Annotated in this window: 49 protein-coding genes and 1 tRNA gene (1 of these 50 running past the window's edge); 24 read left to right on the forward strand and 26 right to left on the reverse strand. The window is 59.5% G+C overall.

Going from position 1 to position 57,671, the window contains the following annotated elements; translation table 11 throughout:
• The first annotated feature begins 361 nt into the window (after positions 1–361).
• Positions 362–601 carry a hypothetical protein gene (locus GSQ82_RS04840; protein ID WP_158790873.1) on the forward strand — a complete coding sequence of 80 codons (240 nt, stop codon included), beginning with the start codon at positions 362–364 and terminating at the stop codon, positions 599–601.
• A 125-nt stretch (positions 602–726) separates the two neighbouring features.
• Here the strand turns inward: GSQ82_RS04840 and GSQ82_RS04845 are convergent, their stop codons facing one another.
• Positions 727–1,449 (reverse strand): DNA methyltransferase, encoded by a 723-nt coding sequence (locus tag GSQ82_RS04845; protein ID WP_158790874.1) that lies wholly within the window; start codon positions 1,447–1,449, stop codon positions 727–729.
• Positions 1,450–1,799: 350 nt separating this feature from the next.
• Positions 1,800–2,243 carry a hypothetical protein gene (locus GSQ82_RS04850; RefSeq protein WP_158790875.1) on the reverse strand — a complete coding sequence of 148 codons (444 nt, stop codon included), beginning with the start codon at positions 2,241–2,243 and terminating at the stop codon, positions 1,800–1,802.
• 211 nt (positions 2,244–2,454) lie between these two features.
• Between GSQ82_RS04850 and GSQ82_RS04855 the strand changes: the two genes are divergently transcribed.
• Together GSQ82_RS04855 and GSQ82_RS04860 are read left to right on the forward strand one after the other, a co-directional pair.
• Positions 2,455–2,688: a helix-turn-helix domain-containing protein gene (locus GSQ82_RS04855; protein ID WP_158790876.1), complete on the forward strand. Its 234-nt coding sequence runs from the start codon at positions 2,455–2,457 to the stop codon at positions 2,686–2,688.
• Positions 2,689–2,700: 12 nt separating this feature from the next.
• The gene (locus GSQ82_RS04860) at positions 2,701–3,819 is read left to right on the forward strand and encodes a site-specific integrase (protein WP_158790877.1); all 1,119 of its coding nucleotides are present in this window, start codon (positions 2,701–2,703) and stop codon (positions 3,817–3,819) included.
• Between the two features lie 68 nt (positions 3,820–3,887).
• Here the strand turns inward: GSQ82_RS04860 and GSQ82_RS04865 are convergent.
• A tRNA-Phe gene (locus GSQ82_RS04865) sits at positions 3,888–3,962 on the reverse strand.
• Between the two features lie 199 nt (positions 3,963–4,161).
• Here GSQ82_RS04865 and GSQ82_RS04870 point away from each other — a divergent pair.
• The 3 genes from GSQ82_RS04870 to glgP all read left to right on the forward strand — a co-directional run bounded on the left by GSQ82_RS04870 (position 4,162) and on the right by glgP (position 8,415).
• Positions 4,162–5,808 (forward strand): adenosine deaminase, encoded by a 1,647-nt coding sequence (locus GSQ82_RS04870; RefSeq protein ID WP_158790878.1) that lies wholly within the window; start codon positions 4,162–4,164, stop codon positions 5,806–5,808.
• 107 nt (positions 5,809–5,915) lie between these two features.
• Positions 5,916–6,215: a hypothetical protein gene (locus GSQ82_RS04875; protein ID WP_158790879.1), complete on the forward strand. Its 300-nt coding sequence runs from the start codon at positions 5,916–5,918 to the stop codon at positions 6,213–6,215.
• Between the two features lie 400 nt (positions 6,216–6,615).
• Positions 6,616–8,415: an alpha-glucan family phosphorylase gene (glgP, locus tag GSQ82_RS04880; RefSeq protein WP_158790880.1), complete on the forward strand. Its 1,800-nt coding sequence runs from the start codon at positions 6,616–6,618 to the stop codon at positions 8,413–8,415.
• Between the two features lie 81 nt (positions 8,416–8,496).
• Here the strand turns inward: glgP and GSQ82_RS04885 are convergent, their stop codons facing one another.
• The 4 genes from GSQ82_RS04885 to GSQ82_RS04900 all read right to left on the reverse strand — a co-directional run bounded on the left by GSQ82_RS04885 (position 8,497) and on the right by GSQ82_RS04900 (position 16,723).
• On the reverse strand, positions 8,497–8,772 hold the full coding sequence (locus tag GSQ82_RS04885; RefSeq protein ID WP_158790881.1) for a hypothetical protein: 276 nt from the start codon (positions 8,770–8,772) through the stop codon (positions 8,497–8,499).
• Between the two features lie 74 nt (positions 8,773–8,846).
• Positions 8,847–12,128: an efflux RND transporter permease subunit gene (locus tag GSQ82_RS04890; protein ID WP_158790882.1), complete on the reverse strand. Its 3,282-nt coding sequence runs from the start codon at positions 12,126–12,128 to the stop codon at positions 8,847–8,849.
• Positions 12,129–12,182: 54 nt separating this feature from the next.
• Entirely contained in the window at positions 12,183–15,341 is a 3,159-nt protein-coding gene (locus GSQ82_RS04895; RefSeq protein ID WP_158790883.1) for a multidrug efflux RND transporter permease subunit, read from the reverse strand.
• Positions 15,338–16,723, reverse strand: coding sequence for an efflux RND transporter periplasmic adaptor subunit (locus GSQ82_RS04900; protein ID WP_254061426.1), 1,386 nt, complete (start codon positions 16,721–16,723; stop codon positions 15,338–15,340). Before GSQ82_RS04900 ends, GSQ82_RS04895 begins: the two co-directional genes overlap by 4 nt.
• A gap of 286 nt (positions 16,724–17,009) precedes the next feature.
• Here GSQ82_RS04900 and GSQ82_RS04905 point away from each other — a divergent pair, with 286 nt between their 5' ends.
• The 3 genes from GSQ82_RS04905 (at position 17,010) to pheS (ending at position 20,246) form a co-directional block, all read left to right on the forward strand.
• Positions 17,010–18,500 carry a UbiA family prenyltransferase gene (locus GSQ82_RS04905; RefSeq protein ID WP_158790884.1) on the forward strand — a complete coding sequence of 497 codons (1,491 nt, stop codon included), beginning with the start codon at positions 17,010–17,012 and terminating at the stop codon, positions 18,498–18,500.
• A 93-nt stretch (positions 18,501–18,593) separates the two neighbouring features.
• Complete coding sequence (locus tag GSQ82_RS04910) at positions 18,594–18,998, forward strand: CRISPR-associated protein Cas5 (RefSeq protein WP_254061427.1); 405 nt, start codon at positions 18,594–18,596, stop codon at positions 18,996–18,998.
• A gap of 135 nt (positions 18,999–19,133) precedes the next feature.
• Entirely contained in the window at positions 19,134–20,246 is a 1,113-nt protein-coding gene (gene pheS, locus GSQ82_RS04915; RefSeq protein WP_158790885.1) for a phenylalanine--tRNA ligase subunit alpha, read from the forward strand.
• A gap of 169 nt (positions 20,247–20,415) precedes the next feature.
• Here pheS and GSQ82_RS04920 read toward each other — a convergent pair whose 3' ends face one another.
• Positions 20,416–20,799, reverse strand: a complete 384-nt coding sequence (locus GSQ82_RS04920) for a hypothetical protein (protein ID WP_158790886.1) — start codon at positions 20,797–20,799, stop codon at positions 20,416–20,418.
• Positions 20,800–20,826: 27 nt separating this feature from the next.
• Positions 20,827–21,447 (reverse strand): FMN-dependent NADH-azoreductase, encoded by a 621-nt coding sequence (locus tag GSQ82_RS04925; RefSeq protein ID WP_158790887.1) that lies wholly within the window; start codon positions 21,445–21,447, stop codon positions 20,827–20,829.
• A 143-nt stretch (positions 21,448–21,590) separates the two neighbouring features.
• Between GSQ82_RS04925 and GSQ82_RS04930 the strand changes: the two genes are divergently transcribed.
• The gene (locus GSQ82_RS04930) at positions 21,591–22,211 is read left to right on the forward strand and encodes a TetR/AcrR family transcriptional regulator (RefSeq protein WP_216847019.1); all 621 of its coding nucleotides are present in this window, start codon (positions 21,591–21,593) and stop codon (positions 22,209–22,211) included.
• A gap of 117 nt (positions 22,212–22,328) precedes the next feature.
• On the opposite strand, the gene GSQ82_RS04935 is transcribed toward GSQ82_RS04930, so the two are convergent.
• The 3 genes from GSQ82_RS04935 to GSQ82_RS04945 form a co-directional block, all read right to left on the reverse strand.
• Positions 22,329–22,685 carry a phage holin family protein gene (locus GSQ82_RS04935; RefSeq protein WP_158790889.1) on the reverse strand — a complete coding sequence of 119 codons (357 nt, stop codon included), beginning with the start codon at positions 22,683–22,685 and terminating at the stop codon, positions 22,329–22,331.
• 83 nt (positions 22,686–22,768) lie between these two features.
• Positions 22,769–23,686 carry an alpha/beta hydrolase gene (locus GSQ82_RS04940; RefSeq protein ID WP_254061428.1) on the reverse strand — a complete coding sequence of 306 codons (918 nt, stop codon included), beginning with the start codon at positions 23,684–23,686 and terminating at the stop codon, positions 22,769–22,771.
• Between the two features lie 79 nt (positions 23,687–23,765).
• Entirely contained in the window at positions 23,766–24,266 is a 501-nt protein-coding gene (locus GSQ82_RS04945) for a nuclear transport factor 2 family protein (RefSeq protein ID WP_254061429.1), read from the reverse strand.
• Between the two features lie 144 nt (positions 24,267–24,410).
• Here GSQ82_RS04945 and GSQ82_RS04950 point away from each other — a divergent pair, with 144 nt between their 5' ends.
• The 9 genes from GSQ82_RS04950 (at position 24,411) to GSQ82_RS04990 (ending at position 34,086) form a co-directional block, all read left to right on the forward strand.
• On the forward strand, positions 24,411–26,984 hold the full coding sequence (locus GSQ82_RS04950; protein WP_158790890.1) for a phenylalanine--tRNA ligase subunit beta: 2,574 nt from the start codon (positions 24,411–24,413) through the stop codon (positions 26,982–26,984).
• A 368-nt stretch (positions 26,985–27,352) separates the two neighbouring features.
• Positions 27,353–27,610 (forward strand): hypothetical protein, encoded by a 258-nt coding sequence (locus GSQ82_RS04955; protein ID WP_158790891.1) that lies wholly within the window; start codon positions 27,353–27,355, stop codon positions 27,608–27,610.
• A 22-nt stretch (positions 27,611–27,632) separates the two neighbouring features.
• Positions 27,633–27,992 (forward strand): cell division protein ZapA, encoded by a 360-nt coding sequence (locus tag GSQ82_RS04960; RefSeq protein WP_158790892.1) that lies wholly within the window; start codon positions 27,633–27,635, stop codon positions 27,990–27,992.
• A gap of 135 nt (positions 27,993–28,127) precedes the next feature.
• The gene (locus GSQ82_RS04965; RefSeq protein ID WP_158790893.1) at positions 28,128–29,156 is read left to right on the forward strand and encodes a TlpA disulfide reductase family protein; all 1,029 of its coding nucleotides are present in this window, start codon (positions 28,128–28,130) and stop codon (positions 29,154–29,156) included.
• Positions 29,157–29,661: 505 nt separating this feature from the next.
• Positions 29,662–30,408 carry a prolipoprotein diacylglyceryl transferase family protein gene (locus GSQ82_RS04970; protein WP_158790894.1) on the forward strand — a complete coding sequence of 249 codons (747 nt, stop codon included), beginning with the start codon at positions 29,662–29,664 and terminating at the stop codon, positions 30,406–30,408.
• Positions 30,398–31,528 (forward strand): RluA family pseudouridine synthase, encoded by a 1,131-nt coding sequence (locus tag GSQ82_RS04975; protein ID WP_158790895.1) that lies wholly within the window; start codon positions 30,398–30,400, stop codon positions 31,526–31,528. Before GSQ82_RS04970 ends, GSQ82_RS04975 begins: the two co-directional genes overlap by 11 nt.
• Before the next feature lie 40 nt (positions 31,529–31,568).
• Entirely contained in the window at positions 31,569–32,636 is a 1,068-nt protein-coding gene (locus GSQ82_RS04980; protein WP_254061430.1) for a VWA domain-containing protein, read from the forward strand.
• 104 nt (positions 32,637–32,740) lie between these two features.
• Complete coding sequence (locus GSQ82_RS04985; RefSeq protein WP_158790896.1) at positions 32,741–33,322, forward strand: hypothetical protein; 582 nt, start codon at positions 32,741–32,743, stop codon at positions 33,320–33,322.
• A 104-nt stretch (positions 33,323–33,426) separates the two neighbouring features.
• Complete coding sequence (locus tag GSQ82_RS04990; RefSeq protein ID WP_158790897.1) at positions 33,427–34,086, forward strand: MarC family protein; 660 nt, start codon at positions 33,427–33,429, stop codon at positions 34,084–34,086.
• Between the two features lie 180 nt (positions 34,087–34,266).
• Here GSQ82_RS04990 and GSQ82_RS04995 read toward each other — a convergent pair whose 3' ends face one another.
• Positions 34,267–35,424 (reverse strand): hypothetical protein, encoded by a 1,158-nt coding sequence (locus GSQ82_RS04995; RefSeq protein WP_158790898.1) that lies wholly within the window; start codon positions 35,422–35,424, stop codon positions 34,267–34,269.
• A 279-nt stretch (positions 35,425–35,703) separates the two neighbouring features.
• On the opposite strand from GSQ82_RS04995, the gene GSQ82_RS05000 reads away from it, so the two are divergent.
• A complete protein-coding gene (locus GSQ82_RS05000) occupies positions 35,704–36,135 on the forward strand; it encodes a DUF1801 domain-containing protein (protein WP_158790899.1) in 432 nt (143 codons plus the stop codon).
• Positions 36,136–36,662: 527 nt separating this feature from the next.
• Here the strand turns inward: GSQ82_RS05000 and add are convergent.
• The 4 genes from add to GSQ82_RS05015 all read right to left on the reverse strand — a co-directional run bounded on the left by add (position 36,663) and on the right by GSQ82_RS05015 (position 42,387).
• Positions 36,663–37,703: an adenosine deaminase gene (gene add / locus GSQ82_RS05005; RefSeq protein WP_158790900.1), complete on the reverse strand. Its 1,041-nt coding sequence runs from the start codon at positions 37,701–37,703 to the stop codon at positions 36,663–36,665.
• 9 nt (positions 37,704–37,712) lie between these two features.
• Positions 37,713–39,194, reverse strand: coding sequence for an amino acid permease (locus GSQ82_RS05010; RefSeq protein WP_158790901.1), 1,482 nt, complete (start codon positions 39,192–39,194; stop codon positions 37,713–37,715).
• Between the two features lie 194 nt (positions 39,195–39,388).
• Complete coding sequence (locus GSQ82_RS24500; RefSeq protein WP_174243035.1) at positions 39,389–39,544, reverse strand: hypothetical protein; 156 nt, start codon at positions 39,542–39,544, stop codon at positions 39,389–39,391.
• A gap of 38 nt (positions 39,545–39,582) precedes the next feature.
• A complete protein-coding gene (locus GSQ82_RS05015) occupies positions 39,583–42,387 on the reverse strand; it encodes an ATP-dependent helicase (RefSeq protein WP_158791311.1) in 2,805 nt (934 codons plus the stop codon).
• A gap of 298 nt (positions 42,388–42,685) precedes the next feature.
• On the opposite strand from GSQ82_RS05015, the gene GSQ82_RS05020 reads away from it, so the two are divergent.
• On the forward strand, positions 42,686–43,030 hold the full coding sequence (locus GSQ82_RS05020; RefSeq protein WP_158790902.1) for a hypothetical protein: 345 nt from the start codon (positions 42,686–42,688) through the stop codon (positions 43,028–43,030).
• Positions 43,031–43,137: 107 nt separating this feature from the next.
• Positions 43,138–43,716 (forward strand): TIGR00730 family Rossman fold protein, encoded by a 579-nt coding sequence (locus GSQ82_RS05025; RefSeq protein WP_158790903.1) that lies wholly within the window; start codon positions 43,138–43,140, stop codon positions 43,714–43,716.
• Positions 43,717–43,744: 28 nt separating this feature from the next.
• On the opposite strand, the gene GSQ82_RS05030 is transcribed toward GSQ82_RS05025, so the two are convergent.
• From GSQ82_RS05030 to GSQ82_RS05060, 7 genes are all read right to left on the reverse strand, one after another.
• Positions 43,745–44,551 (reverse strand): DUF3050 domain-containing protein, encoded by an 807-nt coding sequence (locus GSQ82_RS05030; RefSeq protein WP_158790904.1) that lies wholly within the window; start codon positions 44,549–44,551, stop codon positions 43,745–43,747.
• Between the two features lie 8 nt (positions 44,552–44,559).
• Positions 44,560–44,997 carry a DUF971 domain-containing protein gene (locus tag GSQ82_RS05035; RefSeq protein WP_158790905.1) on the reverse strand — a complete coding sequence of 146 codons (438 nt, stop codon included), beginning with the start codon at positions 44,995–44,997 and terminating at the stop codon, positions 44,560–44,562.
• 49 nt (positions 44,998–45,046) lie between these two features.
• Positions 45,047–45,826: a sulfite exporter TauE/SafE family protein gene (locus GSQ82_RS05040; protein ID WP_158790906.1), complete on the reverse strand. Its 780-nt coding sequence runs from the start codon at positions 45,824–45,826 to the stop codon at positions 45,047–45,049.
• A 68-nt stretch (positions 45,827–45,894) separates the two neighbouring features.
• Positions 45,895–46,668, reverse strand: coding sequence for an ATP-binding cassette domain-containing protein (locus GSQ82_RS05045; RefSeq protein WP_158790907.1), 774 nt, complete (start codon positions 46,666–46,668; stop codon positions 45,895–45,897).
• A gap of 133 nt (positions 46,669–46,801) precedes the next feature.
• Positions 46,802–47,908, reverse strand: coding sequence for a phosphatidylinositol-specific phospholipase C1-like protein (locus GSQ82_RS05050; protein WP_158790908.1), 1,107 nt, complete (start codon positions 47,906–47,908; stop codon positions 46,802–46,804).
• Between the two features lie 219 nt (positions 47,909–48,127).
• Positions 48,128–49,069 (reverse strand): metallophosphoesterase, encoded by a 942-nt coding sequence (locus tag GSQ82_RS05055; protein WP_158790909.1) that lies wholly within the window; start codon positions 49,067–49,069, stop codon positions 48,128–48,130.
• Between the two features lie 23 nt (positions 49,070–49,092).
• Positions 49,093–52,533, reverse strand: a complete 3,441-nt coding sequence (locus tag GSQ82_RS05060; RefSeq protein ID WP_371417166.1) for a carboxypeptidase regulatory-like domain-containing protein — start codon at positions 52,531–52,533, stop codon at positions 49,093–49,095.
• A gap of 299 nt (positions 52,534–52,832) precedes the next feature.
• Between GSQ82_RS05060 and GSQ82_RS05065 the strand changes: the two genes are divergently transcribed.
• The gene (locus GSQ82_RS05065) at positions 52,833–54,278 is read left to right on the forward strand and encodes a hypothetical protein (protein ID WP_158790911.1); all 1,446 of its coding nucleotides are present in this window, start codon (positions 52,833–52,835) and stop codon (positions 54,276–54,278) included.
• Between the two features lie 28 nt (positions 54,279–54,306).
• On the opposite strand, the gene GSQ82_RS05070 is transcribed toward GSQ82_RS05065, so the two are convergent.
• Positions 54,307–55,281 (reverse strand): DUF4432 family protein, encoded by a 975-nt coding sequence (locus GSQ82_RS05070; RefSeq protein WP_158790912.1) that lies wholly within the window; start codon positions 55,279–55,281, stop codon positions 54,307–54,309.
• Positions 55,282–55,293: 12 nt separating this feature from the next.
• Positions 55,294–56,382 carry a LacI family DNA-binding transcriptional regulator gene (locus GSQ82_RS05075; protein WP_158790913.1) on the reverse strand — a complete coding sequence of 363 codons (1,089 nt, stop codon included), beginning with the start codon at positions 56,380–56,382 and terminating at the stop codon, positions 55,294–55,296.
• Between the two features lie 281 nt (positions 56,383–56,663).
• On the opposite strand from GSQ82_RS05075, the gene GSQ82_RS05080 reads away from it, so the two are divergent.
• On the forward strand, positions 56,664–57,671 hold the 5' portion of the coding sequence (locus tag GSQ82_RS05080) for an alpha-galactosidase (RefSeq protein WP_254061432.1). Its footprint extends 1,140 nt past the window's final position; 1,008 of the gene's 2,148 nt are visible here — the first part of the coding sequence; it begins with the start codon at positions 56,664–56,666; its stop codon lies beyond the right edge, outside the window.

Below are 57,671 nucleotides of genomic sequence, written 5' to 3' on the forward strand. Positions count from 1 at the left end.
GGTCTGGGCATAGACCGGCAGAGCGGCAAGGAACATCAGCGATGGAATTGCCCACCTCCGGCATTGCGAACGCAATCGCCGGAAGTGAAGCCGTTTGGTGGGAAGGCTGGGTTGCATGTCTGCTCCTTTCGTTTGCATCTCCGGCGAGTGAGCACTCTCCGTTGCAACGACTGGAGCGACAGTAGGCGAGAAAAGGGGGGTCGATTATTACTTTCTCGAACGCATTATTGATCTCAGGATCAATAATCCAGAGACACACTTTGTGGTGGGTGAGACACACTCAGGTCCGAGGTAGATGCGTCCTAAAAGCGGATAGGTCGACGAGACGGTATGTCTCGGATAATTTTGGCAGCGCTCGGACGTGATTGATAAGCGTCTGGCGCTGGCGATGGTGATCGACGAGTTTGTAAAGAAGCCCGTTCACATTCTTCGGGAGATGTGTGCCGACTATGGAACGCTTCGAGTGTTGTCCAACCCTCGGACGCTGCCCTGTCTTGCGATCCTTGCCGGGTTCGTGATCATGGGAATCGCGTTCCATATCCTCTGGCATATTGATTGGCAAAAACCTGGTGGAGGTGGTTTCTCGACGGAAGCCGCCTAAAGGCGCAGAGCATGGCATTCCCGCGATGATTGGTAGAGAATCCGCGGGCATGCAGCGGGTCGAGGCTCCGATCATCCACTCAGAGAGTTAACTCGCCTTCAGGCTCGGTGGGCACGCGGGTAACATCACACCCGCGTGGGAATGCCCGAATCAGAAGATCGCCTCGCGGCGACCCTCTGGTGGACTCTCTGTAAGCGTTCGCTGGCATGTTCGAAGTACACCTCATCCATCTCCACGCCGATGTACTTACGGCCAGTGAGTAGAGCGGCCGCACAGGTGCTGCCACTTCCTGCGAAGGGATCGAGCACGCTCTCACCTGGAAGAGAGAAGCTGCGTATCAGTTGCGCCAGCGCCGGTACCGGTTTCTGCGTGGGATGGAGCTTGTTGCCGCTGTAGGGCATATCCATCACATCGCCGAGTGGCTGCTTCGGTAGTGGCGGCCTGCCCTTCGCGAGCAGAAACGCCTGCTCATGCTGATAGCGGAGGAACCTGCTCTTCGAGCTATAGCTCTTGCGAAATACGATGTGTCCAACAGGCTGAAAACCCGCACTGCGCCACGCTTCGAAGAACGCATCGACCTTCGTCCATCCGTAGAACATGACGGCTACGCGATCCTGCTTCAATACCCGATACGCTTCTGCCATTGCGGGCTTGAGCCAACTCTCATCGACATCGTTCTGAATCGTGCGTCCACTGCGGTCGCGATAGTTCACGAGATAAGGCGGATCGGTGAGGATGAAATCGACGCTGTTGGCGGGCATCTGCTTCATGACATCGATGCAGTCGCCGTGAAGGATCTGGTTGGTGAAAGTGCTCTGCTGCGCGGTTGCTACGGTGGTGATTGCCATCTCTGAATCTCCTCTTGGTCCCTTGCTTCTGAAGGCGCTCGGGACACACCACGCGAAGCGATGCGAGGGCCCCGCCTCCCAAGGCAAGCGGGTGCATTTTCGGGAGGGCCGAAAGAATGTTCTGCGCTCTTTGCAGAAGATTGTTTTGGAGAGACCCGAAACCCGTAGGGCGGCTGTCAAGCCGAAGCAAGCACGCGCAGTCCGCTGGGCGGCGGACCAGGCCCGAAGCAGTGTCCGGGCGATGAAAGAGCATGGGGACTCGAGATCAGGACTTGCTGGTAATCACTGGAGCATGCAGCAGAAATGGCCGAGCGGATGGTTTCGCTGCGTGAGTCATAAGTCAGATAGAGCTAGTGGATGGTGTCGTTCTCTCCAGCGATCAGGAGGGTTGCGATGTTCGTGACTTGGCGCATGACATCTTCGGGAAGGACGAGAGCAATGGGTTGCGCTGCTTCGATCTCGCGTCGAGTGGGCACGAGAATCTCTTCGTCTTCGAACTGAGTCTTGCGATTCGACTGGAGCAGATGAAGGAATTCGGCTTTGTTATTTGGGGAGGAGAAAGAGAACAGAAGCTCGTATGCGTCGCCGTGAGGATCTCCCAACATAGCGAGCATGCGTGTATCGGTCATCTGGGAATATGCCAGCATGTGGCCGATGCCTTCGGTCGCTCGGGCCAGCGCGTCTGGGCGATGCCTGGGGAGGAACGTAACGAGTACGATCCAGTCCAGTTCTTCGGTCCAGTACGGAGGGATGGGTGGCAGGCTGCCGGGCGGGTTGGTGGGTGCGCTGCTCATCGGTTCAGTTGATCATCGCGCAGGCGGTGGGAGAGGGCAAGTTGCCTGAATCCCGGCTCTGTGGCTGGAACGCAACAAAGTGTGTCTCTGGATTATTGATCCTGGGATCAATAATGCGTCGCAAAAGGTAATAATCGCGGTCTTATTTTCGCCCTATTGTCGGTCTAGTCGCAGGGAAAACGACTTGTCGCCTGCTGAATTAACCCGAGGTGTGGCCAAGATAATGCACAAAGAACCGGTCGAAAAGGTGTCAAATGGAGTCATTGCCAAGCGGCTCCTGAACGTCAGGGAGGCAGCTCAATACCTGGGGATCGAGGTGGACACGGTCTACAAGAAGTCCAGGTTGCGGGAGGTTCCCTGCGTCAAGGTTGGTCGATCGTTGCGGTTCGATGTGAAGGCACTAGAGCGGTATATCGAGCAGCACTCAATCGAAACCATTGATTAAAGGAGAAGCGAAATGTCTGTACACAAGTTGGATGAAGAGCTGTATGAGGTTCGCTGGAGAGAAGGAGGTCGAAACAAAAGCCAGACGGTACATGGCAGTAGAGATCTGGCACGAAAGGTCTCGCGCAAGAAGATGTCGACGCGGGATGAGAACAGGCACCTCGACGTGAAGAAGGAGATCAACTACCGGATGTCCGATTTGATTGATCGTTACTGGGCGCACTACGGAAGCAGGAAAGCTTCGGCAGATCGCGAGATGAGCATCGTGGAAGGGATTCGATCCGAACTGGGTCGTAAGTTCCTGCGTGAGGTGGACGGCATCGCCGTCCAGCGATGGTACGAAAACCTGACCGGCAAGCGTGGCCTCGCCGATAACACCGCAGTGCGGCACTTCAACGTCATGCACCACTTGATGGAGAAGGCTTCGACTCTCTGGTCGAAGGAAACCGGCATCGACCGGAATCCTGCGGATCTGGTCGAGGTGTACCGTCCGGACGATTCAAGAGAGCGGTATCTTTCGGCAGAGGAGCTTCACCGCCTGAAGCTTGCGCTGGATGATCGGATGCTTCAGAAGGGCACTAAAAACCCGAATCGGACGAATCTTCGGATGAGGCTTATCGTGTTGATCGCTGTATCAACCGGAATGCGCTCTGCCGAGATTCACCGGCTGCTGTGGTCCGACGTGAAGTACAGCGAAGGTCTGATCGCAGTCCGGGCAAAGCTGAAGAAGGGCAAGGAGCGTTACGTTCCCATGGCTCCGGAGCTTGCAGCTGAGATTCGGCGGTATCCTGCGGTGATCGGTGAAGACCGGATCTTCCCGCCGAAGGGCGGCCCGAAGAGTAAACGTCAGAGACTGGAGGGGAGTTTTGATGACCTGCTCAAGCGAGCGAAGATTCGGGATTTCTGGTTCCACGATCTGCGTCACACCTTCGCGTCCTGGTACATGATGAACGGCGGCGATCTCTACGAACTGGCGAAGATTCTCGGTCACGCGAACATCAAGATGACCGAGCGTTATGCCAAGCTGGGGCGGGCGCACATCGCCAAGACCGGCAACACGGCGAAGGTCATCTGGAACATGCTGGACAAGAAAGACGAGCAGGAAGAGGCCGAACAACAGGGCATTGCGTAGCAATGTTCGGATATTGTTCGGACGGCTAAAACACTAACTTTCTGGTTGCCGCTAAGTGCTTTAGAATGTGGTGGCCAGAGACGGGATCGAACCGCCGACGCCGGCCTTTTCAGGGCCGCGCTCTACCACTGAGCTATCTGGCCTTGGCATAAACGCCTTATATCGGGGATCGCCAAGAACCACCGCGCGTTACTTCCACATCTGTCGCCCGGCCTTTTCAGGGAGCATGTCGCCGGCGGGGACCAGCAACGCAAACGCATTCTAAGTATAGCAACCCTCGGCCATACCGCCAACTCGTCTCTCGCGCTATCCTTTCTCATCACCTCACCGCAAGGACGCCCCATGCTCCGTCGCACACCAAGCTCTGTCCTTTTAGCTCTCCTATGCCTACTCGACCCGGCGATACATGCGCAATCTCCCATGCGCTCCGCCGTCACGTCTTCGGCCGCCACACCAGCTGAACTGCGCGCCACGCGTGCCTTCAATGACGCAAAGCGAAGCCCGCTCCAACTCAACGCATTTCTCGTCCGCATGCCCAAAGGCGCAGACCTCCACATGCATCTCTCCGGCTCCATCTACGCCGAGACCTTTATCAAAGATGCGGCTGCCGACGGACTCTGCGTCAACCCCAAAACTCTCAGCTTCTTCAAACCCTCCGCCACCACGCGCAGCATCCCTCCACAGCCTGTCTGCGGCGACGGCAACGTCCGCGCCGAGAGCGCCTTCAAAGACCAGCAACTCTACGACTCCCTCGTCGACTCTTTCTCCATGCGGAGCTTCGTCCCCAGCACCGGAACCAGCGGCCACGATCAGTTCTTTGCCACCTTCGCCCGCTTCGGCGGCATCAATAAATCCCACACCGGAGAGTGGCTCGACGAGGTCGCCACCCGCGCCGCCGCCCAGAACGAGCAATACCTCGAAGTCATGGAGACCCCCCTCTTCGCCGATGTCGCAAAGCTGGTCTCTCACATCGAGTGGCCCTCTACTCCCGTCGATCCCGCGCAGAACCGCACCGGCGACGCAACCGGCACTACCCGCGAAGATCTAAGTCACCTCCGCGACACCCTTCTTTCCTCCGGCCTCCGCGACGAAGTCGCAGCCGATCGCAAAGAGCTGGATGACGCTCTCGACGCACGCAACAAGATAGAAAACTGTGGCCAGCCGAGCGCCCGCACTGCATGCTCCGTCAAAATCCGCTTCCTCTATCAGGTCCTTCGCGCATTCCCTCCGCAGCAGGTATTCGCTCAGACGCTGCTCGCCTTCGAGGTCGCCTCCCTGGACCCGCGCGTCGTAGGCATCAACTTCGTACAGCCTGAAGACACTTACATGGCCATGTCCGAGTATCACCGCCAGATGCTCATGCTCGACTATCTGCACAGCGTCTACCCGAACGTTCACATCACCCTTCACGCCGGAGAGATCGCACCCGGCCTCGTCCCGCCCGAAGGCCTCCGCTTCCACATCCGGGAGGCGATCGACCTCGGCCACGCCGAACGCATCGGCCACGGCGTCGACGTCATGTACGAGATCGACCCCGAAGCTCTTCTGAAGGAGATGGCAGACCGTCATGTGATGGTCGAGATCAACCTCACCTCCAACGACGTCATCCTCGGCGTCAAGACGAACCTCCACTCCCTTCCGGCCTATCGCGCCGCATCCGTACCCGTAGCACTCTCCACTGACGATGAAGGTGTCTCCCGCATCGACATCACCCACGAGTACGTTCGTGCCGCCACGGACTTCGACCTAGGCTATCTCGATCTCAAAAAGATGGCCCGCACCAGCCTCGAGCACAGCTTCCTCCCCGGCGCCAGTCTGTGGCAGCAACCCGACATCTTCAGCCGCACCGTCCCTGCCTGCGCCGGCCAGCCACTAGGAGTCGCCAACCCCTCCCCCAAGTGCCTCAGCTTCCTTCAATCCAGCGAAAGAGCAGCCGAGCAGTGGCAGTTGGAACATCGCTATGAACTCTTCGAGTCCAACCAGAAATAAACGCCTCGGCAGAAACAACGAGCCATGAAACACCCACCTCTATATAGAAATAGAAGTATCCGTGCGCTGCCCCAACCAAGCTAAACTCATCTCGAGACTCCACACCCATGAAAAATATAGTGCTCGTCGTTCTTCAACTCATTCTCTTTCTTCTCGTCTTCGGTATAGGCTCCCTCCTGCCGCCGTTCCATATCGAGCATGTACTCAGCACGACGCCCACCAGCACCCGTATCTTTATAGCCGACGGCCTCATCCTCATGTTCGTCCTCTATCTCCTCCTCATTCTGATCGCAGCCCTAAGAAAGCGCCTCGGTGTCTCTGCTCCCTGGACCACCCTCGCATTCGTCCTCGCGGCAGCACTAGGCTTCGCCATGAAGTTCGGCTTCCTCACCCGGTCGGCTTTCTAAGCCGCATCCGGTGCTGCACTTGGCTGCAACGCACTCGGAAGACGCTGTCGGTCCATCTTCACGCCCGTTTTTCCACAAATATTCACGTCCCAAAATTTTTCTCAGAACGCCATCACAAGTTCTTCCTCATCCAGATCAAATTCAAACATCTCCTTTGGTTGGACCACTTGTCGGAAACAACCAGGACGAAATATCTTCAATTTTCAAGGTCAATCACCCGATAGAACCAACCCAGGTAACCGAAGTCGAAGCAATCTCGAAGAATTGATTTGCTAAAATCACCTTGTTTGACGCTCTCATCTCGTCAAGCATCGCAGGGACTCCGCCGATAGAGAGCCTAGGTCGGATTCACCCTAAAGTCGGTGCGACGTTACCCGGATGAGAAAAGGATTGCCAACGAATGAGTCTCCCCTCCGCTCTCACCCCCTCGAAGTCCTCGGTAACTCCCGATCCCACAACGCGCGCCATCGCGTACTTCTCCATGGAGATAGCTCTCTCGCAGGCCCTCCCCACCTACTCCGGTGGACTCGGCATGCTCGCCGGCGACACTCTTCGCTCCGCCGCGGACACCTCCGCATCCATGGTCGCCATCTCGCTCGTCCATCGCCGGGGCTACTTCCGCCAGAAGCTCTCCGATATCGGCCAACAGACCGAAGCTGACGTCCCCTGGTCCCCCGAGACTACCCTCCCCAGCGCCAACAAAGTCATCTCCCTCACCATGCAGGGACGCCAGATCCTCGTCTGCGCCTGGCGCTTCGACGTCATCGGCGTCACCGGCCACATCATCCCCGTCTATCTCCTCGACACCGACGTCGAAGGCAACGATCCCTGGGACCGCCGCCTCACCGACCACCTCTACGGCGGCGACACCTACTACCGTCTCTGTCAGGAGACCGTTCTCGGACTCGGTGGCGTAGCCCTCCTCCACGCTCTCGGCTGTAAGCCCGATGTCTATCACATGAACGAGGGCCACGCCGCACTCCTCGCCCTCGCGCTCCTCGAAGATCAGCTCCACGGCAAACCGCTCAGCGAAGCCACCGAAGCCGACATCGAAGCCGTGCGGAAACAGTGTGTCTTCACCACCCACACCCCCGTTCCCGCCGGTCACGATCAGTTCGGTCTCGACCAGATGTACCAGGTTCTCGGCCACGACCTCGGCGCCGCCATCGAGCGCTCCGGCTGCCTGCACAACAATCTGATGAACATGACCTACATCGCCCTGCGCTTCTCGCGCTTCGTCAACGGCGTCGCCATGCAGCACGGCAAGGTCTCCCAGCAGATGTTCCCGGACTACACGGTCTACTCCATCACGAACGGCGTCCACGCCGGCACCTGGGTCTCGGCATACTTTCAGGAGCTGCTCGACTCCGAAGTCCCCCACTGGAGAACCGACAACCAGTACTTCCGCTCCGTCTACGGCATCGAGCCAGCGCGCATCGCAGCCTGTCATAACAAGGGCAAGCTGCGCCTATTCAGCACCATCGCTAAACGCTCCGGCCACCACTTCAACCCGAACGTCCTCACCCTCGGCTTCGCCCGCCGCGTAGCCACCTACAAGCGCGCCAGCCTACTCCTCCACGATCCTGCCCGCCTGGTCGCCATCGCAGAAAAGATCGGCGGCCTGCAGATCCTCTACGCCGGCAAGGCCCACCCCGCCGACAACGCCGGCAAAGGCCTCATCCGCGACGTCTACGCCTCCGCAGCCAAACTCAACTCCAGCGCTCTCAAGATCTACTACGTCGAAAACTACGACTGGGAGCTAGGCGCACTCCTCACCCAGGGAGTCGACGTCTGGGTCAACACCCCGCGCCGTCCCTACGAGGCCTCCGGCACCTCCGGCATGAAGGCCGCACTCAACGGCGTACCCTCTCTCTCCATCCTTGACGGTTGGTGGATCGAAGGCTGTGCCGAGAACACCACCGGCTGGGCCATCGAAGACGGTGAGGACGAAGCTGCCGAGGCCGCAAGCCTCTACGACAAACTCGAAAACTCCATCGCGCCCATGTATGCGAACCCCCACGCCTGGTCGCGTATGCAGCAGCACTGCATCGCCATCAACGGAAGCTTCTTCAACACCCACCGCATGCTGGCCCAGTACTTCGGAAACGCCTACTACCCGGCCGCACCGCTAACCATCGAGCCCATCACCGAACATCGCCGCTCTACCGACGCCGTGACTGCTCAGCCAGCGTTGGTCTAACCTCCGCAGTCGGTACCGCCGCCTACAAAATGCACATCGGGGCAAGGAGTTCAACTCCTTGCCCCGACGCACGTTCACCACTTAGATTTTTGCAATTGAGGTGGGGTACTGGGTCGCCGTGCTTCGCTTAGCCACAAACATCGGAGGACAGATGTGGATTGCATCGAAGCGGGAAGACTCAGCGTCATCCTTGCTCGTCTCGATCGTTCCGAGACAGTTCAGGCAAATTGAATCATAAGAGCCGTCCATCTTGAGGCGGCGTGGATGGAGGACAGCGGCTTTATCGGTCATATTCTCTCCCGGAAGAAAGTCGTTGTGAACCTTGTAAAGGTTGATGTAGATAGGTTTGACCCACAATATTGCTCTCGGGTTGCCTGTAAGCTACCAGACCCCCACGTATTATGCATCCCTCTTCATAAAATATTCGTAATCTAATCCCCGGCCACCACCTGCGGCACCGCTCGCCTCGTCGCCCGTCCACGTGCCGCCCGTTCGAATCTTCCGCGCACCCGATCGAAGAACAGGTACACCACCGGCGTCGTAAACAGCGTAAGTGCCTGAGACACAATCAGTCCGCCTACAATCGTGATGCCCAGCGGACGCCGCATCTCGCTTCCCGTGCCCGTACCAAGCGCCAGCGGCAGCCCGCCCAGCAATGCGGCCATCGTCGTCATCATGATCGGCCGAAACCGCAGCATACAAGCCTCGAAGATCGCCTCCTGCGGCGTCTTTCCATGCTGCCTCTCCGCCACCAGCGCAAAGTCGATCATCATAATCGCGTTCTTCTTCACGATGCCGATCAGCAGAATGATGCCGATCATCGCAATCACGCTCAGATCCACATTGAACAGCAGCAGAGCCACAATCGCACCCACCCCCGCCGAAGGCAGCGTCGACAGAATCGTCAGCGGATGAATGAAGCTCTCATACAAGATCCCCAGCACGATATACACCGCGATCAGTGCCAGCAGAATCAGCCACGGCTCGCTGCTCAGCGAATCCTTGAACGCCTGCGCAGACCCTGCATAAGCGCCATGAATCGACGACGGCATCCCGATATCCGCCCGCAGCTTATCGATCGCCAGCGTCGCATCGCTTAACGACGCACCCGGCGCAAGATTGAAAGAAAGCGTCACCGCCGGAATCTGCGACTGATGATTCACCGCCAATGGAATGCGCTGCCGCTCGAAGTGCGTCACCGCCGACAGCGGAATCATCGACCCCGTCGTACTCTTCACGTAGATATTCTTCAACGCATCCGGATCGCGCTGAAACTCCGGAGCAACCTCCATCACCACGTGATACTGGTTCAACGGCATATACGTCGTCGAAACCTGTTCCTGCGAGAATGCATCCGCCAGCGTCGCATCGATCGTCAGAGGCGACACCCCAAGCCTGCTCGCCGTCGTGCGGTCGATCACAAGCTGCGCCCGCAGCCCCGACTGCTCCAGGTCCGACGCCACATCCTTCACCTGCTTCAGATTGTCCATCGCATCGTTCAGCTTCGGAGCCCACTCGTTCAGCAGCTGCAGATTGTCCGACGTCAGCGTGTACTGGTACTCCGTCGCCGACTGTCGCCCGCCGATCCGCAGATCCTGAAACGCCTGCAGGTACATGATCGCGCCCGGCACACTGCTCACCTTCGGCCTTAGCCTGTCCACAATTACCTGCGCCGTATCGCCCAGCTTCTGCCGCTCTTTATCCGGCTTCAGCGACATGAACATGAAGCCGCCGTTCGCATTGCCGCGCCCACCCGCAAACGCCGTCACATCCCCCACGCTGCGGTCGCTTCCAGCGATAGCAGCCAACTGCATCACCTTCTGCTTCATCTCGTCGAACGACACATCCTGCTGCCCCTGCACCTGTCCGCCGATTCGTCCCGCATCTTGCTCCGGAAAGAATCCCTTCGGCACCAGAATGTAGAGATACACATTCAGCACAAACGTCAGCACCGTGATCGTCAGCACCAGCTTCTGATGACGCAGCACCCACCGCAGCCCCAGTTCATACTCCGCTGCCAGCCAGCCCAGAAAACGCTCGCCCGTTCGGTAGAAAAAATTATGCTCGCCCGCACCATGCGGCTTCAAAAACTTCGCGCTCAACATCGGCGTCGTCGTCAGCGAAACCACCAGCGACACCAGGATCGCAACCGACAGCGTCACCGCAAACTCGCGAAACAGCCTGCCCACAATCCCGCCCATCAGCAGAATCGGAATGAACACCGCGATCAGCGACGTGCTCATCGACACCACCGTAAATCCAATCTCCTTCGATCCCACCATCGCCGCCTGGAACGGCGTCATCCCCGCCTCCAGATGCCGGCTGATGTTCTCAATCACCACAATCGCATCGTCCACCACAAAGCCAGTCGAGATCGTCAGCGCCATCAGCGAAAGATTGTCCAGCGTGTATCCCAGCATGTACATCACGGCAAACGTTCCCAGCAGGCTCAGCGGCACAGCCACGCTCGGAATCAACGTCGAGCGCACCTCCCGCAAAAAGAGGAACACCACCAGGATCACCAGCACGATCGAGATCACCATCGTGCGCGTCACATCGTCTACCGACGCTCGGATCGTCGTCGTTCTATCCAGCGCTAGATGCACCTCCACCGCCGGAGGAATCGACGCCTCCAACAACGGCAGCATCCTCTTCACATTGTCGACCGTCTCGATCACATTCGCAGTCGCATTCTTGAACACGATCACCAGGATCGCCGGTCTTCCGTTATATAGGCCGATGCCATGAACATCCTCGACGCTGTCCACCACCTTCGCCACATCTGCGATCCTGACAATCCCGTTCGCCGCAGCCACCGCCGTAGTGCTGCTCGTCGCCGCAGCTGCCTTCGCCGCAGCTGCCGTAGCCGCAGCCGCCGTATTTCCCGCCGCAGGCTGGTTCGAGATCGCCGTCGCCACCGAAGCCGGCAAGCCGGAGCTAGCCGGCGCAGTACTCACCGGGCCGCTGTCCGTCGCAACAACCAGCGGAGCGTAGGCGCTCGCGCCGAACAGCTGGTCCGTCGCGCTGATCTGCATGCGCCTGTCATCATCCTGTAGATAGCCCTTCGGCTGATTTACATTCACCGTGCCAATCGCAGCGCGCAGAGCCTCCAGCCCCAGCCCGTAGTGCGAAAGCTGCATTGGGTTCGCTTCAATCCGTACCGCGGGCTTCGCACTTCCACCGCAATACACCTGCCCCACGCCATCCACCTGCGCAATCTTCTGCGAAAGAATGCTGTCGCACGCGTCATACAACTGCGGCACGTTCAGCGTCTGCGAAGTAAGCGCCAGAATCATGATCGGCGAGTCTGCCGGGTTCACCTTGTAGTAGCTCGGATTGCTCGGCAGATTCGCTGGCAGCTGGCTTCGCGCGGCATTGATCGCCGCCTGCACATCTCGCGCCGCACCGTTCACATCCCGCGTCAGATCGAACTGCAGAATGATCCCAGTCGATCCCGAAGACGAGTACGACGTCATCTCGTTCACACCGGCAATCTTCGAAAACTGCCGTTCTAGCGGCGTCGCCACCGAAGAAGCCATCGTCTCCGGATCGGCTCCGGGCAGGCTCGCGCCTACCGAAATCACCGGAAACTCCACCTGCGGCAGACTGGCCACCGGAAGCAGCGTATACGCTACCGCTCCCGCCAGAATCACCGCCACCGACATCAGAAATGTCGCCACCGGCCGCCGAATAAATGGTGCTGAAAAATGCATAAACTCTTAGCCCTAACCCCAAATCAAATCCGCTTGTCTATCCCCGGTCCCGAATCAATCTGCCGAAACCGTATGCGTCTTCCACTCCGGCTTCTTCTCCTGCGAACGTCCCCGTCCCAGCCGGTCGAAGAACAGATACACCACCGGCGTCGTAAACAGCGTCAGCACCTGCGACACAATCAGTCCGCCTACGATCGTGATGCCTAGCGGCCTCCGCAGCTCGCTTCCCGTGCCCGTGCCCAGCGCCAGCGGCAACCCGCCCAGCAGCGCCGCCATCGTCGTCATCATGATCGGTCGGAACCGTAGCAGGCAAGCCTGATAGATCGCCTCCTCCGGCGACATCCCCTGTTCGCGCTCTGCCTCCAGCGCAAAGTCGATCATCATAATCGCGTTCTTCTTCACAATGCCGATCAGCAGAATAATGCCGATCAACGCAATCACGCTCAGGTCCACATGAAACAACAGCAGCGCCAGAATCGCGCCCACACCCGCAGACGGCAGCGTCGAGAGAATTGTGATCGGATGAATATAGCTCTCGTACAACACGCCCAGCACAATGTAGACCACGATCAACGCCGCCAGAATCAGCAGCGGCTCATTCGCAATCGAAGCCTCGAACGCGCGCGCCGATCCCTCGAACTCCGCCTTCACGCTCGCCGGCATATTCAACTCAGCCTTCGCCTTATTCACCGCGGCGACAGCGTCTCCAATCGACTTGCCCGGCGCCAGATTGAACGAGATCGTCACAGCAGGGAACTGACCCTGGTGGCTGATCACCAGCGCCGTCTGCCTCTCTTCAAAGTGCGTGAACGTCGACAGCGGCACCTGTGTCCCGTTCGAACTCTTAACATAAATATTGTCCAGCGCCGCCGGATTCTTCTGAAACTTCGGAGCTACCTCCAGCACCACGTGATACTGATTCTGCTGCGTGAAGATCGTCGAAACCTGCCGCTGTGCGAACGCATCGTCCAGCGTGTCGTCGATGTTCTGCGGCGTAATCCCCAGCCGGGAGGCCGTATCGCGGTCGATCACCAGCTCCGCCTCCAGCCCACTCAACTGCTGGTCGCTTGCCACGTCGCGCAGAATCGGAATCGTCTGCAGCTTCGCCACCATCTTGTCGGTCCACACCGCCAGCTGCTCCTGGTTCGCGTCCTCCAGCGTGTACTGGTACTGTGTCCGGCTCACGCGATCTTCCACCGTCAGGTCTTGCAGCGGCTGCAGAAAACACTGGATCCCATCCACCTGCGCCACCTTCGGCTCCAGCCGCTGAATCACCTCCAGCGCTGAAGACGAACGCTGATCGCGGTCCTTCAAGTTGATCTGAATCCGTCCGCTGTTCAACGTAGAGTTCGTTCCGTCAATCCCGATGAACGACGAGACGCTCTCCACATCCTTGTCCTGCAGAATGATCTTCGCCAGCGACTGCTGCCGCGTGCTCATCGCGTTGAAGCTGATCGTCTGCGAAGCCTCCGTAATCCCCAGCAGCACGCCCGTATCCTGCACCGGGAAAAAACCCTTGGGCACAATCAGGAACAGATACACCGTCAGCGCAAACGTCGCCAGCGTCACCAGCAGTGTCATCGGCTGGTGCCGCAGTACAAACCGCACACCCACGCCGTACTTCGCAATCACATATTCAAAGAACTCTTCGCTCTTCCGATAGAACGCGTTCTGCTCGTTATACGGAGTATGCTTCAGCAGCTTCGCCGCCATCATCGGCGTCAGCGTCAGCGACACCAGCGCCGAAACCAGAATTGTAACCGCCAGTGTTACAGCAAACTCGCGGAACAGCCGTCCCACAATATCGCCCATGAAAAGCAGCGGAATTAGCACGGCTATCAAGCTCACTGTCAGCGAAACAATCGTGAACCCGATCTGCTCCGACCCCTTCAGCGCTGCCTCCAGCGGCGAGTCGCCCATCTCCAGATACCGCGAGATGTTTTCGATCATCACGATCGCGTCGTCCACCACAAATCCCGTCGAGATCGTCAGCGCCATCAGCGACAGGTTGTTCAGGCTGTATCCCAGCAGATACATCACGCCGAACGTACCCACAATCGACAGCGGCACCGCGACCGAAGGAATCACCGTCGCCGCAACCGACCGCAGGAACAGGAAGATCACCATCACCACCAGACCGATGGTCAGCACCAGCGAAAACTGCACGTCCTTCACCGACGCCCGAATCGTATTCGTACGATCCGTCAGCACCTCCAGCTTCACCGTCGCAGGCAGCGTCGACCGCAGCTGCGGCAGCAGCTTCTGCACCTCATCCACCACGCCGATGATGTTCGCGCCCGGCTGCCGCTGAATGTTCACGATCACCGCAGGCAGCAGCACCGCATCCCGCGCCGCCTTGCCGCGTATCGGAGCCTGCGCCGCGGTCCCCATCCACGCCGCCTGAAACAGATTCTCCGCGCTGTCCACCGCATTCGCCACATCCGACAGCCGCACCGGCGACCCGCCGCGGTACGCAATAATCACACTGTTGTAGCCCGCACTCGATGGCAGCTGATCGTTCGCGCCGATCGTATAAGCCTGCGTCGCGCCGTTTAGATTGCCCTTCGCCTGGTCCACATTCGCCGTGCTCACCGCCGTACGAATGTCCTCAAGACTCAGCCCATAGTTCGCCAGCGCAGTCGGGTTCGCCTGAATCCGCACCGCCGGCTTCTGCCCTCCGTTGATCGACACCAACCCCACGCCCGAAAGCTGCGAGATCTTCTGCGCGATCACCGTATCCGTCAAGTCCTCCACCTGCGACAGCGGCAGCGACTCACTCGTCAGCGCCAGCGTCATAATCGGCGCGTCAGCCGGATTCACCTTGCTGTACACCGGCGGATTCGGCAGGTCCTTCGGCAGATAGCTGAACGCCGCATTGATCGCCGCCTGCACATCCTGCTGCGCAATATCGATCGACTCCGACAGCGAGAACTGCAGCGTAATCACACTGCCCCCGCCCGAACTCGTCGACGTCATCTGACTCAGGCCCGGTATCTGCCCAAACTGCCGCTCCAGCGGAGCCGTCACCGACGACGCCATCACCTCCGGGCTTGCTCCCGGATAAAACGTCTGCACCTGGATCGTCGGATAGTCCACCTGCGGCAGCGCCGACACCGGCAGTTGTTCATACGCCACAAAACCCGCAAGTAAAATGGCCACCATCAAAAGCGAGGTGGCCACCGGCCGAAGAATAAACGGCTTTGAAGGACTCACGATGCCTGTCCTGTCTCGCCGCCCGCTCCATCCACTGCAGCCTTCGTCTTATCCGTTGCGCCTTCCGGCGCCGTCTTCGGAAACACCTTGCTTCCGTTCTTCAACTTCTCCTGCCCATCCACCACAATCTGGTCGCCCGGCCGTACGCCGCTATTCAGGATCACCTGCGTCCCCTCGGTCAGCGCTACGTTCACTGGCTGTGCCAACACGTAGAAGTTCGTCTTATTCTCATCCAGCTCGATGCTCGGCCCATCCGGCTTCTTCTCCGCAAGATTCGCCGGCGGCTGGCCCTGCTTCAGCAGATACACAAAGCTCCCCTGCGTTCCTGTCTGCAGCGCCGAAGCCGGAATCACCACCGCATCCCGCTTCTCCTGCAGGATCAAGCGCACATTCACAAACTGATTCGGAAACAGTGCCCCATCTTCATTGCCGAAGACCGCCTTCACCTTCACCGTACCCGTAGTCGGATCGATCTGGTTGTCCACCGTCAGCAGCGATCCGCTCGCCAGATGCGTCGCCGCGGCGCGATCGTACGCTTCCACCGGAAGCTTCTCGCCCGTCCGGCTCCGCTTCAACACCTCTGGCAGCTGGTCCTCCGGCAGCGTAAAGATCACCGCAATCGGCTGCAATTGTGTCACTACCAGCAGCCCCGTCGTATCCGCCGCATGAACGATATTGCCTGGATCTACCTGCCGCAGCCCAACCACGCCGTTGATCGGCGACAGAATCTTCGTGTACCCAAGATTCACCCTCGCCGCCTCAATCGACGCCTGATCCGCAGCGATCGATCCCTCCGCCTGTCCCGCCGTCGAAGCCTGCGCCTGCGCGCTCTCCATCGAGACCACCCCAGCGGCTTGCAGCGCCTTATACCGTGCCGCCTCCGCCCGCGCATTCACCGCGTTCGCCTGATCTTTTACCAACTGTCCCTGCGCCTGCTCCAGCGCCGCCTGGTAGGGCTTCGGATCGATCTCCGCCAGCACCTGTCCCTGCTTCACCGACTGTCCCTCGCGCACCGGAACCAGCATCAACTGTCCATCCACACGGCTCTTGATCGTCACCGTGTTGTACGCCGTCACCGTTCCCAGCGCCGTCAGAAAGATCGGCATCGTCTTCTGCTGTACCGCGGTCACCTGCACCGGCGTCGGCCGGTCTTCCTGTGCCGCCATTGTCAGCTGGATAATGTCCTGTTCCTTCGCATTCCTGCGAATCTTCCAGATCGCCGCGCCCACCACCGCCGCAATCACCAGCAGCACAATCCACTTCCGCGCAGACGAACCCTTCGGCTCCTCCGGCAACGGCTCACGCGAGGAAAGACCACTCTGCGTCTCCGCCGTTGAGATACCTTCCCGCGAATCCTTTTCCTTCATCTCCGCTGACAGCATGGGTGAGTCTGCTCTCTTCTTTCAATTTTCATTGCGCTGCAAATTTCATTGCGCCGTAAATTTCACTACGCCGTAAAACGGTTATTTGTTCCAGAGATTAAAGAATACTTGATAATGGTGGGAGTCGCTCATACAGCTTCAGATAGCCGTCAAAACTTCTTTATCTTTTCTTGTGCTTGAACCTAGAACCATGGAACCGCCGAAGCCATCACGCCAGCCAGCCGAAACACTTACGCAGCCTAGATCGCGTCGTCCATAATCTTCTTAGACGTAAGGAAGGATCCTTTTGCCAACCGCTGCCGAAGAACTCGACCTCTCCGCACTCCCCGCGCTCTGCGTTGACCTCGACGGCACCCTCGTCAAGTCGGACACCCTCCACGACTCCGCCCTCGCCGTCGCCCGCCATCGCCCCATGGATATCCTCAAGATCCCCGGCTGGCTCCTCCAGGGCAAAGCAGCCCTCAAGCAGCACTTGGCCGCCATCGTCCAGCTCGACGTCGCCCACCTCCCCTACAACCGCGAGCTCCTCCAGTACCTCGAGCAGCAGCACGCCACCGGCCGCCCCATCTACCTCGCCACCGCCGCCGATGCCGCCACCGCCCACCGCGTCGCCGCCCACCTCGGTATCTTCAGCGGAGTTCTCGCCTCCGACGGCCAGCTCAACCTCGCCGGCAAAAACAAGCTCGCCGCCTTCCAGTCCCAGTTCGGCGACAACTTCTCCTACATCGGCAACGCCTCGCCCGACCTCACCCTCCTCCAGCACTGCCGTCAGCCCATGGTGGCCAACCCCACCCCGGCCCTCAGCGCCGCCCTGCGCAAAGCCAACATCACCCCCGTCCGCAGCTTCGAAGAGCGTGTCTCTCCACTCCGCGCCTGGCCCAAAGCCATCCGCCTCCACCAGTGGGCCAAAAACGTCCTCATCTTCCTCCCCCTCCTGCTCGCCCACGCCTGGACCCCCGGTCTCCTCGCCGCATCCGCTCTCGCCTTCCTCAGCTTCGGCCTCTGCGCCTCCGCCACCTACATCGTCAACGACCTCCTCGACCTCGAAGCCGACCGCCAGCACCCCCGCAAACGCCGCCGTCCCTTCGCCTCCGGAGATCTCTCCGCCCTCTCCGGCATCCTCGTCGTCGCTCTCTTCCTCGTCTGCTCCCTCATCCTCGCCCTGCTCATCCCCGGAGCCATCACAGCCCTCTCACCAGCCTCCGCGCTCGCCCGCCCGCATCACTTCCTCGTCTGGCTGGGCATCTATCTCGTCACCACCCTCGCCTACTCGCTGCGTCTCAAACGCGCCGTCCTTGTTGACGTCATCGTCCTCTCCGGCCTCTACACCATCCGCATCCTCGCCGGCTCCGCCGCCACCGGAATCATCGCCTCCACCTGGCTCGGCAGCTTCAGCATCTTCTTCTTCCTCTCCCTCGCCTTCGTCAAACGCTTCGCCGAACTCGAAAGTCTCCGCGAACGTGGCGGCGCCAGCGCAGGTGGCCGCGGCTATCACGTTGCCGACATCGAGCAGCTCCGCAGCTTCGGCTCCGCCAGCGGATACGCCTCCGTCGTCGTCCTCACCCTCTACATCTCCAACCTCGACGCCGCCCAGCTCTACACCCACACCCAGCGCCTCTGGCTCCTCATCCCCGTCCTTCTCCTCTGGATCAGCCGCCTCTGGCTCCAGGCCTCCCGCGGCCAGCTCAACGAAGATCCCGTCGTCTACGCCATCACCGACCGCCGCAGCCTCTTCCTCGGAGTCCTAGTCCTCGCCATCGTCCTCTCCGCCCTCTAAGCCGTTCCCAGCCGCAGGCCCCAAGTAGCTCTTTACGAACTACTTATATCTGACTCGCTAGCATGAATCTGTAGTCAGAAGGGAGGCATGCAAATGCCCAATGTGCATGGTATCGAGTTCCCGGCGAATCAGTCCGAACTCGTAAAGGATCTCGTTCGAGAGCTCCTCAAAGATGGAAGCTGCGCCGTATACGCGCTGCGCAACATGAAGCCAGACGGCGAAATCAGGATGGCGACCACCCCGCCCGCCCCTACCTCAAGAAGGGTCGGTGGAGTCTTCCTGCGAATCCGTCCCGGCGCCAAGGCCGCGATGATCGTTCGCCCGATGAACGCCAAGGCCGGTGAGCGTTTCACCACGGTCGCCAAGATCACCCAGGCCGAGACCCTGGATATGATCCGCGTCTGGCGAAAAGAGACCAGATCCCGTCCCTTCCTCATCGAGGCGTCCCTCTCCGCAACTCACACCGCTGGCACCGCCGTCTCCGGCAAAGCCAGCTAACAACCTCAACCCAGCCCTCCCCCCAGACCTGGGTACCGAAGTACATCCGGCGCCCAGGTCAGACCCACCGTAGCCTCCCCCAAAAATCCTCCGCCCGAGCCCCTCGAACGTCGTTTCGTTTACCCTAGAAGACAAATGACCGACGAAATCACAGCGTTGCAGCACTTCGACGACGCCTCCCTCGACGCCGCCTTCACCACCCTCGCCGACGAGGTCCGCACCACCGCCGCCGCAACCGCCAGCACCGACCCCGAGGCCTTCCGTCTCCACTGGCTCGGCCGCAAACAGGGCCGCCTCAAACTCATCAGCGAAGCCTGGCTGAAATCCGCCCCACCCGAAGCCAAAAAAGCCCTCGGCATCCGCTTCAACCAGCTCAAGCAGCAGATCGAAGCCACCCTCGAAGCCCCGGCATCCGCACCTGCAAAATCAGCAGTGCAGGGAATCGACATCACCCTCCCCGGCACCCTTCGCACCCCCGGCATCCCCCACCCCCTCCTCAAGACCATGCACGAGATCGTCTCCGTCTTCCACCATCTCGGCTACAGCACCAACCTCGGCCCCCAGGTCGAGTCCGACTTCTACAACTTCGAAGCCCTCAACTTCCCCGAGAACCACCCCGCCCGCGACACCCAGGACACCCTCGTCATCGCCGCCCAGCAATCCCGCCCCTCGCGCGACCGCCTCCTCATGCGCACCCACACCTCGCCCGTGCAGATCCGCACCATGATCGCCAGCGCCCCGCCCATCCGCATCGTCATCCCCGGCAAGGTCCACCGCAACGACGCCGCCGACGCCACCCACTCCCCCATCTTCCACCAGATCGAGGGCCTCTGCGTCGACACCAACATCACCTTCTCTGATCTCAAGGGAACCCTCGACCACGCCATGAAGGCCCTCTTCGGCAGCGACGTCAAAACCCGCTTCTTCCCTAGCTTCTTCCCCTTCACCGAACCATCGGCGGACGTTCAAATCTCCTGCATCTTCTGCGGAGGCAAGGGCTGCCGCAAGTGCAAACACTCCGGCTGGATCGAACTCCTAGGATGCGGCATGGTCGACCCTGCCGTCTTCGCCGCAGTCACCGCCGAACGCCGCAAGCTAGACCCCGCCGACGACGCCCACAACCCCGAAAAGATCACTGGCTTCGCCTTCGGCATGGGCGTCGAACGCATCGCCATGATCCAGCACGGCATCTCCGACATCGGCTACTTCTACTCCGGCGACATGCGCTTCTTAGAACAATTCGCCTAGAAAGCGCCTGCGCAGCGGGCGATCACTTCGTGATTTCTATACCGCGTCGCGCAGTCCTCCCGATGGTCGGCACAAAGATTCAGGCGACCATCGGGAGCAGCACCCAAAGGGATATACAAATCACGAAGTGATCGCCGCCCGCGCAGGGCGACCGGCCGTCAGGCCATATCTAAACCGCAACCCGCTGCGCAAACACCCCAGCAAACGCGCTCCGCACTCCGGCAAACACAATCAGCCAAAGCACCGTGGCAAACAGCGCGATCGGCAGACCCTCCGGAGCCATGAACGAGTGAAATAGCACAATGTTCACCAGCACCGGACCAAGCAACAGCAGCGCCAGCGGAATATACCGTCCCGCCAGCAGCAGCGCTCCGCCCACTATCTGCAGCAGAAACACCACCACCAGGTAATGCGACACAAACAACGCACCCATATACTGCCCCGCCAAACCCGTCGGCGGAGGCATCGGGATGAAGTGAAGAAACCCATTCAGGCCGAAGACCAGAAACAGCAGTCCCAGCAGGACACGCGCTACCAATACCGCAATCTTCATAGAGCCTCCTCCTTCATCCCTCAGTGCTTACGCTGCCACGCTGCGAATCTGCTCCAGGGTCGGCTTCAGGAACGTATCCCGATCCACCGTGCCCATCATCACCTGCGCCGCGCCGCCAGCCGCAACAAAGGTCACATCGGTCACCCCGATGAATCCCAGGATCGTCTTCAGGTACGGCTCAACAAAGTTATATGCCGCCATCGGAGTACCGGCTTCGTACACGCCTCCACTCGCAATCAGAACCGTAGCCTTCTTTCCCTTCAGAAGACCCTCCGGCCCGTTCGCGCCATAGCTGAACGTCCGTCCGCGGCGCGCCACCTGGTCGATCCAGAGCTTCAGCGTCGCAGGGATCGAGAAGTTATGCATCGCCACGCCCAGCACATACTCGTCTGCGCTCTCCAACTCGCCGATCAGTTCTTCGGAGTTGGCAAGCGCTGCCGTCTGCTCCGGCGTACGCGCATCGTCAGGGGTAAATCCAGCAAAGATCCACGTCGCATCCAGCGGCTTCGACGCATGCGCCGCCACATCGCGATAGATCACCTCGCCGCCCGGATGAGCAGCCTTCCATGTCGTGACGAACTCGCGCGTCAACTCGCGGCTAATAGAGGCTTCTAACGGGCTCGAATCCAGATGCAGTAACTTCGCCATAGTCCAATCTCCTTATCGACGTGTGCCGCTTAGGCAACACAAGTCGTATAGCTTAGACGACAGTCGTCGTTTTAGAGATTCTTTTTCTGGATTCTTTTCCCGTTTGATAACCTCTATTTGATAACCTCTAATAGAGGATGCCCGTGCCGATCTCAGACTGCGAAGTACGCGATCCACGCATCCGGCGCACCCGCCAGCTCCTCCAGGGAGCGCTCTCCAGCCTCATGCAAACAAAGGCCTTCGACGAAATCTCCGTTCAGGACATCGCCGAAGCCGCCACCGTCAACCGCGCCACCTTCTACGACCACTATACCGACAAGTTCTCTCTCCTCGAGGCCCTCGTCGGCGGAGGCTTCCACAAACTCCTCCACGAGCGCAACGTCCTCTTCGACGGAACCTGCCCCTCTGCCGCCGGCGCCATCATCCTCGCCGCCTGCGACTACCTCACCCAAAATCACGCCGACTCCTCCGCCTGCGGCCGCCAGAACGCCTTCCAGCCCCTCGTCGATGCGGCCATGATCTCTGCCATCCACCGCGTCCTCGCCCGCGGCATCAAGGACATCGAACCCACCCCCGTCGTCTCGGCCGACATGATCGCCACCACCGCCAGCTGGGCCATCTACGGCGCCGTCAAACAGTGGTTCAACACCCCCAACCACCCACCCGCCGAAGCGATCGTCCCCTCCGTCCTGCAGCTCATCCTGCCCATCCTGCAGCAGTCGCATCCCTACGCAGTCCCACACGAAGCAGACCGGGTAGCATAGCCCTCCCTATCGTCATCACAAAGATTCAAGCGACCAACGGGAGCCCCACCCAAAGGGGTATACAAGTCACGAAGTGACCGCTCTCCGCGTAGGAGCCCGGCTGGCAGGCCACATCCGTCAAACCCGCTTACTCACCGCACTCCCCACAAACCCAAACAACAGATGCAGCACCGCCAGCGCCAGCGCCCCCAGAAAAGCCGCCTTGAACGTCGTCACGGCAAACCCCGGCACAAACTTACTCGAAAACCACAACACCACCGCATTGATCACCAGGAAAAACAGCCCAAAGCTGATAATCCCCAGCGGCAGCGCAATCACCTTCAGAAACAGCCCCAGCGTCGCGTTGAACAATCCAATCACCACCACCGCAATCAGCGCCGACACCACATTGCTCACGTCGAACCCTTGCACAAAGTGCGCCACCACCAGCAGCGCCACGGCATTCAAAATCCAGTGCAGCAGCAATCGAAACATAGCCAAACCTTTCAGGCTCTAAAGTGAACATCCAAATCGTCTCCCGAGCATAACCGATTGCCCGGCCCAATCCCGCACCAAATCTACTTCTTCACCACCCCAATCGTCTTCATCCACACATCCACCAGGTCCGGCCACCCCGTCACCGGAAGCTCCGTCCGCCGCAGCCCATATCCGTGCCCGCCCTTCGAGTACACGTGCAGCTCCGTCTCCACCCCCGCCTTCTTCAGCGCCATAAAGTACTCCACCGCATTCTCCACATGCACCGGATCGTCCTCCGCCTGCACCAGGAACGTCGGCGGCGTCTCCTTCGTAACCGGAATATCCGCCGTAAACTCCATCCCCTTCTCCTCAATCGCCAGGTACCCCGGATACACCACCACCGCAAAGTCCGGCCTGCAGCTCAGATCGTCCGCCGCATCCACCCGCGGATACAGCCTCGTCTCATAGTGCGTACTCACCGCCGCCGCCAGGTGCCCACCGGCAGAAAACCCCAGCACCCCCACCCGCTTCGGATCGATCTTCCACTCCGCCGCATGCTCCCTCACCATCCCCACCGCCCGCTGCGCATCCTCCAGCGCCGCCGCCGACTTCGGATACGGCCCCGTTCCCGGAACCCTGTACTTCACCAGCAGACACGCCACCCCTCGCGACGTCAGCCAGTCGCAAACCTCCGTCCCCTCCAGGTCGATCGCCAGAATGCTGTACCCGCCACCCGGAAACACCACCACCCCCGCACCCGTACTCTTCCCCTTCGCCGGATACACCGTCAGCGTCGGCACCGACACATTCCCCAGCCGAATAATCGGCCTCCCCGCAATCGGCTTATCGGTCGCCTTAGCCTGATCCTCCTCCGGCCCCGTCGTCGTACTCGGCCCCGGAGCCGCACCCGGCCAAAGCGGCAACGTCGTCAGCCCCGCCGCCGGCTTCCACCCACCTTGCTGCGCCCCAGCCACACCGCAGACCATCCCCAGCAACACCATCATCCGCAATCCACGCATCCCGCACCACCCTCTCAAACCTGCAAGCCATCATCGCCGCACCACCCATCCCCATGCAAGCCAGCATCTTGCCAACCCATTACTTCGCTGCCCCATGGTCATAGCTGATCACCCTTGTCAGCTTCCACGCCCCATCCTTGTACTGCCACAGCATAACGAACTTCGCCTCCCCAACCACCTCATGCTCCTGCATGCCCGGATGATAAAACCGATGCGTTCCCATCTCCATGGCCCCGTATCCATGCAGCGGATACACCTCCAGCGACCCAGCCACCAGCTCCCGCCTCAACTTCCCGCAGATATTGTTCCGAATGCTGTCCGTAAATTTCTTCTTCCCCACCGCAAGCCCGGTCTTGTCGTGATAAAACTCCAGGTCATCGGTCACCATCGCCCCAAGCTTATCGATGTCGCAGTTGTTATAAGCATCGAACAACTGCGTATCCAGCGACTGAACCGCCCGCGTCAACTCTTCCTGACTCTTAATGCTATCGAGCGAAGCCACACCCTGAGCACTCGCGAAAGTAACCCCACCCATCCACACAAAAGCTCCCACCAAAATCGCACGCACCAAAGATCGCATCCACATATCGTCTCCACTCTCTCTTTCAACTTTAGGAACACCCCTCGATACGCAGACCTCCCACAAAATGTTCGCCCCACGCCTGAAGGCCATGCTTCTAGCCTCCGCCCCACCCCCAAACATTTAGACTAGAAACCGTCCACCATGAAGATTCTGACCCACTGGCTCCGCACCGCCGTCCCCGACGTCACCGTAGACGACCACCAACTCGCCGAAGACCTCACCCTCCGCGGCATCGCCGTCGAAGGCGTCCACCTCGTCGGAGAAGCCGGCACCCCGCTCTTCGGCGACCGCAAGCCCAACGGGCACCTCTTCGAGATGGACATCACCACTAACCGCGTCGACGCCATGAACCACCACGGCATCGCCCGCGAGATCGCCACCATCTACGACGTCCCGCTCCTCCCCTTCCACACCGAGCTGCCCACCCCCACCGCTGCCCACCCATTCCCCATCCGCATCGAAGCCGAAGCCAAACATCTCTGCGGCCGCTTCACCGCCCAGGTCCTCCGCGGCGTCACTATCGTCCCCACCACCGGCCACATCGCCGAGTACTTCCAGGCCCTCGGCCAGAAACTCATCTCCAATGCCGTCGACGCCAGCAACTTCGTCCTCCTCGACATGGGCCATCCCACCCACGCCTTCGACCTCGACAAGATCGAAGGCGGCATCGTCGTCCGCCTCGCCAAGAAGGGCGAAAACATCAAGCTCCTCGACGGCACCGACCGCACCCTCGAAGCCGACGACCTCGTCGTCGCCGACGAAAAGAAAGCCCTCGCCCTCGCCGGAGTCATGGGCGGCTGGGACTCCATGATCACCCCGGAGACCAAAAACATCCTCGTCGAAGCCGCCTGGTTCGATCAGGCCACCGTCCGCCGCTCCGCCCGCCGCCACGGCCTCCACACCGACGCCTCCCACCGCTTCGAACGCGGAGCCGACTTCAACGCCGCCCCCACCGCCAATGCCCTCGTCTCCCAGTTCATCCTCAACAGCGGAGGCCACCCCGAAGGCGCACTCATCGACATCGTCATCCCCGAGATCGCCGCCCGCACCGCCTCGCGCCCCCCCATCACCCTCTCCGTCCGCCAAGTCCAGCGCCACCTCGGCACCACCCTCGACGACACCCCCACCCACTCCGCCCTCACCCCCCAGCTCATCCACCAATACCTCACCTCGCTAGGCTGCATCCTCACCGCAAAAGACGGAACCGTCGAGCAGCAGGGAAGAGCAGGCACCGTCGCCTCAAGCGACACCGCAGCCTCCAAAAACACCGCAGACTCCCGAAGCATCCTCGAGAGACTCTCCGCCCCCTTCATGCTCGAAGATCCCCTCGCCTTCAACGGCGGCCTCATGCCCATCGACGCCCTTGCCCCCTACGTAGACGAAGAAGCGAGCACCCCCGCCGAAAGCACCGAAGATTCAGACACCCTGGCCCTCGCAGACACCCAGGCCGACCTCTTCGAAGTCCAGCTCCCCTCCTGGCGTCTCGACCTCGAGCGCGAGATCGACCTCATCGAAGAGGTCGCCCGCGTCTACGGCTACAACCGCTTCGCCAACACCCTCCCCACCCCCGGCATCGTCATCGCCCACCCCATCGCCGCCAAAGAAGCCGCCGTCCGCAACCGCCTCCTCGCCCTCGGCTTCTCCGAATCCATCTCCACCACCTTCGCCAGCCAACAAGACTCCGACCTCTTCCACACCCCAAACCCCAGCCATCAGAACAATCCGGGCACCCCATCACACCCCACCCAAGAGTCGGGTACCTCATCTGACAGCGCCCAAGAACTGGGTGCCCCATCGGCGCCTGCGGCAGAACCTTCGCGGCCGCCTTTGGCCGCTAAGGTGGGCAATCGCGCCAGCGATCCGCCTTCCTTCACCCCACAAGTAGTCCCCATGGAGAACCCCCTCTCTGAAGAAGCCTCGCTCCTCCGCCCCTCCCTCATCCCCGGCATGGCCGCCATGCTCGCCCACAACCTCAACCGCGACGTCAAAGACGTACGCATCTTCGAGCAAGGCCACATCTTCACCGGCACCATCCTCCCCGACAGCGGGTCCATCGATGCCGTCCACGAGGCCCCCCAGCTCTCCCTCGGCCTCACCGGCGCCCCAACCACCGCCGACCGCTACGCCGCCCAGGCCCCGCTCTTCTTCGAGCTCAAGGGCGCCATCGAATCCCTGGTCTCCCTCTTCACCCCCCTCGGCGGCCCCGCCGCTCTCTCCTTCACCGCCGAAGCCCCCACCTGGCTCCAGCCTGGCCGCTCCGCCACCGCCCTTCTCAACAACCACCCCATCGCCTACCTCGGCGAACTCGTCCACACCCAGCGCGACGCCCGCAAGCTCCGCCAGCCCATCTACCTCGCCCAGCTCGACCTCGCCGCCCTCTACGAGCTTCCCCTCAAACAGGTCACCGCCCACGACCTCTCCCGCTTCCAGGCCGTCGAGCGCGACTTCTCCTTCGTCTTCCCCGACGCGATGCAGTGGCACACCCTCGCCTCCGCCATCCACGCCCTCGCCATCCCGGAACTGCAGAGCCTCAAGCCGATCGAGCTCTTTCGCGACGCCAAGAAGTTTCCCGGCGTCTACTCCATCCTCCTCCGCGCCGTCTTCCAATCTCACGACCGCACCCTCCGCGAAGACGAGCTCACCGACTGGTGGTCCCGCATCATCGCCACCCTCACCAACCTCGGCGGCACCATCCGCGACGGCGCAGCCAGCTAGGCCGGTCGCCGCTCCCGTTGGTCGCCCGAAAGATTCTTCCGCCGACCAGCGGGAGGCCCACGCGACGCGGTATGAAAGTCACGAAGTGACCGCCCGCCGCGCAGGCGCCTTGCCTTCCAAAAAATAAATCCCAAAACCCTGTCGTACTCTCCCACCACCATAAAACCCACCAGCAACGCACCACATCCCACCACGCGAATCACCACAACTCACCAGCAAAAAACACCACCCAAACACGCAAACCCCCTCTAAAACCGCACCCTCCATCACAATCCAACTTAATCCCGCAAAAATCCGCATCCAGATTGATTCCACCCGCGTTTTCCGCAGGGAAAATCCACGTCCCCGCCGTCTATACTCGTAGAGATATGAGTACATCCACCATCAGCGTCGATGAGTTCCAGGCGCTAGAGCAAAAAGTCCTCCGCGCCGTCGAGATCGTCAAGCGCGAACGCGAAGCCCGCGCCACCGCCGAAGCCGAAGTAGCCTCCCTCCGCGCCCAATTAGCCGAACAGCAGAGCCTCACCGGCATGGTCGAAAGCGAACTCACCACCCTCACCAAAGAGCGTGAAACCGTCCGCCTGCGCGTCGAAAAGATGCTCCAGCAGATGGACGAACTCCTCTAAATTCAACCGTAAAGGAGACCCGATGGACCAGACTCTCGAAGCCCCGCAGGCCCCGCCCGAGCCGACAGAAAATCAGTCCATCGCGGTCGACATCTACGACCAGATCTACCACCTCCGCGGCACCGACACCGCCTACATCGAACGCCTCGCCGCAATGGTCGACGCCAAGATGCGCGCCGTCTCCGCCCACGGTGGCACCGTCGACAGCCTCCGCGTCGCCGTCCTCGCTGCCCTCAACATCGCCGACGAACTCTGCACCGCGCGCCAGCGCCAGGACTCCCTCGCCGGCACCCTCCAGCACTCACAGCAATCCCTCCGCAACCGTGCCGGCACCATCGCCCACATGCTCGACGAAGTCCTCGAAGACCGCAAAGTCGGCTAATTCGCCAGCAAAGTCGGCTGATCCGAAGTAGGTCCGCGCAAGCTCCCAGAGCGCGCAACCTCCGATTTTTCTTGAATCTCCCCCTCCGCACTGCGATCATCGACACTCGTCCCTCATCGCCCGGAGAACCTCTCGATGCGCCGTCCCGCCCTCGCAGCACTCCTCTTCCTTCTCTGCCTTCCCCTCCTCCAAGCGCAGTCCGACCCAGACTACAAATCCAATCCCAAGTTCCAATCCGCCATCGCCGAAGCGAAACAGCTCGTTAAGCAACGCCAGATCCCCTTCGCCATCGACGCCTACAAAAAGGCCAATAAAATCGCTCAGGGAAGAGACGCCGCCCTCCTCTCCGACCTCTTCGCCTTCGAACTCCGCGTAGGCAGCTTCAAAGACGCCGCAGCGACCGCATCCGAGCTCGAAGCCGCCGTATCCACGCCCACCGAGAAGTCCCGCGCTGCAGCCAACCGCGGCTACGCCCTCTACCTCCAGGCCGGAGACAAGAACAAATCCGATCTCCTCAACGCCTCCGACATCGCCCTCAAATCCGCCCTCGCCGACGACCCCAAAAACGCCACCGCCCTCTATCTCGACGGCAAAGTCCTCGCCCGCCTCGGCCAGATGGACGCCGCAGGCACCCAGTTCAAAGCCTGCCTCAGCTGCATCAGCCCGCGCGATCCCAGCTACCTCCGCACCCAGCACTTCGCCGAAAACCCGTCCCTCTCCCTAGCCAAAATGGCCCCCGCCTTTACCGTCACCGCCCTAGACGGCACCAAGTTCAACCTCGACGCCATGGGCGGCCGCGTCGTCCTCATCGACTTCTGGGCCACCTGGTGCGGCCCCTGCAACGAAGAGCTCCCGCACCTGAAGAAGATCGCCAAAGAGTTTGCCGGCCAGCCACTCGTCATCATCAGCGTCAGTTGGGACTCCGACGAAGCCAAGTGGAAGCAGTTCATCGACAAGAACGAGATGACCTGGGTCCAGTACCGCGACGCCGACCACTACCTCAGCAAACAGTTCGGCGTCGAGGCCATCCCTCACTACTTCACCATCGACTCCGACGGCGTCCTCACCTCCGAGATGCTGGGCTCTGGCTCCGACGTCGAGGGCAAACTCAAAAAGCTGATAGCCCGAGTTAAAACCGCCCCCGCCATGCAAGCAGGAAACTGATTCTGTCCTGCCGGACGGGCCGCTTACTCAGCGGGAGGTCACTTCGTGACTTCTATACCGGTCACGCAACCATCATCAGCAAAGCTCCTCCCGCTGGTCGGAATCATCATCGCGCCGAGCAACGCGAGGCCCCCAGAAATCAGCCCCACCCCGACCGGTACAAAAGTCACGAAGTGACCTCCCGCCGAGCAGGCGGCCCGTCCGGTAGGACACATCTTCTAATCCTCACACCCCCGCAACTTGCAAAGCAGCACCCACACGTTTAGCATCCAACTCAGATCACCGGCCTGCAAAGCAGGTACGCGACCTACGCTGGTTGAACCAATATTCATTGAACAGGGGCCTGGCTCGTATACATGGTTCGGTGTGCTGTCCTCCAGTCAGGAACGCCTAAAGAGCCACGGCAGGGTCCCGCCGTCTAAGACGGGTTCACCAGCGACTCGACGTACGGCCCAGCGGGTCGGTCTTCTTCTTCTCCAGCCCCAACTGCGGGCCCCCTGCAACCGTGCACCCCTACCTCCTTCACTCCGGCCATCTCCTGCTGCCCACCTTTGGCGTCCTCGCCGCATTGGGCCTCATGGCCGCGCTTAACCTCAGCCTCCGCACCGCCATCCCCACCGGTCTCAACCCCGAAAAACTCTGGAACGCCGGCCTCGCCACCCTCCTCTCCGCCTTCGTCCTCTCCCGCCTCCTGCTCATCCTCTCCAACCCCCACAGCTTCGTCCGCTACCCCATCCTGCTCCTCATGCTTCCCTCGCTCACCGCGACCGGCATCCTGCTCACGATCCTCGCCGCCATCCTCTACCTCCGCCTACGCCATCTCCCGCTCCTGCCCACGCTGGACGCCTGGTCCCCCTGCGCCACTCTCGCCTGGGCCTTCCTTGCCCTCGGCCACCTCGCCGAAGGCAGCGACGCCGGCCTTCCCCCCACCCCCCCCTGGGGCCTCCGCATCCCCCCCGACCCCACCCGCCTCCATCCCGTCCCTCTCTACGCCGCCATCGCCGCCGTCATCCTCACCCTCGCCCTCCTCCGCCAACTCCCCCGCAGCCAGCGCCCCGGAGACACCTTCGCCCTCGCCCTCGCCGCCACCGGCGCAATCCAGTTCCTTCTCACCTTCTTTCGCCAGCCCTACCCCTACCTCGACACCCTCCACACCCTCCTCGACCCCATCCAGTGGATCTCCATCGGTATGATCGGTACAGCGGGTCTCATCTATATGAGGCCCCGAAAGCTGGTCTCCCATGCCGTCTAAAAATATGCTCCCCAAGGGCCAGCGCCGCCGCACCGTCCGTCCCGAATACGTCGCCACCCGGGGCGCAGAAGAAGCCGCAGCTCCACTTCCAGTCCCCGTTCTCGATCTCGAAGACGACACCGAAGCCGAAGCCGGCATCCGCACCTTCACCGCCGACCCCGCCGCCACCAACCTCCGCCTCGACCAGTACCTCGCCCAGGCCATCCCCGACATCTCCCGCGCCCGCGTCCAGCTCCTCATCGAAAACGCCCAGGTCCGCGTCGACGGCCACACCGCCAAGCCCAAGCAGAGGCTCCACGGCGGCGAGTCCATCGAGATCGAAGGCAGCCCCCAGCCCGCACCCCTCCACGCCATCCCCGAGGACATCCCCCTCGACATCATCCACGAAGACCAGCACCTCGCCGTCATCAACAAACCCGCCGGCATGATGGTCCACGCTGGCTCCGGCGCCACCGAGGACGCCCGCAACCGCGGCACCCTCGTCAACGCCCTCCTCTTCCATCTCAACAAGCTCTCCGACGTCGGCGGCGACCTCCGCCCCGGCATCGTCCATCGCCTCGACAAGCTCACCAGCGGCCTCATCCTCGTCGCCAAAGACGACGTCACCCACCGCAAGCTCGGTGACATGTTCTCCCAGCGCCAGGTCGCCAAAACTTATCTCGCCCTCGTCCACGGCCACCTCGCCAAAGACGACACCACCGTCAACCTCCCCATCGCCCGCGACCTCATCCGCCGCACCCGCATGACCACCCGCCGCGCCGACGGCCGCACCGCCGTCTCCCACGTCCACGTCCTCGAAAGAATAAGTGCCCGCCTCACCACGCCCTTCATCCCCTTCACCCTCGTCGAAGTCCGCATCGAGACCGGCCGCACCCACCAGATCCGCGTCCACATGCAGTCCCTCGGCCACCCCGTTGTCGGCGACACCCTCTACGGCGCCCCCCACATCATCCCCGGCCTCGCCCCCGAGCTCCAGCTCGAGCGCAACTTCCTCCACGCCGCCCATCTCTCCTTCACCCACCCCCAGACCCACAAACCCATGGACCTCGCCGCGCCCCTCCCTGTCGAACTGGAGTCGTTCCTTCAGGCAATCCGCGCGAACTCCCGAGGAGTTGAGTAAAATCATCCGAGTGACTGCACATAACCGAACCAACCGTATCTTGGCGCTGAAAAGCTCCGCCCTTCTCCTCTCCTTGCTCGCTGTTGCCGCCCCCCTCCGCGCCCAATCCAGCCCCCAGGTCGGTCCGCCCTCCAGCGGTCAAAGCGAACCCGCCTCGCCGCTCAAGCCGATCACCGAAGCCCCGGCGCCCCAGCAGGCAGCCCCCGCTCCTCCCACGCTCCCCGCCGCGCAAAACGGCAACACTCAGGCTCCCTCGACCGACGAGCCCATCACGACCATCAAGATCCAGGCCAACGAAGTCAATCTCATCTTCACCGTCACCGACAAGAAAGGCCGCTTCATCACCGGCCTCAAGCGTGAAAACTTCGGCCTCCTCGACGACGGACATCCTCCCGTTGCCGTCCTCCGCTTCACCCAGCAGACCAACCTCCCTCTCCGCGTCGGCATCATGCTCGACACCTCCAGCTCCATTCGCCAGCGCTTCCAGTTCGAGCAGGACTCCGCCATCGAGTTCCTCCTCCAGGTCCTCCACCGCAACGACCGCGCCTTCGTCGAAGGATTTGACATCCAGACCGACGTCGCTCAGGACTTCACCAACAACGTCGATCTCCTCAACCAGGGCATCCGCAAGCTCCGGCCCGGCGGCGGTACCGCTCTCTTCGACTCCCTCTACAAGACCTGCAAAGACCAGATGCTCACCCTCCTCGATCAGGGAGCCGTCCGCCGCGCCCTCGTCCTCGTCTCCGACGGCGACGACAACTACAGCCGCGTCGAGGAGTCCGACGCCATCAAGATGTGCCAGCGCGCCCAGACCATCGTCTACACCATCAGCACCAACATCAGCCCCAGCAAAGACAAGGGCGACGACGTCCTCAAAGCCATCTCCGAGGCCACCGGCGGCCAGGCCTTCTACCCCACCAAGCTCGAAGACGTAGCCATCGGCTTCCGCAACATCGAAGAAGAGCTCCGCAGTCAGTACTCCCTCGTCTACCGCCCCGCCAACCTCGTCGCCGACGGCTCCTTCCGCACCATCTACTTCCAGGCCAACGATCCCCGCTTCAAGGTCCGCGCCCAAAAAGGCTACTTCGCCCCCCGCCCCACCCAGTAGCCGCGCAAGTCATCTGGACCTCGTGCCCCCAAAGGAGAATAATGGACCCGGTGCAGGGTAACTCCTGCCCAAAACCCGTGTCTAACCATGCAGGTGAAATCGCCATGAAGCTGCATCTCTCCTCCTGCCTCCTCGCCCTCGCTCTTGCCTCCGCGCCGCTTGCGCACGCCCAGCTCGCCGGCATGCCCCCAGGCACGCAGGAGGCGCTTCTGAACCTCGCCGACCAGCCCGCCAGCCGCACCTCCTTCAGCTTCGACCGCTCCATGCTCCAGGTCGCGCAGAACCTCCTCGCTTCCGGAGGCATGGACGCAAACGCCGCCGCCGCCGCGCTCACCGGCATCTCTGTCGACAACTACCGCTATCCCCAGCCCGCCTTCTACACCCCCGAGACCATGAACTCCATCATCAACGCCTACCACACCGCCGGATGGAAGCACCTCGTCAACGCCAACCAGACCCCCGCCAACACCGCCCAGCCCCGCAGCACCGTCACCGATCTCTGGCTCCACTTCACCGGCCCCGACATCAACGGCGTCACCGTCCTCACCCGCTCGGCCCGAAACATGAGCGTCATCCAGATCACCTGCGAACTCCGCCCCCTCGACCTCGTCCACCTCAGTGGCCACTTCGGTATCCCCAAGGTCGATCCCAACGCCGTCATGGTCCCCGCCCCCAACGGCCGCTGATCCGCACCCCTCAAAGAAGCCGCATCACCCAGCAGGCACGATGATTCGGCAACTGTCCCTCGGCTGAACCGCAATCGAGATCGACTACAATCGAGATCGAACCTATGCAGGAAGCGGCTCAAACAGTACTTCTCGTCCTCGTAACGCTCTTCCCCATCGTGGACCCGCTCGGAGGCAGCCCCTTCTTTCTGGCGCAGACCAGCGGATACTCACCCGAAGCGCGAAAAAAACTGTCCTGGCGCATCGCCGTCAACAGTTTTTTCCTTCTGGTTGCGACGTATTTTATCGGGACGTACGTGCTTGCCTTCTTCGGAATCTCGCTTCCGGTGGTCCAGGTCGGCGGAGGTCTGATCGTCATTGCGACAGGATGGTCGCTCCTGAAGCAAAAAGACGACGAAAAACAAGACGTACAGACGACCGTCCAGCCGCAGGACCCACTCCGCCGGGCATTCTATCCCTTGACGTTGCCCTTGACCGTAGGCCCTGCATCCATCTCAGCCGCGCTCACACTCGGCGCGAACGCGGCTCATCATCACGCATACCATCCCGTGACCATCCTGGCGGCACTCATTGGATTGGTGCTGATCGCGATCAGCATCTTGCTCTGCTATCGATTTGCCGACCGATTGGCGCAAATCCTGGGGCAAACTGGCATGACGGTAATCACCCAGTTGTCGTCCTTTTTACTGGTTTGTATCGGCGTACAGATCACCTGGAACGGGATCAAAGCGCTGATCGAGTCCGTGACGCTGCATATTGGCTGACCGAAGGGGCTTCGCTCCACCGGAATCTGCCTCTCCATTCATCAGCGAAAAGATAGAGGAATCTGGCGACGAGCGGAACAGAGCGTTCGGCGGATTGACGAGCTACTATCGTCGGAGCTGGGTCTCCCTCAATCAGGAAGACCCCAGTTCCGAATACAACACGAACCGGGGACGAAAGACCTACAGGGCTAAGCGGATTGCGGCGTCGGCTTCGAAAGCCATAATTTGTAACGTGTTCAGGAACTTTCTGCTTTGACCGGTAAAGAGTCCACTTGCGATGAGGCTTGCAGCCGAAGCCACGGCACCGGAAAATTTATCGGTCAGAGGACGAATGATCGAGACGTGGGGGAGGTTTGGGCTGATGAACTCACAAGGAACGGGGAAGATCAGGCTGGGCTGAACCAGGGTAGGTGGTTGCAGCGGTGGGTTGTTGAAGAAATCAGGAAACGACAGCCCGGAGATTGCATCCTTGAACGGTGCTACTGGCTGCTGAACTCCGTTGCCTGCGAAATCCACCCACTCCAGAAAGTGAGCAATCTCATCTCCGCCGATGCCCAGTGTGATCTGGAGCACCTCCGGATCCGACACCTTTTGACTCATGGTTGCGTAGAGGCTCGAACCGCCCTGCTCAATCGCTCCAAAGTGAAACGCCGCCACATTCGCGATCGCCTGAATATGGTCGTTCGCCTTACCCAGGTTAGCGTTGGAAGCGCCGTTGAAATCGGCATCGGTTCTGGGAATGGCGGTGACCCCATTGAGAGTGATCGCCTGAGGAAAGGTAGCACCGAGATCCGGATTGGTTGCGCTGCGGTAGCGAACGAACCAGCTCGTATCGACGTTGAGGTTCATCAGGTTCGTAAGCCGCAGCTTGCCCGACGATCCCGTCGCCGTGCTTCCCTTCAACGTCTCGAACTCGGAGAAGTTGACTGGCTCAGCTCCTCTGGACTCAAGATAGGCGTTGATGAAGTTCGCATGGCTTACCTCATCCAGCGTATTGCTGGTGATGTACTGCGGGCCATCGGTATCGAGGTTCGATAGGGCTGCCTGATAGGGGTTCATCTGTTGGTTTGGGTTTACTTCAACAGGCAGGTTATTGCCGATACCGCCCAGTTCCGCATACTGCGTCCACAGATCCGCTTCGATCAGTTCTGCCGCCGCCAGAAATCGAAGGATGGCGGTATCACCTGCACCGAGCCGTCCTCGTTCCTCTGCACGGACAACAGCTCCGTTTGCTAATAAACCGGCGCCCACTGCTGCTGCGCCTCCTGCCAATAGACCGCTTCTCATAAACGAGCGGCGGTCAACCGGACGACTAGCATTGCTCTTTGGATTTTTCATTGTTGCTCAACCTACCTTTTATCTACCTGAAGACGGGTCCCGTTCGACATGCAGACCCGAGATCACGTTATCTAGGCCGGTCAGCTTATTTGTCAGGGACTCGTCATTTAAATGTCTCTTATCCCTCAGCGCACAAAGAACATGGCATCGGCTCGCAGAGCGATCAAGCAATCATGCTCTCGCTGAAAAAAAGACCGTCGAATCGGAAGAAGTCTCCTTGCGAAAGGTTGCAAGTCACGCCGAGCGCAGCGAAAATAGGTGCGAAGTCTGGAGCTTGCCATGAAGACACCCATCCCGGCGGAGGCTGCCTCTGCACTCATCGACGGCAAGATCAAACAACTCGGCGACTGGCGAGGCCAGACGCTCGCGAAGGCGCGCGAGATTATCCACAAGGCAGACCCTGAGATCGTCGAAGAGTGGAAGTGGATGGGAACCCCCGTCTTCTCCCACGGCGGCATCATCTGCACCGGAGAGACCTATAAGAGCGTCGTCAAGCTGACCTTCGCCAAGGGAGCCTCGTTAAAAGACCCCTCCAAGCTGTTCAACTCCAGCCTCGACGGCAACGTCAGACGCGCCATCGACATCCACGAAGGCGAAAAGATCGATGAGTCAGCCCTGAAGGATCTCATCCGCGCCGCAGTAGCCCTCAATCTCGATCTCAAGGCGAAAACCAAAACCAAAGCCCCCGCGAGCAACCAGCAAACCAACTGACTAGGTTGTATCGACATATTCCCGTCCTGCTTCGTTCTATCCTTTGTTTGTCATCCCCAAAGGGGATCTGCGGTTGCTGTCGCCTTGCCTGTCGTTGCCTTCGCCGTTGAGATAGAGCGAGGCTTTAGCCTCGCGTCTAAGATCCCACCGCAAAGCCACATCCACTCTGCCGAAGGCCGGAGCGAAAGGAGAAGCCGAAGCGATTAAATATTGCCTTTGCCGTTGCCTGTCCTCCCCAACCCGCAACAAATCTCTGTCAAGCCCCAGACCACACAAAACCAGCGCCAGACGCGGAGATTCGCATGACGTACAAGTTATCCCCCACCAGCTATACTGGATATAGAGCATAAAAAAGCTCCTGCGAGTCAGGGGTTTTTTATGACCGGACCTAACCTGTTTAGAAAGAAATATTTACCCGTAAGCCATCTGGAATGAATATTTTGCAGACAGCTAAAATCGTAAGTCGTTCAAAACGGATAAGTTAGTAGCACCCACCCCCAGGGGGAGGGGTACCCCAAACGCGGAGATCAAAAGCCGTACTGCTCCACCTGCTGCATGAGGTCAATCTTGCGCTCCGGCGGCAGAAAGCTCGCCTCCACTGCATTCGCCGCCAGCTCCCGCATCTGCTCCAGCGAAAACTCGAACCGCTCCTGCACCAGCACATACTCTTCGAGCAGATTGCTTCCGAACATCGGCGGATCGTCCGAGTTGATCGTCACCATCAACCCCGACTCGAAGTACATCTTCACCGGATGCTCGTCGAAGCCCGCGCAGCAGCCTGTGCGAATGTTGCTGGTCACATTCAGCTCCAGCGGAACCTGCTTCTGCGCCAGCACCTCCAGCAGTTCAGGGTCATGCTGCGCCGAGAGCGCATGGCCGACGCGCTCCGCCCCGATGTTGATCGCCGCCCAGATGCTCTCCGGCCCGATCGTCTCGCCGGCATGCGCGGTCAGTCGCAGCCCGGCAGCCTTGGCCTCGGCGTACGACTCGCGAAACAGGTCCGCGCTCCCGCGAGCCTCATCGCCTCCGATGCCGATCCCAACGATGCTCGGATAGAGCGCACGCAGCTCAGCCGCCTTGCGAAACACCTTCGCCGCCTCGTCCGCGCCGAAGTGACGCACCGCATCGATCAGCCAGTACACGGTGGTCCCAAAGTCCTTCTCGCCGCGCACCCGGCCCCGCTCGATGGCCTCGGTGTACGGTTCAACCTCAGCGTTCTTCCAGTAGTAGATGATCCCGAACGAGATGTAGACCTCAGCATGCACCACACCCTGGGCCGCCAGATCGCGAATCATGTTGTACGTAATCAGCTCGTAGTCGTCCGGACCCTTCAACCGCGCCGAAACCGCCTTGAACGAGTCCATGAAGCCGAGAAAGTTCTCGTAGATGTAGAGCTTCTTCGCCGCATCAGCGGTCAGAGGCTCCGCATCGTGCCGCCTGCTCAGCTCCAGCAGCGTGTCCAGCTGGATCGTGCCCTCAAGGTGAAGATGAAGTTCAACCTTGGGCAATCCCCGAAGCCACTCCACCACGTCGATCTCAGCGTCTTTTTTTACCTGTCTTCGCGCCATCTGCCTATCTTAGGCCTTCGGAGGAGCGAACTCACTATGATGTCTGCTGTAGAAGAAGTAAATCAGCAGACCCAGAGCGAGCCAGATAAAGAACCGCATCCATGTAATGATCGGAAGCCCCATCATCAGCAGGATGCAGAAGATCACCGAAAGCACAGGAATCACCGGCCCAAAAGGCACGCGAAACCCGCGTCGCCGCTCCGGCTCCCGATAACGCAGGATGATGACGCCAATCGAGACCAGGGCAAACGCGAACAGCGTCCCGATGTTCGAAAGGTCAGTCAGAGTCCCGATGTCGAAGAGTCCCGCCGGAATCCCGACCACAATGCCCGCAATCCAGGTCGCCACCGCAGGCGTACGGAACTTCGGATGTACCTTACCGAAGAACCTTGGCAACAGCCGATCGCGCGACATGGCAAACCAGACCCGCGACTGGCCAAGCTGGAACACCAGGATCGACGAGATCATGCCCATCATCGCGCCCAGCAGCACAGCCAGCCTCACCCAGTGCAGACTGTGTCCGCCCGGCAGCAGCGAGAGCTTCTTGAGCGCATTGACCACCGGAGCCGCATCGTCCACCATGCTCTGCCACGGAACCAGCCCGGTCAGCACGGTCGCCACGCCGATGTAGAGCACAGTGCAGACCACCAGCGTCGCGATGATGCCGATCGGCACATCCTTCTGCGGATTCTTGCACTCCTCAGCAGCGGTGGATACGGAGTCGAACCCGATGTAGGTGAAGAAGATGATAGAGCCGCCGGTAAGCACTCCCGACCAGCCGTTGGGCGAGTAGGGATGATAGAGCGTTGGCTTGATGAAGTGAGCGCCGGCGAAGATGAACAGCAGGATCGCAGCCAGCTTTAGCAACACCATGACGTTGTTGGTCCGCGCCGACTCACGAATCCCGCGCACCAGCACAACCGTCAGCAGCATGACGATCAGAAAGGCAGGCCAGTCGAAGCCGAAGTGCCATCCCGGGAGATACAGATCGTGACCCTGCAGGTCCTGTAGACCGCCCGGCAGAAAGGCCGGCGAGATCCAACGCAGTGCAGGATGAAACCCAAACCAGTCCAGCAGATCCACCATGTGCGCAGCAAACCCGACCGAAACGGCCATGTTGCTGCCTGCATACTCAAGGATGAGATCCCATCCGATGATCCAGGCGACCAGCTCGCCCAGCGTTGCGTAAGTATAGGTGTACGCGGATCCCGCGATGGGAATCATCGACGCCAGCTCCGCATAGCAGAGCCCCGTCAGGCCGCAGACGATGGCGACCAGCACCAGCGAGACCGCCAGCGCCGGACCCGCTCCCGGCCTTCCAGCCAGCGCGGAGTGATGAATTAGGTAGTCCAGCACCGGCGCGCGAAGGATAGAAGTAGTGTCGAACTTCTCTCCTGCGATTGCAGTGCCGACGACGGTGAAGATGCCCGAACCGATGACCGCGCCGATGCCGAGCGCAGTCAGAGACACCGGGCCCAGCGTCTTCTTCAACGCGTGCTCCGGCAACTCCGATTCAGAGATCAGTTTGTCGATCGACTTGGTTCGAAAGATTTGCCTGGCCAGCGCGCTCGCTCCTGCGTGCGAAAGTTGGTGCGGGGCGTTTCCGACTACACAAATTCGATTAAGAGGACATCATCGCGAAAGGGGCTGTGGCACAAACTCCCGCAGCCCTAGCGGTAGATTCACTACCGCTTGCTCTGGCCGCGCGATGCCTTCTTGATCTTCTGCTTATTCTCGCCGCGAGCACCGGTCCGCTTTGCTTTGGGGGCTGCTGCCTTACGTGCTGCGCGCTTTACCTTCTTGCGCTCTTGTGTGTCGGTGATGCTCTTGGTATTTGCCATTATCTTGCCAATCTTTCTATAGGTGCGATTTTCAGAACTTAAAGGCGCTCCAGCTGGGCAAACTTCTCCACCAGCTTCTTCACGCCGTGCTGTTGAAATTGTACTGTAATCTTGGCATCATCCCCATCGCCTTCGCGACGAAAGACGATTCCCTCGCCATACTTGGGGTGTTTCACCCTGGAACCCTGCTTCAGCCCCGTCTTACCCACGGGCGCTTCCACCTCAAGCTTAGGTCGCGAGATCTTCTGACCGCGTGCAGCAAAGAAGCTGGCGATATTATCAATCGACTGCCCGGCAGGCTTTGCTCCCTGACCCGCGCGGCTGCCAGCGCCATAACCAGTTGCAGCCCGAGCTGCGGCCCTGGCACCCCGGTCGCCACTCTGGTCTTCATCTTCATAGCTATAGTGCTGGTCGCCCTCGTCACCACCCGTCCCGCGACCAAAACGATTCGCCTTCGGATAAGGAGTCGCATACGCACCGCCGTAGCCAGAACTATAGTCCGATCCGGAGAACTGTGGACGCGCCGGCGGACTGCCAAGGTCTTCGACTAGACGGCTGGGGACCTCCTCGAGAAAGCGCGACGCAATACTCGACTCCGGCATATCGCTTCCGTACCGGCGCCGATACCGCGCCCGTGTCATGACGAGAGTATCCATTGCCCGCGTCATGCCGACATAGCATAACCGCCGTTCCTCCTCCAGCCCGGTCGGATCGGTTAACGTGCGGGAGTGAGGGAATAGACCCTCCTCCATGCCGGTGAGAAAGACAAGGGGGAACTCAAGACCCTTAGCGGCGTGAAGCGTCATCAGCGTAACCCGTGCCTCTTCGCTGTAGCTGTCGGCGTCGGAGACCAGCGCGGCGTGATCGAGAAACTCATGAAGCGTCTCCCCGCGCTCTTGTGCGTCCTGGGCCGCGTTCGCGAGTTCTTTCAGGTTTTCTATACGTGAGAAAGACTCAGGCGTTGCTTCCTCTTCGAGGGCGCGGATATAGCCGCTTCGGTCGTTCAGGAACTTAATTAGCTCCGGTAGTGTGGCTGCGTCGCCTGGTTTGCGGAAAGCAGGCCTTTCATCCTCCATCTTGATCTCGGCAGCTCGCTCCATTGTTGTCCTTGCAGACTTCTTGAGGACGACTGGAGCGAACGGATTGAAGCTCGCTGTATCGATGCCATGAGCCTCATCGGAGTCGGCAGCGTTCTCTGCCGCGATGGTAGAGATCTCTTCGCTCGGACCGAAGTCGAAGCCGAAGTTGAAACTTGTGTCGAAGGAGGTGCTTGCTCCTGTGTTCTCTACTTCTTCGGATGCTACGGTTTCTGCCTCTTCGCCGAAGCCGAAAGAGACATCGCCATCCTCAACGGATGTTGAGGGCAAGGAAGCGTCGCCTTCTATCGCGACGTCCTCAGCGAGCTTTTCCGCGAATCCCGGTCCGAGCATCGCGCGCGCGTCCTCGATCAATCGACGGAAGCCAGTCAGTGCCTGGAGCGCACGTGGCGGGAGCAGTCTGTCCTCGATCGCGCGGGCGATTGCATCCCACGTGCTCATGCCAGACGACAGCGCCATGCGTTCAAGCGTCTCCATAGTGGTCTTGCCGATGCCGCGCGCTGGTGAATTGACCACTCTGGCCAATGCAATCGAGTCATGGACGTTCTGTACGAGCTTAAGATAGCTGAGAATGTCCTTCACTTCGGCGCGATCGTAGAAGCTGAAGCCCCCCACCATGTGGTACTGAATCTGGTAGCGGCGCAACGCCTCTTCCACAAGGCGCGACTGTGAGTTTGTTCGATAGAGCACGGCACAGCGCGGCATGTCGACCTGTCCGCCAGCCTCGCGCAGATACCTCTGAATGCGATCCGCGATGAAGAGCGCCTCATTCTCTCCATCTGGCGCTTCGTAGTAGCCAATCAGACTGCCACCCTCACGTGTCGTAAAGAGGTTTTTCCCCTTGCGCTGAGTGTTCTGCGCAACTACTGCACCCGCGCCCTCCAGGATGTTTTGTGTTGAGCGATAGTTTTGTTCCAGGCGAATCGTCTTGGTTTCGGGAAAGTCTTTCTCGAACTCAAGAATATTTTTGATATCTGCGCCGCGCCAGCTGTAGATCGATTGATCTTCGTCACCCACCACGCACACGTTCGACTCTGGGCCAGTGAGTAACTTCATTAGCTCGTACTGGGGCCGGTTGGTGTCCTGGTACTCGTCAATCAAAAGATATTTGTAACGCCGGTTGTACTTTTCTCGGGTCTCCCCGGAGCTCTTCAATAGCCGAACCGTCTCAAGCAGTAGATCGTCGAAGTCAAGCGCGTTGGCCTTGAGGAGTTCCTTTTTATAGATCTCGAAGATGTGCGCAATCTTCTCTTCCATTGGATTGGTGCTCGCAAGGAAATACTCCTGCGGGTCGATCATGTGGTTCTTCGCCCAGGAGATTCTTCCAAGCGCGACCCTGGGCTTTAGCGATTTGTCATCGATCGCCAGTCTCTTCAGCGCTTGCTTTACCACCGCCTGTTGATCCGTCTCATCGTAAATCGCGAAGGTCCGCGTCAAACCCACGCCATTCACACGTAACGCTTCAATGTCTCGTCGCAGCACGCGCACGCAGAAGCTGTGAAATGTGGCCAGCATCGGCTTGGCAAGCGACGTGTGCCCGAGAATCTTATCCACACGTTCGGCCATCTCTTTCGCAGCCTTATTGGTGAAGGTCACCGCTAGAATTGAGTCCGCCGGCACGCCTCGCTCCTGAATCAGGTAGGCAATGCGATGCGTAATGACACGTGTCTTGCCCGATCCTGCGCCCGCGAGCAGGAGCACTGGTCCATCCACTGTGCGGATACCCTCCTGCTGTTGCGGATTCATATTCACTAATAATTGACTCAACGCCACACGCTCCAAACTCTATTTTAAGCTCTCTTCACAAAAACTACCTGTGCATCGCTCGAAGAACAAAAATGCCCGTATTTACTGTCCATTTGCGAACATCGTGTCCGCTCTTGGACAGCGCATGCACTATTCAGTTGTTCACATAAAAAGAAATCGCAGATTGAATATTTTCTGGAACTGCAGCATCACATCTTGCGTATCACTTCTAACTGACGAGCTCCCTGAACCATGGCAGAGAACTCCAGTCGGAATCTTGAAACACGGGAGTCTCACAATGAATCGCATTAATCGTCTCGCTGTCGCAGTCATCGCAACCTCTCTCCTCGCAGTACCGTCGGTTTATGCTGCACCTGCGAGCATCTCTTCTCCCATTCATGCCATGTTCGGCCGCTCGAAGACCACCATGGTCAAGCTCAGCCTCCGCAACGACTCCGGCAAGCCGATGGACGTCAAAATCGGAGATAAAGTGATGACGCTGGATCCAGGAAAGCCAGTGGATCTCGACCTTCCCGTAGGAACACGTATTATCGCCAGCACCGCTACTCCGAACCATGAAGTCGGCTCTGTCATTGAAGAAGTCGTCAGCTCACACTCCGGCGCAACCATCGCCATTCGGTAAGCAGGCAAAAACAAAGCTGCACATCTCGAATCTTCACTTCAGGCCGACCGCTCCGCGCAACAGCGACGGTTGGCCTCCAATCTCGTCTCAATTGATATCCTTGATTCATGATTCGAAACATCGCTGTGTTCTGTTCTTCTGCCAACGGATTTAGTCCCGTCTATCGAAGCGCAGCCGAGCAACTGGGCTGTGCTCTCGCAGACCGCAACATTGGCCTCATCTATGGCGGGGCCAACGTTGGTCTTATGCAGGCAGTTGCTGATGCCTCGTTAGCTGCGAACGGTAGAGTCGTCGGCGTCATCCCGGAGGTACTGGTTGATCTCGAGGTCGCTCACCACGGAGTCACAGAACTGCACATTACCAGCACCATGCATACGCGGAAAGCACTCATAGGTGAGAAGGCTGATGCTTTTATCGTATTGCCTGGCGGCTTCGGCACCTTTGAAGAGCTCTTCGAGGTGCTGGCATGGCACACACTTAAGCTTCACACGAAGCCTATTTTGTTGCTTAATATCAATGGATTCTATGACAAGCTCTTCGCTTTCCTCGACCACTGCGTCGCCGAGGGCATGCTGAAGCAGAAGAACCGCGAACTCATCCTCGTCGCCGATACAGTAGAAGAAGCTTTCGTCAAACTAAACTTTCATCCAGCCATCCACAACTCGCATTCCAAGGAGCTTTCCTGATAAATGCAGTTTTGCGTGCTGTTGAAGGCTATGCGACCAATACGCGCTCCCGTTCGCGCTTTAGGCTCTCTGCGATGCCATCCCAAAGAGCAATTCGTGCACGCAGTGCCAACTCTGCAGCTTCACCCGCCTCCTGCCACTTTATTGCATCGTCGTCACATAGTTCAGCGACCATCTGCAACGCCATCGGTCCATGCTCTTCGCCATCCACTTCGATGTGGCGCTCCATGTACCAACGCATCAGCTCGAGCCGTCCATGCAGATGCTCGTTCTGGTCCCGAATAAATCCACGAAACATGTCAGGGATAAGGTCTTCACGCCCAAACGTAAACGCCGCGGCGATAGCATGCAGTTTGCCGGATTCGATCGTTGAAAACGTGGTCTGGACAAATCTCTGCGCCGCCTCGGGAGCGCCACTCATCCTCAGCGCATGATCCCAGCCTGCGCCCTGATGTAGCGAGTGAAGCAAGCCCTCAATTGCGGCTGTCGAAGCCCCACACTCTCGCATCGCTCGCAGGTACAGTTCGAAGTGGCTTACCGCTTCAGTACCGTACATATCGCTCTCTTCTCCAGTGACAATCTCGTTCACCAGCCTGCGGCTTGCCGCAAATCTGCTCGGTATCCATGGCACATCCACGCACGTCAGCCCGCGTTGTAGCGTCTTCAGCAGCGACATGAAGTCCCACACTGCAAATACGTGTGCCTCCATGAAGACATGCAAGTCTTCCACCGTCTCGAACGCCCCATAAAGCGGATGGCCTGCTAGGCTGCCATATAGTGGACGCAACCGCTCCGTCAGTGCCTGTAACTGTTCACTCTGATTCGGAATACTCACTCTACCTCCTACAGCTTCTGCTTCGTCATGCAGTCATTGCAGCGGCACACTCGCCGAAGATACTCCCACGAGTAGATGCCACTCTCGTGTCCATCACTCCACTTGAACTTCAATGCATATTTGCCCACGGGCGTCACCTCCAGCGGCTTCACTGGTGCTTCGTACAACATCAACAACGTCTGTTCTTTCGGCTTCGGTTCGCCCGGCAGTCTTCCGGTATGCTCTCGTTCTTCGTGGCATGTTGCACATGGACACGCATTGCGTAACCACGCAAAGTTCCAAGAGCTCTGATGACCGTCCTTCCAGTCGACCTCGACGCCGGTTCCCTCCGTCTTCTTCACCCGCACCTTCTTCGGCGTGACCACATCATAGGGTAGCGGTTCGTGTTCTTGATCCTCTCGCTGCGCCTGCTCCGCGTTCACAATGCGAATTCCTTCATGACTCATCGCGCGACCTCCCTCATGCACTCTCTTACCGGCCAACTGAAACGGAACATCATCCATTTCTCCAGAAAAAATATGCAGCCATGGCACATCCTGTAACCACAACGATCCTTCGCAGCACGTTGGCGTTCATGCGCCGCGCATACTGTGCGCCTACATAACCACCCACGCCAGCAAAGATCATGGAAATCAGACAGTAGTGCCAGATGACCGCGCCACTCCATACAAACGTCAGCACCGCGCAAAAGTTCGACAGACAAGCTGCCAGCACCTTCAGCGAGTTCAGCGCATTCATCTCCTCCACACCGAAGAGCGCAAGCGCTGTCATGATCAGGAACCCTGCACCTGCGCCAAAGTAGCCGATGTAGAAACAAACCGGCAGCATGACAAAGAACAGCGGCACCAGCGCGAGAGGCTTCTTTATGTGCGGCTCAGCCGAACGCGCTCTCAGCCAGCGTGACACCGGGCCGCTTATTCCAAAGAGCAAAGAGGCCACGAGCAGCAGCCATGGAACCATGTGCAGAAAGGTGAGCTGACGCGTATGCAGCAGAACAACGGCTCCACTGACTCCGCCGAGAATCGAAGCAGCGAAGACTACCGGCAGCAGATCGCGTCTGAGATCTCCGCGTAACGCAGCCACAGAGGTTAACTGACCGGGCCATAGTGCGACTGTATTCGTAGCGTTCGCCTGAACCGGCAGTACTCCCATCGCCAGCATCGCCGGAAACGAAACGAACGATCCGCCACCGGCCATCGCATTCATCACGCCCGCGATCGACGAGGCCAGAACCAGCCAGGCATAGTGCCAATGCGTACTAAAACTCAAAGTCATCCATCTTCCATTGTATCGGCTCCGGAAGATGAGCACGAAGTTACGAAGGCAGACTAGGCTAGGCTCGTCTACGCCATAGCCGGCATCTCCGGAGTAGCTGCAATCAATTGACGCGTGTACTCCTGTCGCGGCGCATCGCATACCTGTACGCACTCGCCAATCTCGACTAGCCTGCCACGCTGCATCACCGCCACGCGATCGCACAGGTAGCGCACTAATGGCATCGAATGCGAGATAAACAGGTATGTTAAGCCGAACTCCAGCTGCAACTCGCGCAGCAGATTCACCACCTGTGCGCCCACACTCACGTCCAGCGCGCTTGCCGGTTCGTCGAGCACCACAAACTCGGGTTGTAGCGCCAAGGCTCGCGCAATATTGATCCTCTGTCTCTGCCCTCCGCTGAACTCATGCGGAAATCGTTCAAGCGCTGAGCCGTCCAGCCCCACCGTTCGGAGCATCGTCTCGAGCTGCGAACGCTGGACCTCTCTCAATCTCTCGTGGATCACAAACGGCTCGGCCAGAATCTCACGCACTCGCATCCTCGGATTTAGTGCGGCATAGGGATCTTGAAAGACGATCTGCATACGCCGCCGCATCGCCTGCATCTCGCGCGAACTCATCGCTAGAAGATCCTGCCCTGCATATTGGACGTCGCCGCCGCTCGGTTCTATCAGACGCAACAGCATCCGTGCGACGGTGCTCTTGCCCGATCCTGACTCTCCGACCAGCCCAAGCGTCTCGCCGCGCCGAATAGTAAAAGAAACATCGTCGACGACGCGACGTCCTGCGCCATACTCCTTCACCAGCCCGCACGCTTCGACAAGCACCTCATCTTTCGACATAGCCGGATAGTAGCATCCGAAAACAGACCAACGTTCCCGAGCCACTGTGTGCGGTTCAACTTAATAGAAATGGGGGCTATTCCTAGTCGAAGAATAGCCCCCATTTAGTCCGTGATTAGGCCGTCCTTATTGCTCATTTGACGTTGCAAGCGGTTGGAGCGTTGACGGGATTGCAGCGAGCCGATGCGTTGCCAGGAAGGGTGACGACGAAGTGGCCTTCCCAACGGGCGGGTTCGTTGACGGGGTAGTCGGTGCTGAGAAGTTGGGCGCCACTGGCTAGCATGGCATCGCGGACGGCGGTGTTGTTGGTGCGGGCTTCTTTTGTGTCGGAGTCGGTGCGGGCGCGGATGAGGTAGCCTTTGCGGACCAGGTCGGAGATGTCGGCGGCGGGGCCTTCGTTGCGCTCGAGGAAGGCTGCATCGGGCTGGCCGGGATCGGAGTTGGTGAAGATGATTCGGCCGCGCAGAGACGTGTGGCCTGCGACATATACGGGGGTCATGTCGTGCTGGTCCATGAGGAAGACGACTTTGCCGCGAGAGCTGGCTAGGGTGGGCCAGTTTCCGGCTAAAACGGCCTGATTGAGGGTTTTGTAGTGGCCGCGGACGTTGTCGGGGGTGATGAGTTCGCTGGGTTTGAAGACGGAGCGGATCTCGGCGTCGAGGGCGTCGAAGGTGGCGGAGGTGAAGGGCTCGGTCTCGGTGAGGTGGAGTTTGCTGACTCGGCCGGGCTTATCTTGTTTGGTTTCAACGAGAATGAAGATGGGGACGTGGTTGGGGTGGGCCTGGGACCACTGTTTGATCTGATCGAGGCAGCCGATGAAGGGCTGGCAGGTGCTGCGGTAGTCGACGTCCTGGACGTGCATGACTTTGAAGCCGGGCTTGTTCATGAGGCCGTTGGGGTCGAAGTCGGGGTCGGCTGGGAGGCCGGCTGCGGCTACGTTTTTGGGGCCGGAGGGGTGGGCGTAGCGGCCACCTTTGGCGTCGGCGTAGACGTCCAGCTCGATCTGGCGGACGCCGCTGTCGAGCTGCTGGGGGAGCGGTTGGTGTTGATAATCAAGGCCTTTGAAGGCCTCAGCGTAGTTGGTCTGCCAGAGTTTGGTCTCGCTGGGGGCGATGCCGGCGTGGTAGCTGTTGTGCGTGCCGATGACTTGGATCTGGTTGAGCTTGAGGGTGTCGGACTGGGCGTGGGCGACGGCGGCGAGGGCGGCGGTGAGGGCCAGGGTGGAGAGGGTGCGGAGCATGTAGTTTCCTTCAGAGTTTGGCGGCTGGATGGCGCTTTTTTTTGCTTGTGATGGATGGGCGTTTTTGCTGGGGTTTTCGAGAATTATGGCTTGCAGACGTGGTAGTTAGGTGGTGAGTTCGTGGTGGTTGGTGTGGCTGGATTGGTTGTCTTGCTGGACAGTTTGTGGGGGCTTAAAGTACGCCATGATTTTCAGATTTATTTTTCGGAGATTTCAGACTTAGGTAGTGTGCCAGGGTTTGCTGTAATGGCTGTCCCACTGGACGAGGTCGATGTTCATGAAGCGCCAGGTTGCGCGTTTGGTATCGACCTCCATGAGCATGTAGGCGTTGGGGTCGTAGCGGGTGGCGGCCATGGTGTAGTGCTGGGGGCCGTAGAGGTGGCTGTAGTCGATCCACTTGTGAACGTGGCCGGAGATGACGACCTGGATGTTGTCCTGGTACTTCTTCAGGAGGGGATGCAGGCCGTAGTCGGCGAACTCGACCTGGCGGTCCTGGATGAGCGGGTAGTGGATGAAGACGAAGGTGGGCTTGCGCTGCTGGAGCTGGGCTTCGAACCAGTGGAGCTGCTCTTCGCCGAGGGAGCCGATGCTGGGGTTGAAGTCGGCTGAGGTGCGGTCCTGGGTGCTGCCGAGAAAGTTGTTGAGGTGGATGAATTTGTAACCTTTGTAGTCCACGACGGAGTAGGGCTCGGCGTTGAATTTGGCCTTGAAGAGGCGGTGGCTCATCTCGCGGGGGACGTGCCGGACGTCGTAGTCGTGGTTGCCGAAGCCGAGGTGGACGGGCATCTTGAAGCCGTCGGTGATGACCTTGGCGTTATCGAGGCGGGTGGTGTTCTTAAAGTAGAAGTCGTAGTCGGTGGAGGGGTAGTTGTGGAAGTAGTCGCCGATGAGGAAGACCTGTTCGATGGCGGGGTCGAGGGAGTTGATGAGGTCGCGTGCGGAGGTGAGGCGGGGGGTGGTGACGAGGATGCTTTCGTTGTCTTCGACGCCGTTTTCGCTGCCTTTGACGTAGAAGTTGTCGATGATGTGGGTGTCGGCGACGAGGGCGAAGTAGAACTTGTCCGGGGATGCTGCTGCCCGGACCTGCTCAGCCCAGAGTCTCCGGGTGAGCAGGTTGCCGAGCGATGCAGCGCCGAGGGTCGTGAATTGTCTGCGGTCCATATCGATGACGCTCCGGGTTGAGTTTAGAAGATCAGTTTGAGTGCGAACTGAAGGACACGAGCTGGTGCGGTGGTTGCCGACGTGACCGCGCCGAAGGTGGATTGACCGGCGGCGCTCTGCGGATAGGTGTAGTTGGTCTGGTTAAGGATATTGAAGGCCTCGGTACGGAAGTCGAGCGATGTACCTGCGACGTAGAGCGGGAAGGTCTTGTGCAGACCGATATCGAGGTTGTAGTAGGGGTCGAACCGGACCGAGTTGCGGCCGGCGTTGCCGTAGGGATGGTTGACGTCGGGAACGCTGACGGATGCGGGGTTGAAGGCTTGCAGGGTCGTATTGGAGGAGTTCTTCGTGCGCTGCGATTTGGGCAGGATGACTGGTGCGCCGGTGACGTTGGGGCGATAGGCGAGGATGTCGCTTACGTCCTGGAAGGAGTTTTCATTGTAGGTGAGGTTGACGGGGATGCCGCTGCTGGCCGAGTTGATTGCGGTGACCTGCCAGCCGCCGAGGGCCTCCTGCATGAGGAAGGGAGCGTTGCCGCCGAAGGTGCGGCCCTTGCCGTAGGGAAGATCGTAGACGACGGTCAGGATCTCGTTGAAGGGCTGGTTATAGGCGGAGGGGCCACGATCGCCGAGTGGGTTGGCGAGGTTGATGCGCGAGTTGTCGCCGGCGGGGGTGTCGAGATGTCCGGAGGCGTTGTCCTGTGCGCGTGAGTAGGTGAAGGAGTTGAGAACGTAGAGGCCGTGACCGGTGCGGTGCTCGAGCTTGGTCTGGAGGCCGTTGTAGGAGAGGAAGCCTTCGGGAATCGTCTCTTCGATGCCGGTGAAGTTATGGATGGGGCGGCGGGACTGAAGGTTGAGACAGCCGGAGGTGGTGGTGGGGTTACAGGTAGCAGTCAGAGCGTTGGGTGCTGCCTGATTGAGATCGGCGAGGACCTGAAGCTTGACGCCGTGTTCGCCAACATAGGAGACCTCGAAGGAGGTGTTGGTGGAGAGTTGGCGCTGCACCGTGAGGTGATAACTCTGGATGTAGCCGGTGGGCAGGTTCTTGGGGATGTACCGGGTCTCCGCGAGAAGCGTATTGAAGTTAGCGGAGGTGGCGAAGTTGACTGGGAAGCCCTGCTGGGTGGTGCGGAAGCAGGTTTGGAAGGGCTGATCGCCGTTGGCGCAGACGGGATTTGTGGTGCCCGCTGCAGCGGAGGGCGCGAACGGAGCAGCCTGGACGCGGTTGGTGTTGACGATGAAGGGGCCGTTGTAGCCGAGCATGTTCTCGCCGCCTTCGCGGTTGAACTGAGCATAGCCGAGACCGTATGCGGCGCGGATGACTGTCTTGGGATCGGCCTGGAAGGCGAAGCCGAAGCGCGGCGCGAAGTCGAGCTTGGGCATGTTGACCAGGGCGCGGTTATAGATAGAGCCGGGTGTGGCCTGGATGAGGGTCTGGGTTGCGGGGTCGTAGTTGGAGAGATGGTTGGATGACTCCCACTGCGGAGTGACGAGCTCGTAACGGAGGCCGGCGTTGACGGTGAGCCTGGAGTTGACGCGAATGTCGTCCTGGAAGTAGAGGAAGTGCATGCGCTGGTTCAGATGGATGACAGCAAAGTTGTTGAGCTGATAGGTGTCATCCGCACCGAGGAGGAAGTCTGCAAGGGCGACGGCTTCTTTGGTGCCGGTGTCGTGACTGGAGAGGGTGTTGATGTTGGGGTTGGTGTAGCTGAAGCTGCCGTTGTAGGTGTTCTCGCCGTAGTTGGGATTGAAGTCGCTGATGGAGGTGAAGATGGCCTGATACTCGTAGCCGACCTTATAGCTGTTGCGACCGTGGAGAAAGGTGTAGTTGACCTTTGGGTTGAAGACGTAGGGGTTCTGGAACTGCGGGTTGCTTCCCTGGCTGCCGAACTGGGTGTAGCCGTTTACGCTCTGATCGTTGAGGCTGCGGACGACCTGAGGGTCGGTGGGAAGGCCGGTGATTCCAGCCATGAGGCTGGGCATGCCTGCGCCGTAGGGGCTCTTTCCGCCGTCGGTGCGGGTGAAGCCGAAGCGTGCATCGAGGATGGAGTTCTGGGTGAAGGCGTGGGTGACGCCGCCTGCGATCTGCTGGTTGAAGATGAGGACGGTGCCGTTGCTGCTGCTGCCGCCGGCTGGACCTTGAATGGTTGGAGCGTCCTGAATGACTCCCTGGTGCTCACTGTAGCGAACGAAGGCGGTGGTGCGGGAGTTGAAGGTCTGGTCGACGCGGATGTCGCCCTTGTCATCTTTGATGGTGCCTGCGGGAAGCGAGGCGTAGTTGTTGGAGAGGGCAGCGGCAGTGGGGCTGGGAAGAGCCGCGAGAACGCCCTGTGCGAAGGGAGAGGCGTCGGCGTAGGGAATAATTCCGTTGGGATACATCTTGCCGGTGAGTGGGTTGATGAGAGGGACAGGGGTGCTTGTCTCGACGCCGCTGGCGTTGGTGGCGAGGAAGGTGTAGCCGCCGTTGGCCTTGGCGAGGGCGCTGGTTCCGTTCTGGTCGAGCGAGGGAACGGTGGCGTTGAGGGTGGAGTGGGTGATCTGGCGAACACCTTCATAGTCGGCGAAGAAGAAGGTGTGATCCTTCCAGATGGGACCGCCGAGGGTGCCGCCGAACTGGTTGCGGATGAGGATGGGCTTCTGAGGCTTGCCGGTGAGGGCGTTGGTGGGCGGCGTGAAGGGGCCGATGGCGTTGAGGTCGGTGTTGCGGAGGTAGTCGTAGGCGCGGCCGTGGAATTTGTTGGTGCCGCTGCGGATGCTGACGTTGATGACGGCTCCGGCGGAACGGCCGTACTCGGCGCTGTAGTTGTCGGTTTCGACGCGGAACTCGGAGATGGCGTCGGGGGAGGGAGGGATGGCCTGGTTGGAGAAGCCCTGGTTGGAGGTTCCGTAGGAGTTGTTGTCGAGACCGTCGAGGAGGAAGTTGTTGAACTCGCTGCGCTGGCCGTTGACGTTGAAGGAGGCGTCGCGGCTGCTGGTGGTGGCGTTCTCGAGGATGTTGCGGCGGACGCCGGGGACGAGGGCGGCGAGGTCGGCGTAGGCGCGGCCGTTGAGGGGAAGATTTTCGACTTCACGGGTGCCGATGACCTGGCCACGTTCGCTGGAGTCGGTCTCGAGGATATCGGCGGCTTCGGTGACGGTGACGGTCTGGCTGGCGGAGCCGATCTTGAGGGAGACGTCGACGCGCTGGCGGGCGTTGACGGTGACACGGAAGTTTTGCGTCGTGGTGATGTCGAAGCCGTCGGCCTGGGCGTTGACCTGATACTCGCCGATCTTGACGTCGGTGAACTCGTAGGCGCCTTGAGCGTTGGTCTTTGCGGTGACGACCGATTTTGTCTCCTGATTGACGAGTGAGACCGTTGCATTGGGCAAGACCGCGCCGGAGGCATCATGCACGTAACCCAGGACGGAGGCGGTTTCAAACTGCGCGGATAACGGCGAACAGTTCAGGACCAGAAAACAAGCCATCACTGCTAAAAAGAGAAGACGTTTCACGATTCGCTCCAGGTGCTTTGATCCGAGGTTGAGTTGAGGGTGGCTATGGCTTGCTGGCGCAGGTTCCCGGCTGCCGGATGCAAGCCACATAGATGAGGGCCAATAAGGTTGATCATGGCGAGGTTCCGAGGCTCGCGAAAGGGTGTTGGCGGCGACTTTGGGGCTTACCCCGTGAGCACACCCCGCCTCACCCCCCTGTATTTCAATGGGATTTGCAATTCAAGGGAGGCGGCATTCACTGGAATTTCATATATCAAGGTTATGCTTGGGGTATGCCGAAGTATCAGGAACGGTCGTCTGTAGAGAGGCCGGGTGAGTTTCGAATAGGACCAGACCGTATTGCCGACTCCGGTTCTTACACGTCGGGCGGGGTGGGTTTGCTGGTGGAAGAGTCCCCAGACACGGAGCGGGAAGACCTTCTGCTGCGGGAGGAGTGGCAACTGGCGCTTCGAATCGCTGCCAGTAAGGGATTCTGTAAATCCGACCTGCTTCAGAAGTTTCTGCTGTATGTCTGTGAGCAGCAGCTTATGGGAAGTACCCATGAGATTACGGAGCAGCGTATCGGCACGCAGATCTTCAATCGCACAACCGATTACAACCCAGGCGAAGACAATATTGTCCGGAGTTATGCGCGTTTATTGAGAAAGCGTCTCGAGAAGTACTTTGAAGGGGAGGGATGCGAGGAGGCCATGCGGGTCACCATTCCGCGAGGTGGGTACGTCCCTGTCTTTCATCGCGATGCGGGCGTGCAGGAGCCGGTCTCGAAGCTTTCCAGCCTGACTGCTGTCGCAAAGAGTGAGCCGGAGGTTCGTTCTAGCAAGGTGGAGAGTGCGCCAGAGGTTCGGCACGTAGCTTCAGGAGGGCGTTGGCAACCGGCGTGGCTGTCGATCTTTGTTGGAGTGCTGGTGGGGGTTTTATTGACAGCGGCGGGAGTACGGATGATGCAGGAGAAGCGGGCACAGGGACCTGCACATCTGGTGTGGATGCAGCTATTCCAACGAAACCGGATTACCCTGATCGTTCCTGCGGATAGTGGCCTGGGTATTTTGCAAAATCTCACAGGGCAACTGGTCGGGCTGGAGGAGTATGCGAACGGAACCTACCTCTCCGATGTGAAGTCGCTGCCTGGGCTTGGACTTGAAAATCTGAACGATCTGCGCCATCAGCGCTATACCAGCGTCGTCGATCTGAATATCACTGCGATGCTGGCGCAGCTTCCTGAATCCGCTGAGAGTCAGTCAGAGATTCGTTACGCGCGGAGCATCACGACAGAAGATTTGAAGAGTTCCAACGCAATATTGCTGGGGTCCACACATACGAATCCCTGGGTATCGCTCTTTGAAAAAAGCCTCAACTTCAAGCTCGAATATATGCCCGAGGTGGACCAATCGTTTGTGCTGAACGAACATCCGATTGGTGCAGAACAAAAGAGGTATGTAAACGGCACGGCTGGAACGGCCAACCGAACGTATGGCGCAATCGACTATCTGCCTAGCCTGGACGGAACCGGCCATGTGCTTATCATTCAGGGGCTGAATATGGCTGCAACGCAGGCTGCAGCGGATACGTTGTTCAGCTCGGAAGAGATGAAGCCGATCTTGAAGGAGGCGGTTCGGCCAGATGGTTCCGTGAAGTCGTTCGAGCTACTGGTGGAGACGAGCAGCATCGGTGCGACCGCTCCTGGGGCGCAGATCATTGCGACTCGTTTTTATCCGTAACAGCGGGATGGTATTTTTTCAGACGTAATCAGGTTTGTCTGAGTGCAGGCTTCGCGGCTGCATCATGGAAGTCGTCAAGGCTAATAGGGCAAGACGCTCCGAGTAGATGGAACTCCAGCTTCCATTGAATTTTTTCGCGGGGCGCAAGGGAACGGGCAGTGCCATTCTTCGTTGCTGTCAGAAGGGAGTCCGCGTTCGACGTGGTGGGCTCCAGTGCTACCGTGTACTGCTTTGCTGCCCCAGAGTTTGGCCATGCTCCCTGACAGATCCACAGCCCAAGGAAGGGAAGAGCCCTTCCGTCAAACCGGACCACGATGCCTTGACTGATCTTGCTGCGGTAGAGTGCGGCCCAGGCGTCTGATTCCATTTCGGCAAAGAATTTATGTGCCGTGATGCCGTCGCGTTCGCCTACTTTGCTTAGGTCGTTCGATCCAGTTCGCTGCAACTGCGCGATTGGCCAGTTGATGAAGCTGTTTTCTTCGAGTACTCCGCCAGCTGAGTACTCTACGCAAACTTTCTGCACCGTGTGGGGTAAGAGAATACGATCGCCTGCGGCGACACGGAGGAGGGGATGGGCGGACCAGAGCCAACTGGTGGGCTCGTCCGAGAGATTGACGAGCTCGTAGTCCAAGAGCAGGTTGGCTCCATGCAGCGAGGCACTTCTGGTTAAGCGCAGAGACCGTGATGTCGCGTCGGCGTGAAGGACGATGGCTCCGTCTTGAGAGTCGATCTCCCAAGGTTGACGCCAGAGATCGCCGTGGTCGGCTATTGCGGCGAGGCCCGCAGTGCTCTCGCAGCTCGCTACGCTGGGGAGACATTCATCAAACCCTCCACCATCACTCTCGCTGAACTCAGCCGTACCTGAGACATGGTTGTAGGGATTGATTGGCGGTAGTAGAAATTCTTCTCCGGTGCGGATGCTTTGGAACGAGACGATTTTTCCGCCGATCGAGGGCAGGACCTCGACACGTAGGAGGTCGTTTTCAAGCGAAAGTTTTTTCATATCGTGCAGGGTCTACCGAGACTTTCGAACGGGGACGTCTTCGAGTCTTCCCATGAACAAAGAGAGATTGCTGCGAAAGATGATGTGTGGGGCCAGCCTCTGCGTCTTAACCGGTTTGTCTTTTGCTAGAAGGCAGGCGAGCAGGGTCTCAAAGGCAATCTTGCCTTGCGAGTAAGGACGCTGGTAGAGCGTGGCGAGTACCTTGCCTGACTCCAGCAGCGGTACTAGCTCGTGGAAAAAATCGGTGGCGATGACTTGTATCTTGCCGAGTAACTTCTGTTCTTCGAGGGCGCGGAAGACGGGGAGGCTGTTCGCCGTGCTGATGTAAAGTGCATCGGGCCGTGTCTTGCTCTTGAGGAGAGCGAGGGTCTGGCGGTAAGCATCTTCCGGGCTATCGTGAGACTCCACCACCGGAAGCAGCGTGAGGTGAGGCGCGAGGATGGCCAGGGTCGAAGCGAAGCCTCGCAGCTTTTCTGCGTGATCGTGGATGGCAAGCTCCCCTGTGATGGTGGTGACGCGGGAAGGATGTTGAAGTTTGAGGGAGAGGAGTTCCGCGGCTACGGCGCCGCTCGCGTAGGCGTCGACGGTGACTGAGGCGGTCCGCTCGCTGTCGGGTGCGTCGCTGGCGACGCAGATTGTAACGATATCTTTCTCGGCCATGCTGCGAATCATGGGTGCTAGTTCGCGAGGACGACCAGGCGTGAGGAGTATGCCGTCGTATCCGCTGCGTGCGACTTTTTCAAGGATTTCAAGATCGCCGGAGCCGAGACGTGGATGCTCGTGAAAGTCGAGGGTGACCTGGAGGCCTAACGACTCCTCGGCCGCTGCTCTGATTCCGGCGCGAAGTGGATCGAAGAAACAGGCGATCTCGCGGGGAAGTACCGCGGCGATACGCATCTTGCGGTTCAACTTCAAAGAACGGGCTGCGATGTTTGGTTGGTAGCCGAGCTGCTCGGCCATGCGCAGCACTTGAGCCCTTGTCTTTGCGCTGACGCCCTTGCGATCGTGAAGCGCGCGATCTACGGTGCCGATGGAGGTGCCGAGGGCTTCAGCGATCTCACGTATGCCGGCGATTTTGTCGCTGCTGCTAGTTTTCTTCATCGTGTCCGGAGATCTTCCCTTCCTTAATCAGAGCTGTGCATCGCGCAGAATCATTTTGACAGCGAAATGGGGCGATGTGTAGTGTTGATAGCGGTAACGTACACAGTAATTTTCATATCTCTACAACTCCTCATAGGAGCAAGATGATCTACCCATCGGTTTATGGTACCTGCACCTCGTCCAAACGGCACATTGTTTCCTTGCTTGCGCGTGCAGCAGTCGGCGCCTCTCTTCTCTTGATGACGGCGCCAATCTTCAGTCAGGCTCACGATGTAAGGCCTATGAAGGTAGGGTACGACGCTGCGACGCACGTCTTTCGTTTGGATGGGGCGGATATTTCGTACGTTCTTGGCGTGAACGAGAAAGGCGAGTTGCAGAACCTTTACTGGGGCAAACGTCTCGACGCGCAGGATCCGTTTGCGGCGGCGAAGTCTCCTGGGGGTGGCTCCGGATTCGATCCGGCGGTGAATTTAACACCGACTGAGTTTGTGGGATGGGGAGCAGGTCTGTACGCTGTTCCGAATCTGAAGGTGACTTTTCCAGATGGAAATCGAGATCTGGTGCTTCACTACCTCTCGCATGAGATTCAGGGAGATACGTTGAGGGTCACGCTCAAAGACATCGGGCGTGACGTTCGCGTGGAACTGCTGTACGAGATGAATGCTGAGACGGGTGTGCTTGCACGATCGGCAAAGATTGAGAATCACACGAAGCTTCCGTTGACGATTGAGGAGGCGTTTGCCGCGACGTGGAATCTGCCCAGCAGTAACGATTATCAGTTGCGTTATCTGACTGGACGTTGGGCGGCGGAGTGGAAGCTGCAGGAGGAGGCGCTGCATACCGGGAAGGTTGTGCTTGAGAGCCGTCGAGGTTCCACAGGGGACGAGGTGAATCCGTGGTTCGCGATTGAGCGCGGGGCTCAACCGGATCAGGACACGGGTGATGTGTGGTTCGGGGCGCTTGGCTGGAGCGGGTCCTGGCAGATTAATGTGGAGCAAAATGCGGCGAACCAGGTTCGAGTTACTGGCGGCTTCACTCCGTTCGATTTCGCATATTTGCTGAAGCCAGAACAATCGCTTGAGACGCCGAAGTTTTATGGAGGATATTCCAACAGTGGGATCGGTGGGGCTTCGCGTCTGCTGCATCGCTTTGAGTTGGGTTCGATTGTTCCTGGGGGGATGCACCGCAAGCTGCGTCCGATCTTGTATAACTCCTGGGAGGCGACTGGTTTTGACGTGAACGAAGCCGGGCAGGAGACGTTGGCCGAGAAGGCTGCGAGCATTGGGGTC

This window comes from Granulicella sp. L60, assembly GCF_009765825.1.
Classification (GTDB): domain Bacteria; phylum Acidobacteriota; class Terriglobia; order Terriglobales; family Acidobacteriaceae; genus Edaphobacter.

Coding starts and splice junctions, on each gene's coding strand:
- GSQ82_RS04845 (WP_158790874.1), bottom strand. CDS start 1,449: ATGGCAATCACCACCGTAGCAACCGCGCAGCAGAGCACTTTCACCAAC.
- GSQ82_RS04850 (WP_158790875.1), bottom strand. CDS start 2,243: ATGAGCAGCGCACCCACCAACCCGCCCGGCAGCCTGCCACCCATCCCT.
- GSQ82_RS04860 (WP_158790877.1), top strand. CDS start 2,701: ATGTCTGTACACAAGTTGGATGAAGAGCTGTATGAGGTTCGCTGGAGA.
- GSQ82_RS04870 (WP_158790878.1), top strand. CDS start 4,162: ATGCTCCGTCGCACACCAAGCTCTGTCCTTTTAGCTCTCCTATGCCTA.
- GSQ82_RS04875 (WP_158790879.1), top strand. CDS start 5,916: ATGAAAAATATAGTGCTCGTCGTTCTTCAACTCATTCTCTTTCTTCTC.
- glgP (WP_158790880.1), top strand. CDS start 6,616: ATGAGTCTCCCCTCCGCTCTCACCCCCTCGAAGTCCTCGGTAACTCCC.
- GSQ82_RS04890 (WP_158790882.1), bottom strand. CDS start 12,128: ATGCATTTTTCAGCACCATTTATTCGGCGGCCGGTGGCGACATTTCTG.
- GSQ82_RS04900 (WP_254061426.1), bottom strand. CDS start 16,723: ATGCTGTCAGCGGAGATGAAGGAAAAGGATTCGCGGGAAGGTATCTCA.
- GSQ82_RS04910 (WP_254061427.1), top strand. CDS start 18,594: ATGCCCAATGTGCATGGTATCGAGTTCCCGGCGAATCAGTCCGAACTC.
- pheS (WP_158790885.1), top strand. CDS start 19,134: ATGACCGACGAAATCACAGCGTTGCAGCACTTCGACGACGCCTCCCTC.
- GSQ82_RS04920 (WP_158790886.1), bottom strand. CDS start 20,799: ATGAAGATTGCGGTATTGGTAGCGCGTGTCCTGCTGGGACTGCTGTTT.
- GSQ82_RS04925 (WP_158790887.1), bottom strand. CDS start 21,447: ATGGCGAAGTTACTGCATCTGGATTCGAGCCCGTTAGAAGCCTCTATT.
- GSQ82_RS04935 (WP_158790889.1), bottom strand. CDS start 22,685: ATGTTTCGATTGCTGCTGCACTGGATTTTGAATGCCGTGGCGCTGCTG.
- GSQ82_RS04940 (WP_254061428.1), bottom strand. CDS start 23,686: ATGCGTGGATTGCGGATGATGGTGTTGCTGGGGATGGTCTGCGGTGTG.
- GSQ82_RS04945 (WP_254061429.1), bottom strand. CDS start 24,266: ATGCGATCTTTGGTGCGTGCGATTTTGGTGGGAGCTTTTGTGTGGATG.
- GSQ82_RS04950 (WP_158790890.1), top strand. CDS start 24,411: ATGAAGATTCTGACCCACTGGCTCCGCACCGCCGTCCCCGACGTCACC.
- GSQ82_RS04955 (WP_158790891.1), top strand. CDS start 27,353: ATGAGTACATCCACCATCAGCGTCGATGAGTTCCAGGCGCTAGAGCAA.
- GSQ82_RS04960 (WP_158790892.1), top strand. CDS start 27,633: ATGGACCAGACTCTCGAAGCCCCGCAGGCCCCGCCCGAGCCGACAGAA.
- GSQ82_RS04965 (WP_158790893.1), top strand. CDS start 28,128: ATGCGCCGTCCCGCCCTCGCAGCACTCCTCTTCCTTCTCTGCCTTCCC.
- GSQ82_RS04975 (WP_158790895.1), top strand. CDS start 30,398: ATGCCGTCTAAAAATATGCTCCCCAAGGGCCAGCGCCGCCGCACCGTC.
- GSQ82_RS04985 (WP_158790896.1), top strand. CDS start 32,741: ATGAAGCTGCATCTCTCCTCCTGCCTCCTCGCCCTCGCTCTTGCCTCC.
- GSQ82_RS04990 (WP_158790897.1), top strand. CDS start 33,427: ATGCAGGAAGCGGCTCAAACAGTACTTCTCGTCCTCGTAACGCTCTTC.
- GSQ82_RS04995 (WP_158790898.1), bottom strand. CDS start 35,424: ATGAAAAATCCAAAGAGCAATGCTAGTCGTCCGGTTGACCGCCGCTCG.
- GSQ82_RS05000 (WP_158790899.1), top strand. CDS start 35,704: ATGAAGACACCCATCCCGGCGGAGGCTGCCTCTGCACTCATCGACGGC.
- add (WP_158790900.1), bottom strand. CDS start 37,703: ATGGCGCGAAGACAGGTAAAAAAAGACGCTGAGATCGACGTGGTGGAG.
- GSQ82_RS24500 (WP_174243035.1), bottom strand. CDS start 39,544: ATGGCAAATACCAAGAGCATCACCGACACACAAGAGCGCAAGAAGGTA.
- GSQ82_RS05015 (WP_158791311.1), bottom strand. CDS start 42,387: ATGAATCCGCAACAGCAGGAGGGTATCCGCACAGTGGATGGACCAGTG.
- GSQ82_RS05020 (WP_158790902.1), top strand. CDS start 42,686: ATGAATCGCATTAATCGTCTCGCTGTCGCAGTCATCGCAACCTCTCTC.
- GSQ82_RS05025 (WP_158790903.1), top strand. CDS start 43,138: ATGATTCGAAACATCGCTGTGTTCTGTTCTTCTGCCAACGGATTTAGT.
- GSQ82_RS05035 (WP_158790905.1), bottom strand. CDS start 44,997: ATGAGTCATGAAGGAATTCGCATTGTGAACGCGGAGCAGGCGCAGCGA.
- GSQ82_RS05040 (WP_158790906.1), bottom strand. CDS start 45,826: ATGACTTTGAGTTTTAGTACGCATTGGCACTATGCCTGGCTGGTTCTG.
- GSQ82_RS05045 (WP_158790907.1), bottom strand. CDS start 46,668: ATGTCGAAAGATGAGGTGCTTGTCGAAGCGTGCGGGCTGGTGAAGGAG.
- GSQ82_RS05050 (WP_158790908.1), bottom strand. CDS start 47,908: ATGCTCCGCACCCTCTCCACCCTGGCCCTCACCGCCGCCCTCGCCGCC.
- GSQ82_RS05055 (WP_158790909.1), bottom strand. CDS start 49,069: ATGGACCGCAGACAATTCACGACCCTCGGCGCTGCATCGCTCGGCAAC.
- GSQ82_RS05060 (WP_371417166.1), bottom strand. CDS start 52,533: ATGGCTTGTTTTCTGGTCCTGAACTGTTCGCCGTTATCCGCGCAGTTT.
- GSQ82_RS05065 (WP_158790911.1), top strand. CDS start 52,833: ATGCCGAAGTATCAGGAACGGTCGTCTGTAGAGAGGCCGGGTGAGTTT.
- GSQ82_RS05070 (WP_158790912.1), bottom strand. CDS start 55,281: ATGAAAAAACTTTCGCTTGAAAACGACCTCCTACGTGTCGAGGTCCTG.
- GSQ82_RS05075 (WP_158790913.1), bottom strand. CDS start 56,382: ATGAAGAAAACTAGCAGCAGCGACAAAATCGCCGGCATACGTGAGATC.